The organism is Stagnihabitans tardus, assembly GCF_009925085.1.
Classification (GTDB): Bacteria; Pseudomonadota; Alphaproteobacteria; order Rhodobacterales; family Rhodobacteraceae; genus Stagnihabitans; species Stagnihabitans tardus.
This window is the reverse complement of sequence record NZ_JAABNR010000009.1, coordinates 113778-168369: the sequence shown is the minus strand read 5'-3', so window position 1 is coordinate 168369 and position 54592 is coordinate 113778. Positions and strand designations below refer to the sequence as shown.

General features: G+C 67.0%; 56 protein-coding genes and 1 tRNA gene (2 of these 57 only partly in view). 21 read left to right on the top strand and 36 right to left on the bottom strand.

Features of this window, described 5'->3' with window-relative positions:
- From lepB to folK, 7 genes are all read right to left on the bottom strand, one after another.
- Positions 1 to 780: the 5' portion of a signal peptidase I gene (lepB, locus tag GV832_RS11320; RefSeq protein WP_168774964.1), read on the bottom strand. It extends 27 nt beyond the left edge of the window; 780 of the gene's 807 nt are visible here — the first part of the coding sequence; the start codon lies at positions 778 to 780; its stop codon lies off the left edge, out of view.
- Between the two features lie 55 nt (positions 781 to 835).
- Positions 836 to 1288, bottom strand: a complete 453-nt coding sequence (acpS, locus tag GV832_RS11315; protein WP_168774963.1) for a holo-ACP synthase — start codon at positions 1286 to 1288, stop codon at positions 836 to 838.
- Positions 1285 to 2037, bottom strand: coding sequence for a pyridoxine 5'-phosphate synthase (locus GV832_RS11310; RefSeq protein WP_168774962.1), 753 nt, complete (start codon positions 2035 to 2037; stop codon positions 1285 to 1287). The genes acpS and GV832_RS11310 overlap by 4 nt, the downstream gene beginning before the upstream one ends.
- 63 nt (positions 2038 to 2100) lie before the next feature.
- The gene (locus tag GV832_RS11305; protein WP_168774961.1) at positions 2101 to 2736 is read right to left on the bottom strand and encodes a DUF2062 domain-containing protein; all 636 of its coding nucleotides are present in this window, start codon (positions 2734 to 2736) and stop codon (positions 2101 to 2103) included.
- 9 nt (positions 2737 to 2745) lie between these two features.
- Positions 2746 to 4869 carry a RelA/SpoT family protein gene (locus GV832_RS11300; protein WP_168775004.1) on the bottom strand — a complete coding sequence of 708 codons (2124 nt, stop codon included), beginning with the start codon at positions 4867 to 4869 and terminating at the stop codon, positions 2746 to 2748.
- Between the two features lie 30 nt (positions 4870 to 4899).
- On the bottom strand, positions 4900 to 5253 hold the full coding sequence (rpoZ, locus tag GV832_RS11295; RefSeq protein WP_168774960.1) for a DNA-directed RNA polymerase subunit omega: 354 nt from the start codon (positions 5251 to 5253) through the stop codon (positions 4900 to 4902).
- 69 nt (positions 5254 to 5322) lie between these two features.
- A complete protein-coding gene (folK, locus tag GV832_RS11290; protein WP_168774959.1) occupies positions 5323 to 5898 on the bottom strand; it encodes a 2-amino-4-hydroxy-6-hydroxymethyldihydropteridine diphosphokinase in 576 nt (191 codons plus the stop codon).
- A 123-nt stretch (positions 5899 to 6021) separates the two neighbouring features.
- On the opposite strand from folK, the gene GV832_RS11285 reads away from it, so the two are divergent.
- The 7 genes from GV832_RS11285 to GV832_RS11255 all read left to right on the top strand — a co-directional run bounded on the left by GV832_RS11285 (position 6022) and on the right by GV832_RS11255 (position 12130).
- Positions 6022 to 6606 carry a LabA-like NYN domain-containing protein gene (locus tag GV832_RS11285; RefSeq protein ID WP_168774958.1) on the top strand — a complete coding sequence of 195 codons (585 nt, stop codon included), beginning with the start codon at positions 6022 to 6024 and terminating at the stop codon, positions 6604 to 6606.
- A gap of 347 nt (positions 6607 to 6953) precedes the next feature.
- Positions 6954 to 7916, top strand: a complete 963-nt coding sequence (gene ispH, locus GV832_RS11280; RefSeq protein WP_168774957.1) for a 4-hydroxy-3-methylbut-2-enyl diphosphate reductase — start codon at positions 6954 to 6956, stop codon at positions 7914 to 7916.
- 2 nt (positions 7917 to 7918) lie between these two features.
- Positions 7919 to 8416 carry a hypothetical protein gene (locus GV832_RS11275; RefSeq protein ID WP_168774956.1) on the top strand — a complete coding sequence of 166 codons (498 nt, stop codon included), beginning with the start codon at positions 7919 to 7921 and terminating at the stop codon, positions 8414 to 8416.
- Positions 8416 to 8871 carry a ribonuclease HI gene (rnhA, locus tag GV832_RS11270; RefSeq protein ID WP_168774955.1) on the top strand — a complete coding sequence of 152 codons (456 nt, stop codon included), beginning with the start codon at positions 8416 to 8418 and terminating at the stop codon, positions 8869 to 8871. The genes GV832_RS11275 and rnhA overlap by 1 nt, the downstream gene beginning before the upstream one ends.
- 146 nt (positions 8872 to 9017) lie before the next feature.
- A complete protein-coding gene (locus tag GV832_RS11265) occupies positions 9018 to 10364 on the top strand; it encodes a DUF1800 domain-containing protein (protein WP_168774954.1) in 1347 nt (448 codons plus the stop codon).
- A 2-nt stretch (positions 10365 to 10366) separates the two neighbouring features.
- Positions 10367 to 11536: a DUF1501 domain-containing protein gene (locus tag GV832_RS11260; protein ID WP_168774953.1), complete on the top strand. Its 1170-nt coding sequence runs from the start codon at positions 10367 to 10369 to the stop codon at positions 11534 to 11536.
- A gap of 90 nt (positions 11537 to 11626) precedes the next feature.
- The gene (locus tag GV832_RS11255; protein WP_168774952.1) at positions 11627 to 12130 is read left to right on the top strand and encodes a transcriptional regulator; all 504 of its coding nucleotides are present in this window, start codon (positions 11627 to 11629) and stop codon (positions 12128 to 12130) included.
- A gap of 78 nt (positions 12131 to 12208) precedes the next feature.
- Here GV832_RS11255 and GV832_RS11250 read toward each other — a convergent pair.
- The 3 genes from GV832_RS11250 to GV832_RS11240 all read right to left on the bottom strand — a co-directional run bounded on the left by GV832_RS11250 (position 12209) and on the right by GV832_RS11240 (position 13974).
- Positions 12209 to 12282 (bottom strand) — tRNA-Gly (locus GV832_RS11250).
- Between the two features lie 216 nt (positions 12283 to 12498).
- On the bottom strand, positions 12499 to 12933 hold the full coding sequence (locus GV832_RS11245; protein ID WP_168774951.1) for a hypothetical protein: 435 nt from the start codon (positions 12931 to 12933) through the stop codon (positions 12499 to 12501).
- Between the two features lie 396 nt (positions 12934 to 13329).
- The gene (locus GV832_RS11240) at positions 13330 to 13974 is read right to left on the bottom strand and encodes an SOS response-associated peptidase (protein WP_168774950.1); all 645 of its coding nucleotides are present in this window, start codon (positions 13972 to 13974) and stop codon (positions 13330 to 13332) included.
- Positions 13975 to 14150: 176 nt separating this feature from the next.
- Here GV832_RS11240 and GV832_RS11235 point away from each other — a divergent pair, with 176 nt between their 5' ends.
- Positions 14151 to 14774 carry a GcrA family cell cycle regulator gene (locus GV832_RS11235; RefSeq protein WP_168774949.1) on the top strand — a complete coding sequence of 208 codons (624 nt, stop codon included), beginning with the start codon at positions 14151 to 14153 and terminating at the stop codon, positions 14772 to 14774.
- A 160-nt stretch (positions 14775 to 14934) separates the two neighbouring features.
- Here the strand turns inward: GV832_RS11235 and hrpB are convergent, their stop codons facing one another.
- The gene (gene hrpB, locus GV832_RS11230) at positions 14935 to 17340 is read right to left on the bottom strand and encodes an ATP-dependent helicase HrpB (protein WP_168774948.1); all 2406 of its coding nucleotides are present in this window, start codon (positions 17338 to 17340) and stop codon (positions 14935 to 14937) included.
- Between the two features lie 54 nt (positions 17341 to 17394).
- Here hrpB and GV832_RS11225 point away from each other — a divergent pair, with 54 nt between their 5' ends.
- Positions 17395 to 17754 (top strand): YigZ family protein, encoded by a 360-nt coding sequence (locus GV832_RS11225; RefSeq protein WP_168774947.1) that lies wholly within the window; start codon positions 17395 to 17397, stop codon positions 17752 to 17754.
- Between the two features lie 54 nt (positions 17755 to 17808).
- Here the strand turns inward: GV832_RS11225 and GV832_RS11220 are convergent, their stop codons facing one another.
- From GV832_RS11220 to GV832_RS11190, 7 genes are all read right to left on the bottom strand, one after another.
- A complete protein-coding gene (locus GV832_RS11220) occupies positions 17809 to 18063 on the bottom strand; it encodes a hypothetical protein (RefSeq protein ID WP_168774946.1) in 255 nt (84 codons plus the stop codon).
- Positions 18064 to 18102: 39 nt separating this feature from the next.
- Entirely contained in the window at positions 18103 to 18360 is a 258-nt protein-coding gene (locus GV832_RS11215) for a hypothetical protein (RefSeq protein ID WP_168774945.1), read from the bottom strand.
- Positions 18361 to 18791: 431 nt separating this feature from the next.
- Positions 18792 to 19160: a cytochrome-c oxidase gene (locus GV832_RS11210; protein ID WP_168774944.1), complete on the bottom strand. Its 369-nt coding sequence runs from the start codon at positions 19158 to 19160 to the stop codon at positions 18792 to 18794.
- Between the two features lie 396 nt (positions 19161 to 19556).
- Positions 19557 to 20309 carry a DUF1444 domain-containing protein gene (locus GV832_RS11205; protein WP_168774943.1) on the bottom strand — a complete coding sequence of 251 codons (753 nt, stop codon included), beginning with the start codon at positions 20307 to 20309 and terminating at the stop codon, positions 19557 to 19559.
- Between the two features lie 68 nt (positions 20310 to 20377).
- Complete coding sequence (rimO, locus tag GV832_RS11200) at positions 20378 to 21760, bottom strand: 30S ribosomal protein S12 methylthiotransferase RimO (protein ID WP_168774942.1); 1383 nt, start codon at positions 21758 to 21760, stop codon at positions 20378 to 20380.
- Between the two features lie 198 nt (positions 21761 to 21958).
- Complete coding sequence (locus GV832_RS11195; protein ID WP_168774941.1) at positions 21959 to 22624, bottom strand: MT-A70 family methyltransferase; 666 nt, start codon at positions 22622 to 22624, stop codon at positions 21959 to 21961.
- Complete coding sequence (locus GV832_RS11190; RefSeq protein ID WP_168774940.1) at positions 22621 to 23214, bottom strand: BglII/BstYI family type II restriction endonuclease; 594 nt, start codon at positions 23212 to 23214, stop codon at positions 22621 to 22623. Before GV832_RS11190 ends, GV832_RS11195 begins: the two co-directional genes overlap by 4 nt.
- 459 nt (positions 23215 to 23673) lie before the next feature.
- Between GV832_RS11190 and meaB the strand changes: the two genes are divergently transcribed.
- A complete protein-coding gene (gene meaB, locus GV832_RS11185; protein WP_168774939.1) occupies positions 23674 to 24690 on the top strand; it encodes a methylmalonyl Co-A mutase-associated GTPase MeaB in 1017 nt (338 codons plus the stop codon).
- A 72-nt stretch (positions 24691 to 24762) separates the two neighbouring features.
- The gene (rpmB, locus tag GV832_RS11180) at positions 24763 to 25050 is read left to right on the top strand and encodes a 50S ribosomal protein L28 (protein WP_168774938.1); all 288 of its coding nucleotides are present in this window, start codon (positions 24763 to 24765) and stop codon (positions 25048 to 25050) included.
- Positions 25051 to 25109: 59 nt separating this feature from the next.
- Here rpmB and GV832_RS11175 read toward each other — a convergent pair whose 3' ends face one another.
- Positions 25110 to 28400 (bottom strand): DUF2793 domain-containing protein, encoded by a 3291-nt coding sequence (locus GV832_RS11175; protein WP_168774937.1) that lies wholly within the window; start codon positions 28398 to 28400, stop codon positions 25110 to 25112.
- Positions 28401 to 28586: 186 nt separating this feature from the next.
- Entirely contained in the window at positions 28587 to 29189 is a 603-nt protein-coding gene (locus GV832_RS11170) for a LysE/ArgO family amino acid transporter (RefSeq protein ID WP_168774936.1), read from the bottom strand.
- Between the two features lie 188 nt (positions 29190 to 29377).
- On the opposite strand from GV832_RS11170, the gene GV832_RS11165 reads away from it, so the two are divergent.
- Positions 29378 to 30244: a LysR family transcriptional regulator ArgP gene (locus tag GV832_RS11165; protein WP_168774935.1), complete on the top strand. Its 867-nt coding sequence runs from the start codon at positions 29378 to 29380 to the stop codon at positions 30242 to 30244.
- Here the strand turns inward: GV832_RS11165 and GV832_RS11160 are convergent.
- Positions 30235 to 31143, bottom strand: coding sequence for a lysophospholipid acyltransferase family protein (locus GV832_RS11160; protein WP_168774934.1), 909 nt, complete (start codon positions 31141 to 31143; stop codon positions 30235 to 30237). The two genes, GV832_RS11165 and GV832_RS11160, sit on opposite strands and share 10 nt — an antisense overlap.
- A 57-nt stretch (positions 31144 to 31200) precedes the next feature.
- Complete coding sequence (locus GV832_RS11155) at positions 31201 to 32427, bottom strand: urate hydroxylase PuuD (protein WP_168774933.1); 1227 nt, start codon at positions 32425 to 32427, stop codon at positions 31201 to 31203.
- A gap of 106 nt (positions 32428 to 32533) precedes the next feature.
- Between GV832_RS11155 and GV832_RS11150 the strand changes: the two genes are divergently transcribed.
- Genes GV832_RS11150 through GV832_RS11140 form a run of 3 tightly spaced genes read left to right on the top strand, consistent with a single transcriptional unit; the run spans position 32534 to position 34553 of the window.
- A complete protein-coding gene (locus GV832_RS11150) occupies positions 32534 to 33448 on the top strand; it encodes a LysR family transcriptional regulator (RefSeq protein ID WP_168774932.1) in 915 nt (304 codons plus the stop codon).
- Positions 33445 to 34104 carry an alpha/beta fold hydrolase gene (locus GV832_RS11145; RefSeq protein WP_168774931.1) on the top strand — a complete coding sequence of 220 codons (660 nt, stop codon included), beginning with the start codon at positions 33445 to 33447 and terminating at the stop codon, positions 34102 to 34104. The genes GV832_RS11150 and GV832_RS11145 overlap by 4 nt, the downstream gene beginning before the upstream one ends.
- A complete protein-coding gene (locus tag GV832_RS11140; protein WP_168774930.1) occupies positions 34080 to 34553 on the top strand; it encodes an ureidoglycolate lyase in 474 nt (157 codons plus the stop codon). The genes GV832_RS11145 and GV832_RS11140 overlap by 25 nt, the downstream gene beginning before the upstream one ends.
- Here the strand turns inward: GV832_RS11140 and GV832_RS22325 are convergent.
- Positions 34531 to 35580, bottom strand: coding sequence for an alpha/beta hydrolase family protein (locus tag GV832_RS22325; RefSeq protein ID WP_168774929.1), 1050 nt, complete (start codon positions 35578 to 35580; stop codon positions 34531 to 34533). The two genes, GV832_RS11140 and GV832_RS22325, sit on opposite strands and share 23 nt — an antisense overlap.
- A 59-nt stretch (positions 35581 to 35639) precedes the next feature.
- Here GV832_RS22325 and GV832_RS11130 point away from each other — a divergent pair, with 59 nt between their 5' ends.
- The 3 genes from GV832_RS11130 (at position 35640) to GV832_RS11120 (ending at position 38903) form a co-directional block, all read left to right on the top strand.
- On the top strand, positions 35640 to 36485 hold the full coding sequence (locus GV832_RS11130) for an endonuclease/exonuclease/phosphatase family protein (protein ID WP_168774928.1): 846 nt from the start codon (positions 35640 to 35642) through the stop codon (positions 36483 to 36485).
- Positions 36486 to 36654: 169 nt separating this feature from the next.
- Positions 36655 to 37626, top strand: a complete 972-nt coding sequence (locus GV832_RS11125) for a phosphotransferase (protein WP_168774927.1) — start codon at positions 36655 to 36657, stop codon at positions 37624 to 37626.
- Positions 37623 to 38903, top strand: a complete 1281-nt coding sequence (locus GV832_RS11120) for an aspartate aminotransferase family protein (RefSeq protein ID WP_168774926.1) — start codon at positions 37623 to 37625, stop codon at positions 38901 to 38903. The genes GV832_RS11125 and GV832_RS11120 overlap by 4 nt, the downstream gene beginning before the upstream one ends.
- Positions 38904 to 39010: 107 nt before the next feature.
- On the opposite strand, the gene rpe is transcribed toward GV832_RS11120, so the two are convergent.
- Positions 39011 to 39694, bottom strand: coding sequence for a ribulose-phosphate 3-epimerase (gene rpe, locus GV832_RS11115; protein WP_168774925.1), 684 nt, complete (start codon positions 39692 to 39694; stop codon positions 39011 to 39013).
- Positions 39695 to 39794: 100 nt separating this feature from the next.
- Between rpe and GV832_RS11110 the strand changes: the two genes are divergently transcribed.
- Positions 39795 to 40766: a type I glyceraldehyde-3-phosphate dehydrogenase gene (locus GV832_RS11110; protein WP_168774924.1), complete on the top strand. Its 972-nt coding sequence runs from the start codon at positions 39795 to 39797 to the stop codon at positions 40764 to 40766.
- A gap of 167 nt (positions 40767 to 40933) precedes the next feature.
- On the opposite strand, the gene gnd is transcribed toward GV832_RS11110, so the two are convergent.
- From gnd to nhaD, 3 genes are read right to left on the bottom strand one after another with little or no spacing between them, the layout of a single operon-like run.
- Complete coding sequence (gene gnd / locus GV832_RS11105) at positions 40934 to 42337, bottom strand: NADP-dependent phosphogluconate dehydrogenase (protein WP_168774923.1); 1404 nt, start codon at positions 42335 to 42337, stop codon at positions 40934 to 40936.
- Positions 42334 to 43227: an SMP-30/gluconolactonase/LRE family protein gene (locus tag GV832_RS11100; RefSeq protein WP_168774922.1), complete on the bottom strand. Its 894-nt coding sequence runs from the start codon at positions 43225 to 43227 to the stop codon at positions 42334 to 42336. Before GV832_RS11100 ends, gnd begins: the two co-directional genes overlap by 4 nt.
- Before the next feature lie 39 nt (positions 43228 to 43266).
- Positions 43267 to 44544: a sodium:proton antiporter NhaD gene (gene nhaD / locus GV832_RS11095; RefSeq protein ID WP_168774921.1), complete on the bottom strand. Its 1278-nt coding sequence runs from the start codon at positions 44542 to 44544 to the stop codon at positions 43267 to 43269.
- A 107-nt stretch (positions 44545 to 44651) separates the two neighbouring features.
- On the opposite strand from nhaD, the gene deoC reads away from it, so the two are divergent.
- Complete coding sequence (gene deoC, locus GV832_RS11090) at positions 44652 to 45641, top strand: deoxyribose-phosphate aldolase (protein ID WP_168774920.1); 990 nt, start codon at positions 44652 to 44654, stop codon at positions 45639 to 45641.
- Between the two features lie 160 nt (positions 45642 to 45801).
- Positions 45802 to 48135, top strand: coding sequence for an aldehyde dehydrogenase family protein (locus tag GV832_RS11085; RefSeq protein ID WP_168774919.1), 2334 nt, complete (start codon positions 45802 to 45804; stop codon positions 48133 to 48135).
- A gap of 105 nt (positions 48136 to 48240) precedes the next feature.
- Here GV832_RS11085 and GV832_RS11080 read toward each other — a convergent pair whose 3' ends face one another.
- The 9 genes from GV832_RS11080 to GV832_RS11040 form a co-directional block, all read right to left on the bottom strand.
- Entirely contained in the window at positions 48241 to 49242 is a 1002-nt protein-coding gene (locus tag GV832_RS11080; protein WP_168774918.1) for an NAD-dependent epimerase/dehydratase family protein, read from the bottom strand.
- Positions 49243 to 49315: 73 nt separating this feature from the next.
- Positions 49316 to 50152, bottom strand: coding sequence for a hypothetical protein (locus tag GV832_RS11075; RefSeq protein ID WP_168774917.1), 837 nt, complete (start codon positions 50150 to 50152; stop codon positions 49316 to 49318).
- Positions 50153 to 50353: 201 nt separating this feature from the next.
- Positions 50354 to 50857 carry a ribosome maturation factor RimM gene (gene rimM / locus GV832_RS11070; protein ID WP_168774916.1) on the bottom strand — a complete coding sequence of 168 codons (504 nt, stop codon included), beginning with the start codon at positions 50855 to 50857 and terminating at the stop codon, positions 50354 to 50356.
- Positions 50858 to 50944: 87 nt separating this feature from the next.
- Entirely contained in the window at positions 50945 to 51295 is a 351-nt protein-coding gene (gene rpsP / locus GV832_RS11065) for a 30S ribosomal protein S16 (RefSeq protein WP_168774915.1), read from the bottom strand.
- Between the two features lie 79 nt (positions 51296 to 51374).
- Positions 51375 to 51677, bottom strand: coding sequence for a chorismate mutase (locus GV832_RS11060; protein ID WP_168774914.1), 303 nt, complete (start codon positions 51675 to 51677; stop codon positions 51375 to 51377).
- Positions 51674 to 52216 carry a GNAT family N-acetyltransferase gene (locus GV832_RS11055; RefSeq protein WP_354001953.1) on the bottom strand — a complete coding sequence of 181 codons (543 nt, stop codon included), beginning with the start codon at positions 52214 to 52216 and terminating at the stop codon, positions 51674 to 51676. Before GV832_RS11055 ends, GV832_RS11060 begins: the two co-directional genes overlap by 4 nt.
- A 5-nt stretch (positions 52217 to 52221) precedes the next feature.
- On the bottom strand, positions 52222 to 53721 hold the full coding sequence (ffh, locus tag GV832_RS11050) for a signal recognition particle protein (RefSeq protein ID WP_168775003.1): 1500 nt from the start codon (positions 53719 to 53721) through the stop codon (positions 52222 to 52224).
- 175 nt (positions 53722 to 53896) lie between these two features.
- The gene (locus GV832_RS11045) at positions 53897 to 54235 is read right to left on the bottom strand and encodes a hypothetical protein (protein ID WP_168774912.1); all 339 of its coding nucleotides are present in this window, start codon (positions 54233 to 54235) and stop codon (positions 53897 to 53899) included.
- Positions 54236 to 54276: 41 nt separating this feature from the next.
- Positions 54277 to 54592 carry the 3' portion of a DoxX family protein gene (locus tag GV832_RS11040; RefSeq protein WP_168774911.1) on the bottom strand. 50 nt of this gene lie beyond the right edge of the window, so only the last 316 of its 366 coding nucleotides appear in the window; the start codon falls outside the window, past its right edge — the gene reads right to left on this strand; the stop codon is at positions 54277 to 54279.

Genomic DNA, 54592 nt, shown 5'->3' with positions numbered 1-54592 from the left:
GCCGCGCCAGGTCCAGAAGTAGAAGAGCGAGGAGCCCGCCGACGAGAACATGATCCGATCCGCCCGACCCACCAAGAGATCGGCCGGGACGAAGCCCACCCCGCCCGCCGTCTGGCTGTAGCGGCTGTCCATCGAATTGTCGCGGTTGTCGCCCATGAAGAAATACTCGCCCTCGGGCACGGTGAAGACATCGGTGTTGTCGGCATGGCCGTTGGTGTCGATGTTCAGGACCGAATGCTTGGTCCCGCCCGGCAGGGTCTCGATCGCGCGTTCCTTCTCGCAGATGCCGCCGACGCCGACCGGGGCATTGGAGCAGCGCGGGGTCGAGTCCATCGAGCCCTGGGGTTCGAAGACCTCTTCGAAGACGCCGTCCGGCGTCTGGGGGGCCTCTTCGCCGTTGATGTACAGGACGCCCAGCTTCATCTGGATCTTGTCGCCCGGCAGGCCGATCAGCCGCTTGATATAGTCCTGACCCGAGACCGGGTGGCGGAAGACCACGACATCGCCACGCTCGGGCTTTCCCGACAAGAGCGGCAGCTCGACCCGGCCCGACCAGGGGCACAGGCTGATCTTGGTGAAGGGGATCTCGCAAGAGACCGAGGAATAGCCATAGGCCATCTTGTTCACGAAGAGGAAGTCGCCGACCAAAAGCGTGTCCTTCATCGACTCGGAGGGGATGAAGAAGGGTTGGAACAAGAGCGAGCGGAAGCCCACGGCGATGACGCCCGCCCAGAACAGGGTCTTGAGGGTTTCGACGATGCCGCCGTCTTTCGATGCCATGCCTGTGTTCCTTGCCTATGGACCCTCGCGCTCTTGGCGCGCGGCGGGGCTTGTGTCAAGCGGGGGCCGCTTGATCCGGGGTCAACTCGCCGGGAGGCGGGGGGGTCGTCTCGGGCAGGGCCTCGATCACGACGAAGGCCTGGGCCCAGGGGTGGTCATCGGTCAGGGTCACATGAACCACGGCGCGGTGGCCCTGCGGGGTCATCTGGGCGAGCCTTTCGGCCGCCCAGCCGGTCAGCGCCATGACGGGCTGGCCGGTCCAGAGGTTCGAGACGGCCATGTCCTTCCAGGCGATCCCCATGCGCAGCCCGGTGCCGAGCGCCTTGGAGCAGGCCTCTTTCGCCGCCCAGCGCTTGGCATAGGTGGCCGCCACCGTGCGCGGGCGGCCCTCGGCGCGGGATTGTTCCTCGGGCGTGAAGACGCGGTTGCGGAACCGGTCACCGTGGCGGGTCAGCGTCGCCTCGATCCGCTCGATGTTGCACAGGTCCGAGCCGATGCCGAGGATCACGACCCGCGTGCCTCGTCCATGCGGCGGCGCATCTCGCGGATGGCCTCTTCAAGGCCGAGGTAAATCGCCTCGCCGATCAGGAAATGGCCGATGTTCAGCTCCATCACCTCGGGCAGCGCGGCGATGGGGGCCACGTTGTCATAGGTGAGCCCATGGCCGGCATGGACCTCGAGGCCAAGCGAATGGGCAAGGGCCGCGCCCCGGGCGAGCGCCGCAAGCTCGGCCGCAGCCTCGTCCTCGCGGCCCTCGGCGTGAAGGTCGCTGTAGTGGCCGGTGTGAAGCTCGACCACCGCCGCGCCGATCCGGGCCGAGGCCTCGATCTGGCGGGGATCATGGCCGATGAACATGGAAACCCGAGCCCCGGCCTCGCGCAGGGGGGCGATGTAATCGCGCAGCCGCGCCTCGTCGCCCGCGACATCGAGGCCGCCCTCAGTCGTCCGCTCGGTCCGCTTTTCCGGCACCAGGCAGACGGCATGGGGACGGGTTTCCAGAACGATCCGCGCCATTTCCTCGGTGGCGGCGCATTCGAAGTTCAGCGGGATGCCGATGCCCGCCTTCAAGGCCGACATATCGGCGTCGCGGATGTGGCGGCGGTCTTCGCGCAGATGGGCGGTGATGCCATCGGCCCCCGCAGCCTCGGCCAGAAGCGCCGCCCGCAGCGGATCGGGCCAGGCCGAGCCGCGTGCATTGCGCACGGTGGCCACATGGTCGATGTTCACGCCCAGACGCAGCTTTCCAAGGTTTTTCATGGCTCTCATCCCCGTTTGCCCTGTTCTAGGGCCTTGGAGCGCCGGGGGGAAGGCCCCCTGCCCCTATTTGCTGCGGTCGCGCTCCGCCGCCTCGCGACGCGCCGCGACGCGCTTCAGCAAGGCGCGGTGGCGCAGGGCCTGGTAGGCGGTCAGGGCCGGGATCGTCAGCTTGTAAAGCACGCTCGAGGTGATGAGCCCCGGGATGATCGAGCCCACGAGGTAGGGCAGGTAGATGTTGTTCCAGAACTCGATCAGGCCATCCCAATGGGCTTCCTTCTTGGTGAAGATCGCCAGGAAGTTCTGCCACAGGTCATGGCCCGCCGCGCTGAAGGCGGCAAAGACGGTGTGGAGCGTGAAGTCGGCCTCGACCCCCAGCATCCAGTACCCCATCTTCAGCGACACGACCGCGATGACAGGCGTCGTCACGGGGTTGGACAGAAGCGTGGCCAGGGCCGCCGCCAAAAGGTTGCCGCGCATGACCCAGGCGAGGCCCAGGGCCGAAAGGACCTGAACCCCAAGGATCGGCGGGAAATTCACGAAGGTTCCGGCAAAGACCCCGCGTGCGATGCGGTGCGGCGGGTCAGGCAGGCGGCGCAGCCGGTGCCATAGATAGGTCGTGGCCCGCTTGAAGCCGCCGCGGGGATAGACCTGTTCCTTCGCCCATTGGGCCCAGGACAGCGGATTGCGACGGCGAAACATGGGCTTCCTTCAAGGTTTCAGCGAGACATTCCTCACGCGCGAGACTTGGGCCACATCGGTCTCGGCTTCGAGGGCCGTCATCACCATGTGCAGATGTTCGACATCGCGCAATTCCACATCGACCAGAAGTCTGTAAAAATCTGGTTTACGTTCTGTGAACTTCAGGTCGCTGATATTGGCCTTCTGATCGCCCACGACCGAGCAGACCCGCCCCAGGACCCCGGCATCGTTGGAGATCGCAAGCTCCAGCGTCACACTGTAAGCCGCCGCATGGCGTCCGGGCTGCCAGTGCAGATCGACCCAGCGGGCGGGCTGTTCCTCCAGTTCCTCCAGCGCGCGGCAGTCGATGCCATGCACGATGACGCCGCGGCCCGGATAGGTGATGCCGACGATTCGCTCGCCCGGCACCGGCTGGCAGCAGAGCGCGCGCTTGAAGGTCTGATCGGCGCCGAGCCCGATGATCGGGCGCTGCGCATCGACCACATCGGGCTTGCCGGTGGAGAGCTCGGGGTAGAGCGTCTCCAGCACCTTGCGGGCGGTGAGTTCGGCAGAGCCCAGCCGCGCGAGAAGGTCGTCCTCATCCGCCAGCCCCAGCATCTTGGCCGCCGTGCGCAGGGCCTTGTCAGAGGCCTTGCGGCCGACATGGTCAAAGGCCGCGCGGGCAAGCTCTTGGCCGAGCTTGACGAAACGGCTGCGGTCTTCCTCGCGCAGACTGCGCCGGATCGCCGCCTTGGCGCGGCCCGTGGTCACGATGTCGATCCAGGAAGACTGCGGCCGCTGGCCCTCCGCCGTGATGATCTCGACCGACTGGCCGTTCTTCAGCCGCGTCCACAAAGGCACGCGGATGCCGTCGACCTTGGCCGAAACGCAAGAGTTCCCGATGCGGGTATGGATCGCATAGGCATAGTCCAGGGGCGTCGCGCCGCGCGGCAGCTGGATCACGTCGCCCTTCGGCGTAAAGCAGAAGACCTGGTCGGAATACATCTCGAGCTTGACGTTTTCCAGGAACTCGCCCTCGTCCTGGTCGCCCTCGAAGAAGCGCTCGGTCAGCGTCGAAATCCATTTCGACGGGTCCACGGCGAAGGGGTTCCGCGCCCGCACGCCCTCGCGATAGGACCAGTGGGCGGCCACGCCGGCTTCCGCGACCTCATGCATGTCACGGGTGCGGATCTGGACCTCGACGCGCTTGCCATCCCGGCCCGAGACCGTGGTGTGGATCGACCGATAGCCGTTGCCCTTGGGCTGCGAGATATAGTCCTTGAACCGCCCCGGCACCGCCCGCCAGCGCTGGTGAATGACCCCCAGGATCCGGTAACAATCCGCCACCGAGGCGCAGATCACCCGAAAGCCGTAGATGTCCGAGAGGCTGGAGAAGGCCAGGTCCTTCTCCTGCATCTTGCGCCAGATCGAATAGGGCTTTTTCGCGCGGCCATAGACGGCGGCATCCAGCTTTTCGCGGTCCAGTTCGGCGCGCAGGTCGGCGCTGATCTGGTGGACGACGTCGCCCGATTCTTTCTGAAGCGTCAGGAAGCGGCGCATGATCGAATTGCGCGCCTCGGGGTTCAGGACCTTGAAGGCGAGGTCTTCGAGCTCTTCGCGCATCCATTGCATACCCATGCGGCCGGCGAGCGGCGCATAGATATCCATGGTCTCGCGGCTTTTCTGGACCTGCTTTTCCGGCTTCATGCTCTTGATCGTGCGCATGTTGTGCAGACGGTCGGCGAGCTTCACAAGGATCACGCGCAGGTCGCGCGACATGGCCATGAAGAGCTTGCGGAAGTTCTCGGCCTGTTCGTTCTGGGCCGAGGAGAGCTGAAGGTTGGTCAGCTTGGTCACGCCATCGACCAGCTCGGCCACCTCATGGCCGAAGAGCCGCTCGATTTCGGTATAGGTGGATTTGGTGTCCTCGATCGTGTCGTGCAAAAGCGCCGTCACGATCGTGGCGTCATCCAGGTTCTGCTCGGTCAGGATCGCCGCGACAGCCACGGGATGGGTAAAGTAGGGTTCCCCCGACTTCCGCCACTGACCCTCGTGCATCTGCATTCCGTAGGCATAGGCCTGCCGGATCAGATCAGCATTGCTGCGCGGATTGTAATTGCGGACGAGTGCGATCAGGTCTTCGACGTCGATCATCCGCAATCAGGCCTTCAGTTGTCGCCCAGATCAGTTGTCGCCCTGGGCTTCCATCAACGCGCGCAGAAGCTTTTCTTCGGACATGTCGTCCTGCATCGGACGGTCGATCTCGCCCGACATCAGAAGCGCCATCTGGTCTTCTTCCGGCTCGTCGACCTCGATCTGGGTCTGGTAGCTTTCGATCATCCGCTCGCGCAGAACGGATGCGATCTGGGTCTCGTCCGCGATTTCGCGCAGCGCCACCACGGGGTTCTTGTCGTTGTCGCGGTCGATGGTGATCGGCGAGCCGGCCTGGATCTCGCGTGCCCGATGGGCCGCGATCATCACCAGTTCGAACCGGTTCGGAACCTTGTCAACGCAATCTTCAACCGTCACGCGGGCCATGGGAACTCCAAACGATGGGGGCACGGGAAAGGCTCTCATAGGCCCGCGAAAAAAACTTGACAAGCGAAATCAAGTTGAAATCGGGCGGACCGCGTCGATTTCCGCCTGCGGCAGCGCCCCCAGCATCTGGCGGACGGTCAGGCCCAGGACCGGATGGGTCCAATCGGGCGCGATATCGGCCAGGGGAACCAGCACAAAGGCACGGTCCTGAAGCCGCGGATGGGGCAGGATCAGGCGGTCGGGCGCCTCCTGCGCCTGGGCCTCGGGCGGGAGCCTGTGCCAGTGGCTCCAGGCGGCGCGGTCGGGCAGGACGCGGTCGCCCATGGCGATGAGGTCAAGATCCAGCGTCCGCCCCGCCCAGCGACTGATCCTTTTCCGCCCGAAGGCGGCCTCGATGGCGTGAAGTTGCGCAAGTGTCCCTTCGGCCGTCTTTTCTACTTCCAGTTGAGCGCAAGCATTGGCATAGTCAGGTCCAGCCCCCGCCGGGAAACAGGGTGTGGCGAAAATCCGGCTTTGGGCGACACGGGCCATACCCGCCTCTTCACAGGCGCTCAAGGCTTCGTGTAGGATGTTAACGGATGCTTTACCTTGCCATGGAAGATTGCTTCCAAGTGCTACCAGGATTTGGACTTTCCCTTGCGTCATGGGCGATACACTTCCGTATAGGTGGCCTTGTTGCCGGACTTTCCGGCTGCTACGTGATCCAACGCGCCTGTAGGCACCGCATTACCAGATGCCCGCGCCGGGCAGAAATTGAGGGGAAACATCATGTTTTACAAGGACGAGCGTCTGGCGCTGTTCATTGACGGCTCAAATCTCTACGCGGCCGCCAAGGCGCTGGGTTTCGACATCGACTACAAGCTCCTGCGGCAAGAGTTCATGCGCCGGGGTCGGCTCCTGCGCGCCTTCTACTACACTGCGCTGTTGGAGAACGACGATTATTCGCCGATCCGCCCGCTGGTCGACTGGCTGAACTACAACGGCTTCACCATGGTGACCAAGCCCGCCAAGGAATATACCGACAGCCAGGGCCGCCGGAAGGTCAAGGGCAACATGGATATCGAACTGACGGTCGATGCCATGGAACTGGCCCCGCGCATGGATCACGCGGTCCTGTTCTCGGGCGATGGCGACTTCCGTCCGCTGGTGGAAAGCCTGCAACGTCAAGGGGTTCGCGTCTCGGTCGTCTCGACGATCCGCTCGCAGCCGCCGATGATCGCCGATGAACTCCGCCGCCAGGCCGACAATTTCATCGAGCTGGATGAACTCCGCGAAGTCATCGGCCGCCCGCCCCGCGAGCCGCGTCCCCTGATGGACACGGTGCCGACGGCGGAACCGGTCGAGAGCAAGTAACTGATCGAAGGGCCGGCCGAGAGGCTGGCCCTTTCCCCTTGTCGCGGCTGCGTCGGGCGGCCTTGTCCGTCGCTCGCAAGCCCCCGCCGCTCCCTTGGCCTGAAATCGCAAGCCGCTTTTCCCGCATCGGGACCTGATCCTTTTCGGCCTCGCGCCAAGAGATGGCCCTGCCGCGTCGAAGATCGCGGGAAACCTTCCTCCGACGGCCGCACCCTCGCCCTGAACCGCACCTTTTCCGACCGGTCGCGCCCTGCCCCTCGCGCGTTACGGGGAAAACGCCCGGCCCCCTGCCTTGGGTGGCGCGGGCGGTGGACCTTCCCTCCGCGCCGGATTAACCTGCGGCGCAAATGGAGAGGCCGATGCACCCCCTGACCCTTTACCTCGCCGCCCCGCGCGGCTTTTGCGCCGGTGTCGACCGCGCCATCAAGATCGTCGAACTGGCGTTGCAGAAATGGGGCGCGCCGGTCTATGTCCGCCACGAGATCGTTCACAACAAATACGTGGTCGATGCCCTGCGCGCCCAGGGCGCCATCTTCGTCGAAGAGGTCTCCGACTGCCCCGCCGACCGGCCCGTGATCTTCTCGGCCCATGGCGTGCCGAAGTCGGTCCCCGCCGAGGCGGCATCCCGCAACATGATCGCCGTCGATGCCACCTGCCCCCTGGTCACCAAGGTCCACAACGAGGCCGCCCGCCACCACGAGAACGGCCTGCAGATGATCATGATCGGCCACAAGGGCCACCCCGAGGTCATCGGCACCATGGGACAGCTCCCCCCGGGCGAGGTGCTCCTGGTCGAAACCCCGCAGGACGTGACGACGCTGCAAGTCCGCGACCCGGGCAAGCTGGCCTGGATCACGCAGACGACGCTGTCGGTCGATGACACGGCGCAGGTCGTGACGGCCTTGCAGGCGCGGTTTCCCGCGATCCTCGGGCCGCACAAGGAGGACATCTGCTACGCCACGACCAACCGCCAGGCGGCGGTCAAGGCCGTGGCGGGCAAGATCGACGCGCTTCTGGTGATCGGAGCGCCCAACTCCTCGAACTCCATGCGGCTGGTCGAGGTCGGGCGCGCGGCGGGTTGCGCCTATTCCCAACTGGTGCAACGGGCCGCCGACATCGACTGGCGCGCCTTGGCGACGGCGAAAGCGGTGGGCGTCACCGCAGGCGCCTCGGCCCCCGAAGAGCTGGTGAACGAGGTCGTCGCAGCCTTCCGCGCCCGCTATGTCGTGACGCTGGAACAGGTGGAAACCGCCGTTGAAGACGTGGAATTCAAAGTCCCGAAAATCCTCCGCGACCCGATTGGAGCCTGATCGTGAAACCGACCCTGATTGCCCTGGCCCTGGGCGCCGCCGCCCTCCCCGCCCTCGCCGATACAACGGATGTCGTCGCGCTGTGGGGAGAGCACAGCGGCAGCGTCGCGCCGGAATATGCCTGGAGCTACACGGTCTCGTTCCAGCTCGATGGCCTGGTGCGGGCCGAATACTGCAAGGGCTATGCCGACGAGGCGCCGGGCTGTGCGACCTCGACCAAGCAGCTTTCCGACGCCGAGATCGACGCGCTGGATGCCGCCGTCCTTGCCTTGGCCGAGGATATGAAGGCCCATCCGCCCAAGCCGGTCTCGCCCGAGGAGATGGCGATCGGCGGCGGCTCGACCTTTGGCTGGATCTGGCTGGGCGATGAGAAGTTCGACCTTCCCGGCCAGCCGCGCAAGACGGATGCCGCAAGGGTCGCGGCCATGCTGCGGGTCTTGCAGGAGCACACGCCGCCGCGCCTTGTCCAAAAGGCCGAGACCAAGGCGAAAGCCCCCTGATGCCCGATCTTTTCGCCTATACCGACGGCGCCTGTTCGGGCAATCCGGGCCCTGGCGGCTGGGGGGTCCTGCTTCTCGCCCGCGACGGGGCCACGGTCGTCAAGGAACGCACGCTTCAGGGCGGCGAGCAGATGACGACCAACAACCGGATGGAACTGCTCGCCGCGATCTCGGCGCTGGAATGTCTTTCGCGCCCGTCCGAGCTGACCATCGTCACCGATTCAGCCTATGTGAAGAACGGCGTGACCGAGTGGATCCACGGCTGGAAGCGCAAGGGCTGGAGGACGGCGGGCGGCAGTCCGGTCAAGAATGTGGACCTCTGGCAACGGCTGGAGGCGGCCCAGGCGCGGCACAAGGTGAAATGGGCCTGGATCAAGGGCCATGCCGGCCATGCCGAGAACGAGCGCGCCGACGAGCTGGCCCGGGCGGGCATGGCGCCGTTCAAGCCGGCCTGAGCAGGTTCCAGCCTGTGTCCCGCCCGCTGCGGCGGGATTTTCTGCCGATCGCCGACGGAAGCGCCGTCCCGGGGCGTAAGACCGATTGCAATCCACGGCCCCACTGCCCAACTGACAGGGCAGACCGGTAACAAGCGGAGACCCAGATGGAAGCCCCCAGCCTGCTCGAGGACATCCGTTTCGGCTATGGCCCCCTGGCCGGTCGCACGCCGGGTCAAGGCGGGATCGACCCTGACCGCGTGCTGGCCCAGCTTGCCGCGCCCGACGCCTCGGCCGCGACATGGGACCGCCCGCCCCTGGCCAAGCGCTGGAACCTGATCGAGATCTATGCCCAGGACCGCAAGGCCGGGCTTCTGAGACAGGGCGCCAAAGAGGCCGATCCCCGCTCGCGCAAGCTGATCCAGATCGAGGAAGAGGACGCCCAGAGCTTCATCAGCCGCCCCGCCGTCGCCCAATGCGGCTTTCGTGAGCGCCTGGTGAACTTCTGGGCCAACCGGATCACGGTGGCGGCCTCCGGCCAGATTCTGCGCCACCTCATCCAGTCCTATCGCGACGAGGCGATCCGCCCCCATGTCACCGGCCGCCTGACCGAGATGCTGAAGGCGACGCTCTGGCATCCGGCCATGCAGACCTACCTGACCCAGACCCAGTCGGTCGGGCCCAATTCGAAACTTGGCAAACGCCAGGGCAAGGGGCTGAACGAGAACCTCGCCCGCGAGTTTCTCGAGCTGCACACCATGGGCTCGGGCTATAGCCAAGAGGATGTGACCGAACTGGCGCGGCTTCTGGCGGGGATGAAGAACGACGCCGAGGGGCCAAGGGTCGAGGACAACCGCGCCGAGCCGGGGCGCAAGACCATCCTCGGCACAAGCTATGACCCGGGCCGCGACGAAATCGACCGCCTGGTCGAGACCGTGGCCCGCCGCCCCGAAACCGCTCGGGCCACCGCCTTCTTCATGGCGCGGCATTTCATCGCCGATGCCCCGCCCGAGGACCTTGTCGCCACCATGGCCCAGGCTTACCTGGACCATGACACCGACCTGACCGCGCTTTACCGCGCCATGCTGACCCACAAGTCCGCCCGGTCGCGGGAGCGCCAGAAGCTGCGCACGCCCCATGAGCTGGTCGTGGCCTCCTTGCGCCTCACGGGCCTGACGGGCCTTGAAACCGGTCTGCGCGGCTTTCGCAAAGAGGGGATGAAGCTGATCGACCGGCTCAAGATCATGGGCCAGCCGGTCTATCTGCCCGCCCGCCCCGATGGCTGGCCCGAAGTCTCGGAGGCCTGGTTGACCCCGCCGATGGTCTCGGCCCGGGTGGATTGGTCGATCGACCTTGGCCGGGCGGTGGGCGAACGCGCCGATCCGGTGGCCATGGCCGACTTTGCCCTGGGCGACCTGGCCAGCCCGATCCTGCGCCGCGCCGTGGCGGGCGCCGAGCAAAGATGGGAGGGCGTGACCGTCCTTCTCTCCTCTCCCGATTTCAGCCGGAGGTGATCATGACCGACCTGCTTCTTTCCCGCCGTGCCTTCCTGATCGGCTGCTCGGTGGCGGCCTCTCCCCTGGTGACCCCGGTCAGCTTTGCCTCGGCCTCGGGCGAGAACCGGCTGGTGGTCATCGTCCTGCGCGGGGCGATGGATGGGCTGGACGTGGTGCGCCCGGTGGGGGACACGGCCTTTGCGGGCCTGCGCCCGACCCTTTCGGCCAACCCGGGCCCGGCGCTGAACGACTTCTTCACCCTGCATCCGGCGGCCGAAAGCCTGATGCCGCTGTGGAAATCCGGAGAGCTTGGCTTCGCCCATGCCGTGGCCACCCCCTATCGCCAGGGCCGCAGCCATTTCATCGGCCAGGACGCGCTGGAAAACGGCACCGACCAGACCGACGGCACGATGACCTCGGCCCATGACGGCTGGCTGAACCGTGCCATCGGCCTGATGAAGGACGCCACGCCCGAGACCGGGGTCTCGGTGGGTCAGCAGCGGCTCTTGGTGCTGGAGGGCGATGCGCCAAGCGACCACTGGTTCCCGGTCGAGGAAAGCCAGCTCTCGGGCCAGGGCGCCGAGCTGATCGCCGCCCTGAACGCCGCCGACCCTCTCTTTGCCGAACCCTTCGCCGAGGCCCAGCGCCTGGCCGATACCAGCGACGGGATGACGGGCGGCGTGCCGCGCGGCAAGATGCAATATGCCCAGCTTGGGACCTATGTGGCCCAGCGCCTGATGGGGCCTTCGCGCATCGCCAGCTTCTCGCTGGGCGGCTGGGACATGCACCGCGACCAGGTGCGGTCGATGGCGGGCCAGCTCAAGGGCCTGTCCGATGCGATCCTTGCGATGAAAGAGGGCCTCGGCCGTGCCTGGGGCACCACCTTGGTCATCGGCATCACCGAATTCGGCCGCACCGCGCGCGAGAATGGCACGGGGGGGACGGATCACGGCACGGGCGGTCTGGCGGTCCTGGCAGGTGGCGCGCTGAAAGGGGGCCATGTCTATGGCAAATGGCCGGGCCTGGGCGAAAGCGACCTCTTCGAGAACCGCGATCTTCTGCCCACCGCCGATGTCCGCGCCTTTCCGGCCTGGGCGCTGCGGTCGATGTTCGGGCTGGAGGCAGCGGGCCTTGAAGCCACGGTCTTCCCCGGTCTCGACCTTGGCTCCGACCCGGGCTTCCTGCTTTAGCGCGGTTTTGTCGCAGGGCGCAGCGCTGTCCTGCGGCTTGGTCCACATCATTGACCTTGTATAGTTCTCAAACAGGCATACGCTTGATCCATGGCCAGACCTCGTTTGCTTCCCGATTCCCAAGTCTTCGCCGCCGTCCTGTCGCTCCTGGCAGCCGATGGCGAAAAGGGCGTGACCTTTTCCTCGGTGTCGCGCAAGACGGGCCTGGCCGGGGCCTCCCTGGTGCAGCGCTACGGCGGGCTTGACGGGATGATGGCGGCCTCTCTCGCCTGGGGCTGGACCGAGTTCGAGGCCGCGCTGGAGCGGACGGTCTCCAAGCCCCAGGGCATCGAAGAGCGCACGGGCCATGGCTTCCTGAAGCTCTTGGCCGAGGAGATGCCCGACCTGCCGCTTTGCGCGATCCTGGCGCTGAGCCAGCGCGACGCGGGCCTGCGCCAGAGGGCCCAGGACTGGCGCCAGAGGGTGGAGACGGCGCTTTCCACAAGGGGCGAGGGCGCAGCGATGCTCTTTGCGCTTTGGATGGGGCAATGGCTGTGGGAGCCGATGGGCGGCAAGGGCTTCAAGCTGAAGGACGCCGCCAAGCGCCTGGGATGACGGGCGCATCCAGGGCCTTGCGCCCGGCAAGCCCAGGGGCCAGGCCTCTCGGCACATTGCGTCGATCGTCGGAGGGATTGGAGCGGGCGACGGGAATCGAACCCGTGTCTTTAGCTTGGAAGGCTAAGGTCTTACCATTACACAACGCCCGCGCTGGGGGCTTGATAGCACCGCCGCGCGGCGGGCTCAACACCCCTTTGGCGAGAAGCGCTGCAACGCAGGTCTCACAGTCGGCAGGGCCGAAGTCGGGCAGCCCGGTGGAACAGGACAGTCGGCAGGGCCCAAGGGTCGGCCCAGCGGCACCCCCGGGGAGGCGCTGCCTCCCCGGACCCCACCGGAATATTTGCGCCAAGTTGAAAGGGAAAGGGTCAACCCTTGATGATGATCCTTGGGCCGATGGTCGAGATACCGCGCAGGTTTTCCCAGTCCTCCGCATCCATCTTGCTGATACAGGGCACGTCCGTCACGGGAAGCGGATCCTCTCCATCAAAGGGGGGACAATTCATAGCAATGGTCGCCGCTATGAAATGGCAGTCGAGGTCGCCCGCGCAAGTCGGATGAGCGGACCCGCTCCAGTAAAGGCAATACTGGCTCAGACGCCGCGCGAGGCCTTTGCCGATCACCTCGGGACAGGCCCTCGGATCATCTCCAGACAGAAGCGCCGCCGCCCAGGCACGTTCGAGCAGACCGGCTGCGACCTCCTCGGCCCCGATCTCCTGGGCCCCGAGGTCTTGGGCCCCGATCTCCTGGGCCCCAGCCGAAAGGGAGATAAGCAAGAGGAGCGGCCACAGCACTTGGCGCATGATTCCTGACCTGACCTGACCTGACCTGACCTGACCTGACCTGACCTGACGTTGGGCCGCCACCCTCTGCCCTGTCAAGCAAGGTCCTTGGGCGGCCTCACCCGAAGGTCGCAAACCTGTCTTGGCAAGCGGACGCAGGGCAGCCGGAAGAGGCCTTTGCCGAGACGCCATCCGCCCTGCGGGAAACCGGGTCGCTGTCACCGCTGAACCGGCCCAGTCGGCAGGGCCCCGGTCCCGAAGGCGCGTCGCGGCCAGGGTCGGCAGAGCCCCCCGCCAGCGCTCCACCCCACCGCAATCACCCAGCCTCGCAGTCGGCAGGGCCCAGGTCACCGCAAGAGCGCCAGGGCCGCAGTCGGCAGAGCCCGCCCAAGGACAGGGCCGGTCAGGAGCGCCCCCTCAGACCCTTTCGATCAGCTCGGGCCCGCTGGCCCGGTTCGAGTTCACCGCCTTGCCCACCCTGTGGCTCTGCAAGACCCCCGGCGCTGTCGCCTTCATCAACCGTGCCGCCCCATGCCCCGCCTCGCCCAGCCACAGGGGCCAGTCCTCAGGCTCCAGGATCAAGGGCTCGCGGTCGTGGATATGTTCAAGGTTCGGCCCCGCCTCCAGCGTCACCACCGCACAGGTTGCCATCTCCCCCCATTGGCTCCACAGCGCCCCCAGCGCCAGCGGAGCGCCATCGCTGCGCGTGATATGCCAGGGCAGCCGCTCCTTCCCCTCTCCGGCGCTCCATTCATAGAACCCGCTCGCCAGAAGGATGCAGCGCCGCTGGCGGATCGCCTCGCGGAAGGCGGGCTTCTCGGCCACGGTGTCGGACCGCGCATTGATGATCAGCGGCCCATCGGTCGGCGTCTTGTACCACGGAGGCACCAGCCCCCAGCGCATAGGTCGCAGCCGCCTGCCCCCGTCCGAGGTCACCACGGGTACCTGCTCCGTCGGGCAGAGGTTGTAGATCGGCCCCTGCGGCAGATCGTTCGAGGGCGTGGCCGCGAACAGCGCCGCCAGCGCCTCGTTCGGATGGGTCAGGGTCAGGCGTCCGCACATGGGCCCATCATGGCGCCATTTCCCGCCCCCTGCCACCCCTTCCCTTGCCCCTGCCTCCCGACGCTGATTCGCAATCAAACGATTCGCGCCTTGATTCTGCCCCCCCGGCCTTGTATTGACCCATGGCCCCTCCTTAATGACGATGGACGGGCAGATCAGCGGAAAGAGGTGAGCCCATGTCCTGGACCGACGAGCGCGTCGAGACGCTCAAGAGAATGTGGGGCGAGGGTCAATCCGCCAGCCAGATCGCCAAGGAACTGGGCGGCGTGACGCGCAATGCCGTGATCGGCAAGGTGCATCGCCTGGGCCTGTCCAACCGCGTGGGACCGGGCGAGGAAGAGGCCGAGGAGGCCGCCCCGGTCGCAGCCCCCGCCGCCCCTGCCCCCGCGCCCAAGCCCGAGCCGGTCAAGGCCGAGCCCGCGCCCAAGCCCGCCCCGGCCCCCGCCCCGGCGCCGCAACCCGCCCCCGCCGCGGCCGCCCCGGTGGCCGATGTGCCCGCCGTGGTGCCGATGCCCGCGCGCAAGGTCATCATCCCGGCAGGCCAGCCCCTGCCGCCGCAGCCTTCCGCCAACGAGATCTCGCCCGAGGCCCTGGCCTCGGTGCGCGAGGTGGAAAAGCGCGCCCGCAAGCTGACGCTGATGGAGCTGACCGAAAGGACCTGCAAATGGCCGATCGGCGACCCCGCGACCGAGGATTTCTGGTTCTGCGGCCTGCCCTCCGTGGCCGGCAAGCCCTATTGCGAGGCCCATGTCGGCGTGGCCTTCCAGCCGATGTCTGCCCGGCGCGACCGCCGCCGCTAAGCGCGCCCTCGAAACCCAACCCAAGGCCCGCCCCATCGGCGGGCCTTTTTCGTTTGATCCCCGGGGTATACCCCGGGCTACGCGGCTGAAGCAGAGCGACAGTCGGGCCAAGGGGCGCTCGGCCGGGTCTGCGTTGCCCGTTGCATACCCCGGGTCCCCTTCACGTCCCGCGCGGTTTCGCCCGCAGGGTGGGCTCGGCCTCGGTCGGGTCCTCGGGCCAGGGATGGCGCGGATATTGGCCGCGCATGTCCTTGCGCACATCGGCATAGGACGACCGCCAGAAGCCGGGGATATCCATCGTCACCTGGATGGGCTTCTGCCCCGGGCTCAAGAGCGTCACGCGCAAGGGCCTGCGCGCGGCGCCCACCACGGGATGGACCGTCACGCCGAACATCTCTTGCAGGCGGATTTCGATGGCCGGGTTCTCGCCCTCGTAGTCGATGGGCACCTTGCGGCCCAAGGGCGTCTCGAAATGCGCGGGCGCCAGGCGGTCGAGCTCGGCCCTCTGCTCCCAGGACAAGAGCCCCAAGAGGGCCTCGGTCAGGTCAAGGCCGCGCAGGTCGGCATCGGTCTTGCTCTTGGCCAGCCAGGGCAGAAGCCAGTCGGGCTCGGCCAAGAGCGCGGCATCGGTCACCTCGGGCCAGCCCTCGCCGCGGGTCAAGGCGATGCGGGCGCGCAGGCGGCGGGCGGCGGGGGTGAAGGGCAGGCCCAACTCGCGCAGGCCGTCAAAGGCAGCGCGGGAGATCGCCTCGGGCGGGGCCTCCCAGATGCGGTCCTCCAGCACCAGGGCGCCGAAACACTCCTGGCGGCGCGACAGGATGCGGCCCTCGCGGCGGCTATAGGCGCAGGTCTCGCGCCAGGCGATCCGGGCGCCATGGACGGCACGCAGCTCGGCCTCGGTCAGGGTCACGGCCTGGCGGATCGTGGCCTCGCGCGGGTCGCCATCCAGGTCGGTGGCGACCAGGAGCCGCGCCTCGGACAGGGGCGTGCCGGGGGGCATCGCCGCCCCCTTGCCGCCAGAGAGCAGCCAGCGCGGCTGATCCCCCTTGCGGCGCAGCCCCACGCGGTCCGGATAGGCCAGGGCCGCCATCTGGCCCAGGCTGGGCTCCCGGTCCTGGCCCCGGTCCTGCCCCGGCACGGCACGGGAGAGCCGTTTCGCCTCGAGCCGGATGCGGTCCAGGGCCAGCCGGTTGATCTCATAGGGATGTTCGCGCGCAAAGGCCCCGGGGTTTTCCAGTGCCTTGACCCGCAGGGCCAGGTCAGGCGGCGCGCCTTTCAGCGGGTCGCGGTCCTCCATCAGGGCGGCCAAGGGGGCGGCGGAGGGCCCGGCGATCATCAGCATATGGCCCAGGCGCGGATGTACAGGCAGCGCGGCCAGGGCGCGGCCATGGGCGGTGATCCGGCCCTTCTCCACGGCGCCGAGGCTTTCCAAAAGCGCCTTGGCCTCGGCCAAAGGTGCGGCGGGCGGGGGCGTCAGGAAGGGCAGAGCCTCCTCCCCCCAAAGCGCCAGCTCCAGGGCAAGCGGCGCAAGGTCCGCACTTTCGATCTCGGCCGGGGGATGGGAGGCGAGGGCGCCCTCCTCTCCCCTTGTCCAAAGCCTGTAGCAGATGCCGGGCGCCACACGCCCCGCCCTGCCCCGGCGCTGTTCGGCCTCGGCCTTGGTCACCCGTTCGGTCACCAGCCGCGCCATGCCGGAGGCCGGGTCGAAGCGGGCGCGGCGCGACTTGCCGCCATCGACCACGACGCGGATATCGGGCAGGGTCAGCGAGGTTTCCGCAATCGAAGTCGCCAGCACCACGCGGCGCCCCGGCACCGGCCCCAAGGCCGCCCGCTGCGCCGCGAAATCCATGGCACCATAAAGCGGCAGCACCGTGCAGCCCGGCAGGTCTCCGAGAAGGCCCTGGACCCGCCGGATCTCGCCCTCGCCGGGCAGGAAGGCCAGAAGCCCGCCCTCCGTCTCCTCCAGCGCCTCCCGGATCAACCCGGCCATGGCGGGCTCGAAACGCTCCGGCGAGCGGCCCAGCCAGCGGGTCTCGACCGGAAAGGCGCGCCCCTCGGAAGTCACGACGGGCGCCCCCATCAGCGCCGCGACCGGGGCGGCATCCAGGGTGGCCGACATCACGAGGATGACCAGGTCCGGCCGCAGCGCGCCCCGGATCTCGAGCGTCAGAGCCAGCCCCAGGTCGGCATGGAGGCTGCGTTCGTGGAATTCGTCGAAGATGACGCAGCCGATGCCGGGAAGCTCGGCGTCCGACTGGATCATCCGGGTCAAGATGCCCTCGGTCACGACCTCGATGCGGGTCTGGGCACTGACCTTGGCCTCGCCCCTTATGCGGTAGCCGACCGTCTGGCCGCAGCTTTCCCCAAGCGTTTCGGCCATGCGCTCGGCCGCGGCGCGGGCGGCAAGGCGGCGGGGCTCGAGAAGCAGGATGCGGCCCTGGACCCGATCCAGCAGGTCCAGCGGCACGATCGTGGTCTTGCCCGCCCCCGGGGGCGCCTGCAAGACAGCCTGGCCCGAGGTCAGGGCCGCGCGAAGCTCTGGCAGGATGGCGTGAATGGGCAGCATGGCGCCTTATGGCCGGGGGTTCCGGCCCGCGCAAGCGCCTGCTAGGCTGGCGCGATGTTGCAGATCATGGACACCGTGCGGGATCGGGGCTCGCGTTATGCCGCCTCAGGGGGAGAGGTGGCCGACGCGGCCGCGATCAAGTCCTTTCTGACCGCCCTGAAATCCCAGAAGAAATTCGCCAAAGCCACGCATAACACCTGGGCCGCCCTGTTGCCCGATGGCACGGCGCTGAAGGATGACGACGGCGAAAGCGGCGCCTCGGCCGTGATCCTCAAGATGCTGGAGCGCGAGGGCAGGCGGGGCCGCATCGTCGTGGTCACGCGCTGGTATGGCGGGGTCAACCTCGGCGGCGACCGCTTTGCCCATGTCGTGACCTCGGTCCGGCTCTGGCTGGCCGAGGCGGCGAAACAGTAAAGGGGCCCCCGAAGGGACCCCTGGGCGTCGTCACGAGGAACGCCTTGGGAGCGCTCAGAAGCCCGCGTGCGAGGCGTGGACCACGTCTTGCGCGGTGCCGTTCTGCACGGTCACCAGCTCGACCTGGTTGCCCAGCGTCAGGCCGGTGGCGAAGTCGGTGCCCACGTCATAGCGCACGCCCTCGACCCAGACATAGCCGTTCGGCCCATCGATCTGGGTCACGCTGCCCGAGACCTTGTTGGCGGCGAAGGCGGCACCCGAGGCCAGGGAGGCGGCGAGGGCGACGAAGAGGATGCTTTTGCGGATCATGATGTTTTCCTTTGTGTTTTCAGGGATTGGAAGGTTGGGTTACAGGCCGGCGGGCTGGGCCGAGACGACGTCGAAGCCGGTGCCGTTCTGCACCACGACCAGCGAGACGCCGTTGCCCGGCAGGACGCCATGGGCGAAGTCGGTGCCAACGTCATACTTCACGCCGTTGTCCAGCCAGACATAGCCCTGGGCGGCGTCGACCTTGGCGACGGTGCCCGAAACCTGGGTTCCGGCGAAGGCGGTGCCAGCGGCGAGGGTCGAGGCCAAGGCCACGAAGAGGATGCTTTTGCGGATCATGTTGTCGTCTCCTTAGGGTGCCGTCCCCTGGTTCAGTTTGGGGCACGGCGGTCAGCGGGGCAGTCTGGAGATGTCGTGTCGACCTCATCAGGTCCGGCATCTCCCTGCCTTGCCCAACCGATCTGGGGGCGGGTGAAAGCGCCCGCAAGGGGCTTCACCCTCGCGTGATAAAGGGTGAAAACCTTGCGATTTCAATAGGCTACTTCTGGCTCAGCACAGTGACTGTGCGCAACGGAACAGTTGAATCCCGGCGTTCAATTCCAAGGCGCCGAGGTCCGGGCTGCGGCGGGTGGCCATAAGGGGGGGCAGAAAAAGCGAGGCCCCGGGTCAAGCCCGGGGCAGCGCGGTGACATCTGGGGCCGGGGGCAGCTTGGGCCCCCGCTCCCATGGCAAGAGACTGTCCGGCCTTCGCGCTGGCGCGCCCAAGCGCCTCAGAGGTTGCGGATCAGGTTGACGAGCCAGGCCAGGGTCGCGAGGAAGACCACCCCCTCGGCCGCCGCCATGACCGGCACGATCGCCGGCATGGTCCCCGAAAGGAGCAGGTAAAGCCCCGCCAGCGTGACCAGGGTGCCGATCTGGTGGCCCCAGAAATGGAGCCTCCCGAAGAGCCCCTCGGCGAGCTTGGGCACCAGCCGGTAAGAGAGGCCAAAGAGCGTCATGAGCGTGAAGCCCAGAAGGTTGACATGGGCATGCACGGGGGCAAGCGTAAAGTTCTCGGACGCCCCCATATGCATGCCGAGGCCCATGCCGAAGAGGAGCCAGAGCGCTCCGGTGATGAAGAAAGCTTTCGAAATGTTCATGGTGTCCCTCCCAAAGGCGACGGGTTCCCGTTCGCGGGGGGGAGGGTAGCATGGGTGGGGGAAGGGGCGGATAGGAATCTTGCGGCTTCGGCTGGACAAGGATGACCTCACGGCCGAAACCGTTCACCGGTGGCTTTGGGGACGACGAGAATGCCACTTTGACTTTCCGCGCCGGACCTCGGGTCCTCAGTGACTTTGAAATCACAGCTCGAAGACTGGATCCAGGGGGGCTTGTGTAGCCGAGCCGCGAGACGGAAGCGGCACGATCGACCCGTTCCACGCGCCTTGGTTCGTGCATCCCTTAAGGGCGAAGCGGCAGGGCGGGGTTCACCCCGCCGCCTCGCGCAGAAGTCGAGGCCCCGGGTCAAGCCCGGGGCGCGGCGGAGAGGGGGTGGCTCAGGGAAGCGGAAGGATGGCGCCCGCGTGCCAAAGGAAGAGTTCGGGCGTGATGCCATGTCCCGAGGACTTGAACTTTTCCAATGCAAGGGCGCGCAATTGTTCCAAAGGCGCATCCTCCCGGGCCATGACCAGAAGAATGCCCTTTTCGGGATGCATGATCACCAGGTCGCCCCGGGCCTTCGCCAGATCGGTGAAAGCCTCGGGTACGGTTAGCAGGCTGCCTTCCAGCGTCTCATCCAGATAGGCCCAGCCGATCCAGGGGTCTTCTTGCGCCACCTCCCAGATCACTTCGGGCAGTCGTGCGGCCAGGTTTTTGCGGGCCAGTGCGTCCACCTCGGGCAGGCCAAGCCCCAGCTCATCGGCCATGGATTGCGACAGGAAGGCCAGGCTGCCGGGCTTGTCCAGCGCATAGCCCAGGTCGAGCCCCGCCATGAAGGGCTGAAAGACCATCCGGTCCGGGCCATCTCCGGCCGCCGTGAAATACCCGGCCGGGCGTAGCACCGGGACCAGGCTGGCCTCCAGCTGATCCAGGGCCGGCATGGTGATGCCCGCCATCGCAGCCAGGCCTTTTTCCAAGAAGTCCCGTGTGATCCGGTCCTTCTCTGCTTCGCCCTCGGCCGCATCGAGATCGACCTTGAGGTTGTTGGGCATGAAGCGAAGCTGATTGCCGTGGCAATCGCGCACATCAAGGGCCGTCTCGACCATTTCGACGGAGGCCACACAAGGCAGGGTCGCAATGACGCGGTCCATGCGTTGCAAGACGGCGCTGGTGTCCTCTGCGAAGGCAAGGGCTGGCCAAAGGGCCAGCCCCGCTGCGATCAGACCAATTTTCCCCACAGATCATACTCCCCGGCCTCGTCCACCTCGACCGTCACGATATCCCCCGGCTTCAGCGCCTCGAAGCCCTCGTCGATGAACAAATTCCCGTCGATCTCGGGCGCATCCGCCTTCGTCCGGCATGTGGCGCCGTCCTCGTCCACCTCATCCACGATGACCTGGATCGTGGTCCCCACCTTGGCCGCCAGCTTGGCCTCCGAGATGGCTTGCGCCTTCTCCATGAAGCGGTCGTAGCGGTCTTGCTTGACCTCGTCGGGCACATGGTCGGGGAGGTCATTCGACCGCGCGCCTGCCACGTTTTCATATTGGAAGGCGCCGACGCGGTCGAGTTGCGCCTCGTCGAGCCAGTCGAGCAGGGTCTGGAACTCCGCCTCGGTCTCTCCCGGATAGCCCACGATGAAGGTCGACCGCAGGATGATATCGGGGCAATCCCTCCGCCAGGCGGCGATCTCGTCCAGGGTCTTGGCCGCCGCCGCAGGCCGCGCCATGCGGCGAAGCACATCTGGGTGGGCGTGCTGGAAGGGGATGTCGAGATAGGGCAGGATCAGGCCCTCGGCCATCAGGGGCACCAGGTCGCGGACATGGGGGTAGGGGTAGACGTAGTGGAGCCGCACCCAGGCACCGAGCGCCCCCATCTCGCGGGCGAGGTCGGTGATATGGGCCCGGACCTCGGCACCCTTCCAGGGGGACAGGCCATGCTTGATATCCACCCCATAGGCGGAAGTGTCCTGGGAGATCACCAAAAGCTCCCGCACCCCGGCTTCGACCAGCTTCTCGGCCTCGCGCAGGACGGCATGGGCGGGGCGGCTGACCAGGCGGCCGCGCATGTCGGGGATGATGCAGAACTTGCATTTGTGGTTACAGCCCTCGGAGATCTTGAGGTAGCTGTAATGGCGCGGCGTCAGGGTCACGCCGGTGGCGGGGAGAAGGTCGATGAAAGGATCGGGCGCGGGGGGAACCGCTTTGTGGACGGCGTCCAGGACCTGCTCATACTGGTGAGGCCCGGTCACGGCCAGGACCTTGGGATGGGCGCCGGTGATATACTCCGGCTCGGCCCCGAGGCAGCCCGTGACGATGACCTTGCCGTTGTTCTGCAGGGCCTCGCCGATGGCGGCCAGGCTCTCGGCCTTGGCCGAGTCCAGGAAGCCGCAGGTGTTGACGATGACCGCCTCGGCCCCCTGGTAGTCGGGCGAGATCGCGTAGCCCTCGGCCCGGAGCCTGGTCAGGATGCGTTCTGAGTCCACCAGGGCCTTGGGGCAGCCCAAGGAGACCATGCCGATGGTCGGCTGGCCCGGGCGGGGGGCATCGGTGATCAGCGCACGGGGCGCGAGGTCGGGGCGGAGATTGGGCGGGTTCTGGGACATGCCCGGCTTATACCGGAAGAGAGCGGGGCGGGAAAGGTGGGGGCTTTGCACGCGTGCAAAGGGGGGATAACTTAGCGACAACAAGGGCTTGGTCGGGCGGGTTAAGGAGTTGTTAGGGAATGGATGGGTGAGGGCGGCAAACATCACCAAAGCCCTGCCCCATGGCGAAGGCCCAATCCCCCGGAGGGCCGCAAAGGCTCAGGACGCAGCGACCGCCCCGGGAACGACTACCTCGTCAGGCGTCCGTCCCGCCTGTGAATGGTTCGCATAGGTGTTCCAGGTGGGCGTGTATTCGTCCGCCTGATTGCCCCAGACCTCCCACCCGGCCCTTGGACCGCGCGCAAAAAGCTCCAGCCGGTCTTCGGGGCTGCATCTTTCGATCAGACCATATTGCTCATCCGGCTTGCGGCTGTGTTCGCGCTTTTGCGACGAGATGATGTTTTCCTGACTGCGCCCCGGCGCCAAGGTGCGTGCATTCTTGCCGCGCACCCCGAACAGCAAAACCTCGGTCACATTGCGGAAATAGAATCCGACGCCGCGCCGATCGGGTCCGCCATCCTTGCGGATCTTGTACCAGATGATGTTGCTTTTATAAGAAAAACCCCAGTCCTGCATGACACGCAGACCATCCGGCAAAAGCGCGTTCGGCACCCAAAGGTAAAGATGCGCCGTATCGGCTGCGACCTCGCGCACCGGAAGCCCGCAGACCTCCTCCAGCGTCATCGTCGGATACCGCGACAGACGCTTGTGCTCGGGCGCCATCTTGCCCGTCCGGTTTTCGAACTGCCACGGCGGATCCGCCAGAATCGTCCGGAACTTCCGCCCCGCCACTTTGGCCCGAAGATCGTCAGCAGCCGTGGTCATGCGTCGTCCTCTTCATAAAGCGATTTCCGTATCCCGAAGACCAACAGTGGACAGCCAGCACCGCCGCCACCTTCGATCCGAGGCAGGAGCTTTGACATATGGGTCGTCGACATACCATAGGACGATCCTCGTCCAAGATGGTTAAAAATATCTTGCAGCTCGTCGGCGCGCGTCACGATCACCCCGACGCTGACGGCACGCAGGTCAAACAAGAGGCGGAAGTTGTTCAGATCCCGGTCAAAGAAGGGATCCTTGTTGTTCCACTCGATTTCAAGCGCGACCCCGTTCCGATAGCAATCGATCTTGTGGGTCGGAGAATCCACCCGTTGGTCATCGACAATGATGGCGGTCTGGAACTGCTTCTCCTGCCATCCTCGGGCCCCCAGAAAGGCGTCAAAGAACCCGGCCAGCTTCGACTTGTTGCCGCCGCCCACCGCGATCCATGACTTCTTCAGCCGCAAAGCTGTCAGGACAGCCATGATATCGGCCCATTCTTGCGGAAAATCCTGCGAAAGGATGGCGCTGGCATGTTTCCACTCGTGGCATTCGTAGTTCTCTGCGACGAAGGGGGGCAGTCGTTTCTGCAACATATTGTGGGTCCCAAGGGTGACTCAAAGCTTATGTAGCGCCTCAGCGTGAGGCAAGCGCAAAAGCCAGACACCAAGATGCGTGAGATCACGCACCCGACCCAGCGCTGCGGCCCGAACCCGCGCCCTTCCCCTTTCACATTGGCTCAAATATCCCACGGGGGTGCGGGGGTGTGAAACCCCCGCTTCTTGTCCTGGGTGCGGGGGTGTGAAACCCCCGCTTCTTGTCCTGGGTGCGGGGGTGTGAAACCCCCGCTTCTTGTCTTGGGTGCGGGGGTGTGAAACCCCCGCTTCTTGTCCTGGGTGCGGGAGATCCCTGCCCGGCGCGCGCGCCAAGCCCCCCACCAGCGCGACCTCCGCAGGGTCCTCGCTCTCTCGCCGCCGCGTAGCCCGGGGTACACCCCGGGACCCGCGACGCCCTGCCCCCTTCCCCCCTGCCCCGGCTTTTGCCACAAAGGGCGCATGGATATCGCCCAACTCTCTGAAGCCCTTTCTCAAGGCGACCGCCGGGCGCTCGCCCGTGCCATCACCCTGGTCGAGAGCCAAAGGCCCGATCACCGGGCCGAGGCGCTGGAGCTGATGTCCGCCCTGCCCCGGCGCCAGGCGCTGCGGATCGGGCTGACGGGGACGCCCGGTGTGGGGAAATCCTCCTTCATCGAGGCCTTTGGGCTGATGCTGACCGGAGAGGGGCTGAAGGTCGCGGTCCTGGCGGTGGACCCGTCCTCGGCGCGGACCGGGGGCTCGATCCTGGGGGACAAGACGCGGATGGAGCGGCTTTCCCGCGATCCGCGCGCCTTTATCCGGCCCTCTCCCAGCCGGTCGGAGCTGGGCGGCGTGGCGCGGCGCACGCGGGAGGCGGTGGCGCTTTGCGAGGCGGCGGGCTTTGACGTGGTGCTGATCGAGACGGTGGGGGTGGGCCAGTCGGAAACCGTGGTGGCGGCGCTTTGTGACGTTTTCGTCCTGCTTTTGGCGCCTGCGGGGGGGGATGAGCTGCAGGGCGTCAAGCGCGGCATCATGGAGATGGCGGATGTGATCCTGGTCAACAAGGCCGATGGCGCCTTGCGGGCCCAGGCGGAGCGGACCCTGGCCGATTACAAGGGCGCCCTGCGGCTGATGCGGCACCGGCCCCAGGACCCGGAGGGCGGGCCTCTGGCCCTGGCGGTCTCGGCGGCCGAGGGGCGGGGGCTGGCGGAGGCCTGGGAGGCGATCCGGGGGCTGGTCGACTGGCGACGGACCCAGGGACATTGGGCGCGGACAAGGGCGGACCAGGCGCGGCACTGGTTCGAAGAGGAGCTGCGCCAGGGGCTTCTGGCGGTGCTGACCGAGCCCAGGATCCGGGCGCGGATGGAGGCCCTGGGGGCCGAAGTGGCCCAGGGGCGCGGGGCGGAGGAGGCCGCGCGCGCGCTTCTGCAAGAGATCGCCCCGGGTTCGCCACGCGGGGCCCGTTCCCCGCTTGACCTTCCGGGCGATTCCACCTAAAGCGACGTCAATCGAATTCGGACGCCGCCTTGTGGGCGGTGTTCTCGTCTTGACACACGAAGGAACACCACGATGTCGCGCGTCTGCGAACTCTCGGGCAAAGGCCCGATGTCTGGCAACAAGATCAGCCACGCCAACAACAAGACCCGTCGTCGGTTCTTGCCCAACCTGAACGAGATCACGCTGATTTCGGACATCCTGGGCCGCAGCTTCCAGCTGCGCATCACCGCCGCCGCGCTGCGGTCGGTCGATCACCGGGGCGGTCTGGATGCCTTCCTCCTGAAGGCCAAGGACGACGAGCTGTCGTCGGACGCCCTGGCGATCAAGAAGGACATCCTGAAGGCCAAGGCCGCTGCCTGAGCCAAGGGCTTGTGACGAAATGAAAAGACCCGGCGCCTCGCGGTGCCGGGTCTTTCCTTTCAGACTTTCAGCCAGATCGCCGGGGGCAGGCCGTTCGAGATCTCGCCGCTGTTCCAGCCCCAGGTCGTGGTTGCGGGCGTGGCATAGGCCAGGGTCCGCCGCGGGGTCTTGCGGGCGGAGGCGACCGGCGCTCCCCCGTTCAGGTCGGGGGTCGCATTGATGTTCCAGACCGAGATCGTCGCGGTCGAGGGATGGCGGGCGCCGATCCAGTAGGTCCGGTTCTGCCGGAAGGTCAGCGAGATCGTCACGGTCTTGACCCCGGTGGTCGCCAGGTTCATGTCGCCGGATTCGTAGACGAGAGAGCCCGGGCGGCTGAACTGGTCGCTGTCATAGATCACGAACTTCGCAAGCGCGGCGGCCACGCCGGTGGTCACGTTGATCGCAAGGCCCGTGGCGAAGTGATCGGTGCGCGGCGCAAAGGGGAAGAGTTCAATGCGCCCCGCCGCTCCGGCCGAGGTCGTGGCGGCTGCGCCCGCGCCGATCGTGGTCAAGACATATTCCCCAGCGGGCGGCGTCAGCCAGGGCACCGCCGCGGCCGTCGCGTCGATGACATTGGTCGAGACTCCTCCGGTGATCAGGGTCGCGCCTCCGATCTGGGTGTTGCCCGAGATCACGTTGTCGGTGCAGCCCGCGTCGATCCAGATCGCTCCGAACTGGGCGGTCGAGGTCCCCGGCCCCGTCCCCATCGTGTCGAAGACATTGTCCGTGATCACATGGCGATAGTTGTTGTCCGACGCGCCCGACACCGTCCCCTTCAGCCAGATCCCGGCCTTGGCATCCGAGAAATAGTTGCCCTCGATCTGGATCCCGTTCGAGGCCTGGATGTTGTTGACCAGGTTGATCGCCGCCTTGATCCGGTTGTTGCGCACCGTGATATCGGTGTTCACGCCGATGATCGTGTTCTTGGCAAAGCGCGAGCCGGTCGCCCCGTCGATCCCCACGCCGCCGACCCCGCCGCCGCCCGCCGTCAGGAAGCCGCTCCCGGCGTCCAGGTCGGGGAACTCCGTCACGCTGACCTTGGACACGTCCAGAAGCGTGTTGCCCGTCACCACCGACCAGTCGCATTTGTCGATCGTGATGCCCTCAGAGAAGACATTCTGGCAGACGCAGCGCGTGATGCGGGAATGGTGCATCTGCTTCTGGCTGAAGGCGGTGTTGCCCGCGCGGGTCACCCGGCATTCCTCCAGCCAGCAGCCCATGGGGAAGAAGGTCGCCGTGGTGAAGGCGCCGTCATCCGAGGTGCGGCCCTCGCTGTCGATCCCCCAGGACGTGTCGCCGCCGCCCTGCATGCCGAAGGGACGGTCGGGGCAGTTGTTGCACTCGACATCCTCGATCCCGGTGAAGCGGTCCTGGATGACGAAGCCGCGCCCCGAATAGCCGCCGCATTCCAGAAGCATCGAGCGGATGCGGTTGTTGGTGCCCGCGTAAAACCGCAGCGCCGCCGCCGTCTGGTTGCCCTGGCGCACCAGGCGCGTGCGGTTGCCCTCGCCTTCAAGGATGACGTTGGTCAGGCCCTCTTTCTGCAAGGACCCCGGCCAGTGATAGGTGCCCGCCGGAAGCTTGGCGATGCCGCCGCCCTGGGCCTGGACATAGTCGATCAGGGCCGAGACATCGGGGATGGCCGAGACCACGCCGGTCAGGTCGGCGCCGAAATGCACCGCCGTGGCCGTGCCATCGGGCACCCAGCCCGGCAGGTCCGAAATCGCCGTGCCGCTGCCGATATAGCGATAGCGATAGCCCTCTGCCGTGATGACGCGGCCAATCGAGGGAGTCTTGCCCGGGGCCCAGGCAACGAAGGCGGCGCGGGTCGGGAAATCCTCCTCGGACAGGACCAGCTCGCCGTCGAGATCCGGCACGGTCAGGACACGGGTCGTCCCGGTGGTCACGCCGGAAAGCTCGAACCGCGCCTTCTTGTTGGCATCGGCATTGTCGCGGACGGTAAAGTTGCTGTCCACCGAGGTCAGGGGGCCGGAGAAGGTCACCGTGCCGGAAAAGGTCTTGGTCCCGCTGATCGTCTGCGTCGAGCCCAGATCCACCGCATCGGTGATTCCATAGCCCGCGATGGTCGTGGGCTTGGCCGTCAGATCGGCAAAGCTGCCGCCAAAGGCCACGGCCGAAAGGTCGGCATGGTATTTCTGCGTCTTCTGCAGCGCCGTCAGCACGGTATCGGAGGCGGTGATGGCCGTCCGGCTGCCCGCCGCGACAAAGCCGGTCAGCGCGGTGCCCAGCGTCCGGGGCGCGGTGAAGTAAAGGTTGGTCGAACCCTCGGTCAGCTGGTCGGTATTGCCGGGCCCGGGCGAGATCTCGACATAGGCCGAACCCGACCAGCGCCAGGTCTTGTTGGTGTCGAGCGCGACATAGATCTTGCCAAGCTCGCCCGAGTCGGGGAAGGCGGCGAAATTGGTGAACTCCAGCACGTCATCGACGTAAGAGGGCAGCTGCGTGGCAGGCACGCGGCCCGCGGAATCGAGCCCCGCATAACCATTGGGCAGGCCCTTGTTCACCAGCTGCTCCGAGCCCAGGGCCAGGTCGACCAGGTCCACCGTGGTGCCACCCTGGCGGATGCGCAGCTTGCCGGTGGTCGAATTGTACCAGATGTCGCCGTTCTCGGGCGCGGAGGGGTCGCCTGCGACCGGGGAGACCTTGATCCCCCGCGCCGCGACCAGGCGCCCGGTCGCGGCCTCGATCGTGATGCCGTTCAGGAAGGTCGTGCCATCGGGCGAGACTTTCAGGACGAAGTCGTCATTGCCCACGGTCCCCATCTCGGCCCGGCCCGAGAAGCCGGTCTGGAAGAGGATCGAGGCGGTGTTGGCCGAGCCCGCCTTGTTGATCTTCAGCTGGTGGCCGGTGCCCGCGTTGTTGAAGAGGCTGGCGTCGGACGACAGGGCCAGGCGGTTGGTGTCATCGCTGTCGGCGGCGATGCCCAGCCGCGCGACGCGCTCGGGCCGGTCGGCCGAGGTCGTCCAGTCGGTGCCGTCATAGACCGCCTCGGCGCCCTCGCCCTGAACCCAGACGCGCCAGCCGGTCTTGGGCTCGTAGAAGTCCCAGAAGGAACCGTTGTAGACGGCGACGGAATTGTCCTCTCCCGTCCAATCCCCGCTGGCGCCCGCGCCCACGATATAGCTGTCCCCCGCGACCGGGGCCACGGGCGGAGAGGTCAGGAAACGGCTCTCGGCCGAGGTCTGGACCAGCACATCCAGAAGCTGGATGGCCGCGTTATAGGTCACATGCTTCTGGGCCTGGGAGGGCGCCAGATAGGGCAGGAGTTGCAGGGACGTCTTGTTCGCCATCGAAACCTCCGGGGGAAATCGCTTTGACCGGGGAGGATGGGGAAAAGGGTTAAAGGTCTGGTAACCATTGCGTGCGGTGGGGGGGGCAACGGGGGAAAGCGGGGGCTGCCGCCCCCGCACCCCCGCTTCAAGGGGGGCACGCCCCCCTTGAAAATCCCCGTGGATATTTGGGCCAAGTTGAAAGGATCAGCCCAAAAGCAGGCTGGCGGCGATGGTCCACATGGTCAGGCCGACGATGAGTTCCAGGATGACCCAGGCTCGGGGTTTGGCGAAGAGGGGGGCCAGGAGGCGGGCGCCGAAGCCCAGGGCGGCGAAGAAGGTCAGGGAGGAAATCGCGGCGCCGAGGCCGAAGGTGGCCTCGTGCGGGGTGTGCTGGGTCGAGATCGAACCGAGGAGAACCATCGTATCGAGGTAGACATGGGGATTGGCCCAAGTGAGCAAGAGGCAGGTGCCCAGGACCTGGCGGAGCGGCGCGGGGGCGGCGTCGGCGGGGCGGAGCGCCTCGCCCCCCTTGCGCGCGGCTTGCAGGCGCTGCCAGCCATACCAGGCCAGGAAGGCCGCTCCGAACCAGCGCATGGCGGGGACGAGCCAGGGCAAGGCCTGGGTCACCGTGCCGAAGCCCGCCACCCCCGCCGCGATCAGCAGGGCGTCCGAGATGGCGCAGACCGCAACCACGGCCAGGACATGCTCGCGCCTTATGCCCTGGCGCAGCACGAAGGCATTCTGCGCCCCGATGGCCAGGATCAGGCTGAGCCCGGTGAAGAAACCCTGGATCAGCGGGGTCAGCATGGGATTGCCCTCGGGGTCAATCGGGAGAGCGAGGCGGCACGCTCCCGGGCAAGGCTGAGCCGAGGGTATGGGGCCATGGCGGGATGGGTCATCGCGGCTGGGGTCAAGCTTGTCTCCTTTTCCCTTGACCTGCCCTGCCTTGCGGGTTCAATCAAATTAAACCTTCTGCCGCCGATGAAGAGAGGCTAATGTTCGACCCCGCCCAGTTGGCCGCCCTTGCTGCCGTCCACCGAAGGGGCGCCTTCGACCTCGCGGCGGCGGATCTTGGCGTCACGCCCTCGGCCATCTCGCAGCGGATCAAGGCGCTGGAGGAGGCCACGGGGACGCTGCTGATCCGCCGCGGCCAGCCCTGCGAGGCCACGGTGACCGGCCTGCGCCTGGTGCGCCACCACGAGGAAATCTCGCTTCTGCATCAATCGCTTGCGGCGGAGCTGCGGCTGACCTCGGGCCCCGCCGTCACCCGCATCGCGCTGAATGCCGACAGCCTGGCGACCTGGGTCATGCCCGCGCTGGCCAGCGTCGAAGGGCTTTTGTTCGACGTGGTGATCGACGACCAGGACCACAGCCAGGAGCTCTTGAAGTCGGGCGAGGTCGTCGGCGCCATCACCTCGCATCCCGGGCCTTTGCAGGGCTGCGACACGATCCCCCTGGGCGCCCTGCATTACCTGGCGACCTGCGCCCCGGAATTTGCCGCGCGCTGGTTCGCAACGGTCGACGCGGCCAGCCTCTCCCGCGCCCCGGCGCTGAGGTTCAACGACAAGGACCGGCTGCAAGAGGCCTGGGTCGCGGCGCAGACCGGGCGGAGGCTGGCGCTGCAATGCCACCGCATCGCCTCCTCGCAGGGCTTCGTCGATGCCTGCCTTTCGGGGCTCGGCTGGGGGATGAACCCGGTCCAGCTTGTCCGCGCCCATCTCGCCTCAGGCGCCCTGGTGGAACTCATTCCCCACACCGGGCTGAGGGTGCCTTTGTACTGGCAATTCAACCGCTTGACCGCCGAGGCCCTGGCCCCCCTGACCCGCGCCCTGCGGCGCGAGGCCCGCAGTCTTCAGACCTGAATCCGCGCGGGGAAGGTGAACTCGTCCTCCGCCACCGGACCGCCCTCTTCGGCCATGGCATAGCACCGCGCCCGCAGCCAGGCCACGACATTGCCCTTCTCCATCGCCCCGCACTCGACCGGCGCAGCGATGCGCATCCAAAGGGTCCGGTTCAGCCGCCGCCGGGTCTCGTGGAAGATCAGCGAGACGCGCAGCGCATAAGACAGATGGCTCGCCAGCTGGAAAAGCCGCGAATTGCGCCCCTGGACATAGATCGCCAGGGTCTGAACCCCCGCCCGCCGCGCCAGCCGCGCGACGAAGGGATGCCAGAGGAAATCGGAGGCATTGCGCGCGAAAGGCGTCACCGAGGTCGCAACCCCGCCCGCCGGGAAGATGATCAGCGCATGGCCCTGATCGAGCCACTCCACCGCCTGCCGCCGCGTCTCGGCCGAGGTGCGCCGCGCCTCGGGGCCGGGGCCAAAGTCGATGGGCATCAAGACCCCCCGCGCCTCATGCGGCTTGCACAGAAGCGAGTGGCAGATCAGCTTCACATCGGGGCGCACCTTGGCGATCAGATGGCCGATGGAAAGCCCATCCGCGATGCCGAACGGGTGGTTCGCCACGATCAGCAATGGCCCCGTGGCGGGGATATGGGCCATGTCCGCCTCCGAGGCCTGGGGGTCGAAGCCCAGGATCCGCACCGCCTCCGAGAAGATCGGCGCATCGGGGTCGCGGGTCGCCTGCCAGTGGCGGTAAAGCTTCTCGAAGCGGCCGCTGCCCGACAAACGCTCCACCACCCGAATCACGGTGCGGCGCAGCCAGGGCATGTCCGGGCTGGAATAGGTGAAGAGCGGTCCGGGGTCAGCCACCTCCGGCTCGGGATAGTCCACCAGGAGACCCGCCACATCTTCCGTCATCATCGCCTCCACGCTTTTGCGAAACCTATGGTGCAATTGCGTGACGGGCCTATGACAGGGTCAAAGCGCCTCACCCCTCGAGCGGAACCAGTCAACGATGGCGGCGCGCTCTTCGGGCTCCATGTACGACAGGTTCGCGGGCGGCATGGCGCGGGTGAGGCCCGCCTGTTCGTAGATGCGCTGCGCCTCGCGGAGGATATCCGATTGCGTCTCCAGCAGGACCCCCTTCGGCGCCCAGTGGATGCCCTCTTGCACCGGCTCGCGGGCATGGCACATGGAGCAGCGGCCCTGGACGATGGAGACCACGTCCTCGAAGCCCGGGGCGGCGGCCAGGGTGATCTCTGGCCCGGTCAGGGCGGCCTCTTCAGGCGGATGGCGCATCGGCGCGGTGGCCAGCCAGCAGATGGCGAGGAAGAGAAGCGCCGTGGCAGCCCAGGTCCAGATCGGCCGCCCCTTGCGGGCGTGAAGGGTGTTGAACCAATGGCGGATCGTCACGCCCATCAGAAAGACGAGCGCCGCGATGATCCAGTTGTATTCCGTAGCAAACACCAAGGGATAGTGGTTGGACAGCATCAGGAAGACGACCGGAAGCGTCAGGTAGTTGTTATGGGTCGAGCGCTGCTTGGCGATCTTGCCATATTTCGGATCGGGCTTCCGCCCCGCCTTCAGATCGGCCACCACCACCCGCTGATTGGGCATGATGATGAAGAACACATTCCCGCTCATGATCGAGGCGGTGAAGGCGCCCAGGTGCAACAGCGCCGCCCTGCCCGAGAAGACCTGGGTGTAGAACCAGCTCATCCCCACCAGGACCACGAAGAGCGCCACCATGACCAGGGTCTGGTTCGCGTTCACAAAGACCTTGCAGATGGCGTTATAGGCCAGCCAGCCAAAGGCCAGCGAGGCGACCGAGATGGCAATCGCCTGCCAGACCTGAAGCTCCATCACCTCGGGGTCGATGAGGAACATCTGCGCGCCCTGGTAATAGACCAGGCACAGCAGCGCAAAGCCAGAGAGCCAGGTGGAATAGCTCTCCCATTTGAACCAGGTCAGGTGTTCGGGCAGGGCAGCCGGAGCCACCAGATATTTGCGGATATGGTAAAAGCCGCCGCCATGGACCTGCCATTCCTCGCCATGGGCTCCGGGCGGCAGGTCGGGCGCCTGGCGCAGGCCAAGGTCCAGGGCCACGAAGTAGAAGCTCGACCCGATCCATGCCATGGCCGTGATCACATGCAGCCAGCGCACCGCAACTTGCGCGAAATCCCACAGGACGATCCAGTCATACATCGCGGTCTCCCCTTTTGGCTGACCCTATACCGGGGGGCACTTGTCTGTTAATCCTGCGAATGTCGCAGGACTTTCAAAAACCTCCGACAAGCTGAAGGCTTGGGCAATGTCCTATGTGAACAACCTGAAAATGTTCGTGCGGGTCTACGAGCTCGCCTCGATGTCCGCCGCGGCCCGCGATCAGCGCACCTCTCCGGCCGTGGCCTCGGCCCGGATTTCCGAGCTGGAGAAGCACCTGGGCGTCCGGCTCTTCAACCGCACGACCCGAAGCCTGCAGCCGACCGAGAACGGGCGGCTCTTCTATGACGGCGCCAAACGCGTGCTCGAGGCCATCGAAGAGGCCGAGGCCGCCGTGATGGATGTGGCGCAGAACCCGCGCGGGGTGATCTTCGTGGCCGCCCCCCTGGGTGTCGGTCGCCGCTTCATCGCGCCCCATGTGCCCGCCTTCACCGCGCTTTACCCGCTGATCGACATCCGCCTGCGCCTCTCGGACCGCGTCATCGACCTGACCGCCGAGGGGCTGGACGTGGCCTTCCACCTCGGCCAACTGGAGGACTCGACGCTGAAGGTCCGCCAGATCGCCGAATGCCCAAGGCTCCTGTGCGCCGCCCCCGCCTATATCGCCCGGCGCGGCATGGCCCTGGACGGCGCGGCGCTGGCGACCCATGACTGCCTGAACCTCCGCTTCCCCGGCGCGAAAGAGTTCCAATGGACCCTTCAGACCCCCGAGGGCCTGCGCCGCTTCGAGATCTCCGGCCCCTTCGAATCTGACGACGGCGACGTCCTGACCCAATGGGCGCTGGAGGGCCATGGCATCGTCCTGAAACCCGCCTTCGAAGTGGCCGAGCACCTGGCCTCGGGCGCCCTGGTTCCCGTGGCCGAGGCCACGCCGCCCCTGCCGGTGCAGCTCTCGCTCCTCTCGCAGTCGCGCAGCCAGAAAGACAGCAAGATCAGGCTCTTCTGCGATTTCATGATCGCCCGGATCAAGACCGACCTTGCGGCAAGGATGGCGCTGTTATGACGCCCCTGGTGGCCGAGGGGAACTACCACCTCCTCTACCTGCCCGGCACGACCGAGACCCTGATCCTCACCTGCGCCTCGATCGGCCATGATCCCTCCCGCCCCCCGGTCCCCGAATGGGCCCGCAGCACAAGACCCCATCCGACCCTCTTCCTGATCGATGTGACCCGCTCCTGGGGCACCGCGCCGGGCCTGGCCGAGACCCTGGCCCTGGCGCCGAAACACCCCCAAACCCTGGCCCTCGGCGCCTCGATGGGCGGCTTCCTGGCGCTGCAAGCCACCCATCACCTGCCCATCGACGCGGTGATCGCCATAGGCCCCCAGCACCAGCCCGCCGCAGACTGGGAGACCCGCTGGCGCGCCCATACCGATGCCCTGCCCAGGGACCTGACCGCGCCCCCATCCCGCGCCCGCCAGACCTATATCCTGCACGCCGCCGACGACCTGGCCCAGGCGCAGGGCTTCACGGAAGCCGACCAGATCCTCTTCCCCGACCAGACCCATTCCACCCTGGCCGCCCATCTGAAACCCGCAATGCCCGGCCTGATCGAGGCCGCACTCACCGACCGCCGCCGCTTCCTGCGCCTTGTCTCCCAGGCGGGCGGTCGCCGCAAAACCCCCACGAGGCCCCCATGCATATCCAAGCCCTCCCCCTGACCCCTGAAGCCTTCGCCCCCTTCGGCGATGTGCTGGAGGCGACCGGAGACTTCCGCCTGATCAACGAAGGTCTCTGCCGCCGCCACCACGACCGCGCCCTGATCGACGTGGCCGATGCCCGCCCCGGCATCTCGATCTTCCTGGCCGAGCCCCGCGCCCTGCCCTACGACTTCTCCCTGATCGAGCGCCACCCCGAGGGCTCCCAAGCCTTCCTCCCGATGCACCAGAACCCTTTCCTGGTCATCGTCTCCAAAGGCCCCGAGGCGACGCCCCAGGCCTTCCTCACCAACGGCGCCCAGGGCATCAACCTGCATCGCGGGGTCTGGCACGGCGTGCTGACACCGCTCCACGCCCCCGGCCTCTTTGCCGTGGTCGACCGCATCGGCACGACGCCCAACCTGGAAGAGTTCAGCTACCCGCGCCCCTTCACTGTCCGTGCTCCAGAGTGACCCCAAGCGGCACCGCCGGAGCCTCTGCCGCAAGGCCCTTCAGATGCCGATCCAGGAACCAAAGCGCAAAGCCCTGGGCGATGTTGTTCATCCGCAGCGTGTCCCAGATCGCATCGGCATAATGTTCGAAGGGCACGAAGCTCAGCCCCTCCGTGCGCTCCCAGGCCTCGGAAGGCGCCGGGATCGGGGCCGCCGCATTATGCCCGGCGCCCTGGAAGGTCAGAAGATGCCGCTCCCCCCGCGCCTCCGCCCAGATCCGCCGCATTGAAGGGTAATCCGAGACGTGATCCTCCGACCCCGCCATCAGGAACATCGGCACCGCCAATTCCGCCATGCCCGAGGCATCCCAAAGATCCCGCTGCCGCCCCCAGGGACCGATGGGCAGGATGGCCTTCAACCGCGCGGGCACCTCGGGCAGGGGCAGGTCGAACCCCTCCCCCGCCGCCCAGTCCCGCGCCGTCTGCGACAGCCGCGCGCCCCCCGCCACCAGGGCCCCATAGCCCCCCATCGAATAGCCGATGATGGCGTAATCCCCGCCCAGTTCCCCCGCCACGAACCCCGTATCCGCCGCCCGGTTCACCAGGGTCGAGGGGAAGGCCTTGCCCCCAAGGTAGGCCGCATCGCCATAGGTGCTTTCCTCGTGGTCGATCGAGGCCACGCGGTAGCCATGGCTGGCCAGGAACTCGCCGAAATGGCTCATCAAGATCCGGTTGCCCGGAAAACCATGGCTCAGGATCACCAGGGGGTAATCGCCCGCCAAGGCCTCCGCCCCCCGGCCCGCCCGCCCCCGCAACACCACCGCGCGCCGCCCGTCGCGCAGAAGCGTGCGGTACTCCGCCCCCCCGCCCGCAACCGCCGGATACCAGTATTCCACCGTCAGACGCCTGTCCCTGACCCCGCCCCGCAGCACATCCTTCCGCCCGGCATGCACCAGCTCCAGCGTCCTGACCCCCACGGCCAGCGCCCCAAACCCCGGCCCATCCGGACGCATCCCGTCGATCCGGTTCAAACCCGCTTCCTCATTCATCTCTTCGCAAATATCCTCAGGGAGTCCGGTGGCAGGATGCCCCCGTCCTTGGAGCCAAGATGCGCCTTCTCAGCTACAACATCCAATACGGTTACGGCCAGGACAATGGATATGACCTGTCGCGCATCGCTCATATCGTGACACAGTCCGACATTGCCGCCCTGCAAGAGGTCGACCGCCACTGGTCGCGCACGGGCTTCGACGACCAGCCCGCCCTCCTCGCCCGCGCCACGGGGCGCTTTGCCGTCTACGGCGCGGGCTTCGACATGGACGCCGCCACGCCGGAAGAACCGCTGAGACGCCGCCAGTTCGGCCCCCTGATCCTGTCGCGCTGGCCGATCCTCTGGAGCCGCACCCATCTCCTGCCCCTTCACCGCATGATCCAGCCCATCAACACTCAGACCTGCGCGCTCGAGGCGGTGATTGCGACGCCCAAGGGCCCCCTGCGCCTCTTCAACCTGCATCTCGCCCATGTCGGCCGGGCCGAGCGCCTGGCCCAGATCGAGCACCTGAAGACCCTCGCCGCCCAGACCTCCGGCCCCTGGAGCGGCCAGGACGACGAGCCTTCCCGCAACTGGACCGCCAGCCAGCCCGAGCCGCCCTGCCCAATGACCCAGCTCTGGATGGGCGATTTCAACATGGAACCCGGCGCGCCAGAATACCTGGCCATCACCGGCGAGACCCCCTATCACCCCGGCGCGCTTTATGCCGGTCAGATGGTCGATGCGGTCGCCCATCTCGGCCAAAGCCTGCACACCCATGAGAAGGTGATCGCGGGAGAACTCCGCCTGCGCCAGCTCGACCATATCTTCGCTTCGGCCGAACTCGTCCCCCGCCTGCGCCGCGCCTGGACCAGGCCCGAGATCGCCTCCGACCACTTCCCCCTTTGGGTAGAGATGGACTGACCCCAGGACCCGGGGTCACGACCCCGGGCTACGCAGCCCGACGAGAGCCCCAGGACGCCAAACGAGGTCCCCCGACCTTGGGCTGCGTGTTCACACGCCCCCGCGATCCCACCGCATCTTCTCCACCGCCCCCATTGACACCGCCCCGCCCTTCCCCCCCAATCGCCCCATGCCGCTCGGTTCCAACCTCACCACCCCGCCCCCCATCCTGCCCGAGGCCGAGGCCCGGGCGCTTCTCTCCCGCCATTGGGGCATCGAGGCGGAGCTGACGCCCCTGACCTCCGAACGCGACCTGAACTTCCGGGTCGAAAGCGCTCCGCGCCATGTGCTGAAACTCGCCAACCCGGCCGAGCCCCATGAGGTCACCGATTTCCAGACCCAGGCGCTCTTGCATCTTTCGAACTCCGGCCTGCCCGTGCCCCGGGTTATCCCTGCGCGGGACGGCCAAACCCTGGTGAAAACCGAACATGGGCTCCTGCGGCTCCTGACCTATCTCGAGGGAGCGCCACTGCACGCTGCTCCGCGCAGCGATGCCCAGCGCGCCGCCATGGGGCGGCTGAACGCACGGCTGACCCAGGCGCTGGCACCCTTCCGCCACCCCGGAGAAGCCCAGGACCTGCAATGGGACATCCGCCACACCGCCCGGCTGGCGCCGCTTCTGGCCAATATCCCGCCGGACCTCCGCCCCCTGGCCGAAGCCACGCTCGACGCCTTCGAGACCCAGGCCCTGCCGCTTCTCCCGTCCCTGCCCTGGCAGGTGGTCCATAACGACCTGAACCCGCACAACCTGCTCGTCGGCGATGATCCCGACCAGGTCACCGGCATCCTCGACTTTGGCGACATGCTGCGCACGGCCCGGATCTGCGACATGGCGGTGGCGGCCTCCTACCAGGTCGACCCCGCACGCCCCGGCGAAAGCCTCGGCGCCTTTGCCCGCGCCTATCATGCCACCCTGCCGCTTCTGCCGCAGGAACTGGCCCTTTTGCCGCTGCTGACCCGCGCCCGGATGCTGACCACCCTGGCCATCGCCCATACCCGCGCCGCCCGCTACCCGGACAACGCCCCCTATATCCTGCGCAACACGCCCTCCGCCGCCGCCGGGCTTGCTGCATTGATCGACCTCGACTGGAGCCCGCGATGAGCCGCGACGAAACCATGGTGAATGCCTTTGTCCCCGGGCTGGGAAATCTCCCGCCCGAAACCGAGGCCCTGGTCGCCCGCCGCCAGCGTCTCTTGGGCCCGGCCTACCGGCTCTTCTACGAGACCCCGGTGCATTTCGTCCGCGCCCAGGGTGCCTGGCTCTACGATGCCCAGGGCGCGGCCTACCTGGATTGCTACAACAACGTGGCCTCGCTGGGTCACGCGCACCCCCGCGTGCTGGAGGCCACCGCGCGCCAAGCTGCGATCTATGCCAGCCACACGCGCTATCTGAACGACACGGTCCTGGACTGCGCCGAAAAACTGCTCTCGCATTTCCCGCCCGAGCTATCCCAGGTCATGTTCACCTGCACCGGCTCCGAGGCCAATGACCTCGCCCTGCGCATCTGCTTTGCCGCGACGGGCGGCACGGGGCTGGTGGTGACCGAAAACGCCTATCACGGCGTCACCCATCTGATGGCCGGAGCCTCGCCCAGCCTTGGGCCGGGCGTGAACCTCGGCCCCCATGTGCGAACGGTGCCCGCGCCGCGCGATGCGGCCAGCTTTGCCGCCGATGTCGCCGCCGCCTTCGCCGACCTGTCGCGCCACGGGGTGAAACCCGCAGCGCTCCTGGTCGACACGATCTTCTCCTCCGACGGCGTGATCCCCGGCGCCTTCCTCGGCCCGGCGGTGCAGGCCACCCATGAAGCCGGAGCCCTGATGATCGCCGACGAGGTCCAGCCCGGCTTCGGCCGCACCGGCGCCCATTGGTGGGGCTTTCAAACCCACGGCATAACGCCCGACCTGGTCACCATGGGCAAGCCCATGGGCAATGGCTACCCCGTCGCGGCCCTGGTCGCCAAGCCCGAGGTCCTTCTGCCTTTCGGCACCAAAGCCCGCTATTTCAACACCTTCGGCGGCAATGCGGTGGCCTGCGCCACGGCCATGGCGGTGATGGAGGTCATCGAGACGGATGACCTTCTCGCCAATGCGTCGAGGATCGGCGCCCTGATGGCCGAGGGCCTGCGCAGCCTGACCCATGAGGCGCTTGGAGAGACCCGCCAAGCCGGCCTCTTCCTCGGCCTTGACATCCTGGAGGACGGCCACCCCTCCGCCGCCCGCGCCGCCCGCCTGGTGAACCTCCTGCGCGAAGCAAGGGTCCTGATCTCGGCCACCGGCCCGAAAGGCCATGTCCTGAAAATCCGCCCGCCGCTGATCCTGACCGAGGCCCAGGCCGACCTCTTCCTGACCGCGACCAAAGCCGCTCTTCGGCTCCTCTAAGAACCCCGCCGCCCCGGGCTTGAACCGGGGCCTCGACCCGAAAGGCGCACCGTATCCGTCGAGGCCCAGGGGCTCAAGCCCGGGGCGGCGGGGCGAAAGTGTCGGCCTCAGCCTTCCGCCGCCGCCCGCAAAGCCGCGATATTGGCGCCGTAAACCTCAGGCTTCATCACCGAACCGCCCTTGAACACCGTGGACCCCGCCACCAGCACATCCGCCCCGGCCTTCACCAGGGCCCCGGCGTTATCGTTGGTCACCCCGCCGTCGATCTCGATATGGATCGGCCTGTCGCCAATCATCGCCCGCAAGGCCCTGACCTTGTCATAGGCGCTCTCGATCAGCTTCTGCCCGCCGAACCCCGGGTTCACCGTCATCACGCAGACCACATCCACCAGGTCCAACAGGTAAGGCACCGCCTCGATCCCGGTCCCCGGGTTGATCGCCAGGCCCGCCTTCTTCCCCAGGCCCTTGATCGCCTGCAAGGTCCGATGCACATGCGGCCCCGCTTCCAGGTGGGCCGAGATCACATCGGCCCCCGCCTTGGCATAGGCCTCAAGGTATTGATCCACCGGGGAGATCATCAGATGCACATCCATCACCCCCCGGATATGCGGCCGGATCGCGGCGCACATCGCGGGCCCGAAGGTCAGGTTCGGCACGAAATGCCCGTCCATCACATCGACATGGACCCAGTCCGCCCCCTGGTCCTCGATCGCCCGACACTCCGCCCCGAAATTCGCGAAATCCGCCGAAAGGATCGACGGCGCGATCTTTACCTTGCGAGAAAATTCCATGAGAGCCTCCCTTTTCTTCCGACTGCCGCCCCGCGCCCCGGGAGTCAAGCCCGTTGCCCCCGCTGCGACAATATGATCAAAAGCAGCAGGAGGACCCCTCATGCAGATTTTCCTCAACGGTTTCGGACGGATCGGAAGGTCGATCCTGCGCGCCTGGGCAGCAGAGCCCACCCGCTGGCCGGGCCTGGTGATCGCAGGCATCAACGACATCACCGATGCGCAGATGGCGGCCTATCTCTTTGAATATGACAGCGTCTTCGGCCCCTGGCGCGGGACCGTGCGGCTCGAGGGCTCGACCCTCACTGTCAACGGCCACGCCATTCCCCTGCACCGCACGCCCGACATTTCAACCCTGGACCTGGGCCGGATCGACCTGGTCATGGAATGCACGGGCCGCGCCGACAGCCTTGATATCGCCTCGCGCGGTCTGACCGCAGGGGCCAAACGCGTGCTGATCTCCGGCCCCTCCAAGGCGGCAGAGCTGACTGTGGTGCTGGGCGCGAACGAGGGCCGGATCGGCAGCCAGCGCCTGATCTCCAACGCCTCCTGCACGACGAACGCCCTGGCCCCCCTGGCCAAGCTGATCCACGAGACCTGGGGCATCGTCACGGGTTCGATGACGACGATCCACTGCTACACCGGCTCACAACCCACCACCGACGCCCCCGCCGCCGACTACGCCCGGAGCCGCGCGGCGGCCCTCTCGATGGTCCCCACCACGACCTCCGCCCAAAGGCTCCTCGACCTGGTCCTGCCCGAGATCGCGGGCCGCATCGAGGGCTCCGCCGTCCGCGTCCCCACGGCTTCGGTCTCCGCCGTGGACCTCGCGTTGATTCTGGAACGCCCCACGACCGTCGAAGAAGTCAACGCCGCCTTCCACGCGGCGGGCGGCGTCATCGGCGCCACGGATCGCCCGCTGGTCTCCTCCGACCTGCGCGCAAGGCCCGAGAGCATCGTCATGGCAACCCCGGAAACGCGCATCACCAAGGGCGGCATGCTCAGGGTCTTCGGCTGGTACGACAACGAATGGGGCTTTTCGAACCGGATGCTGGACATAGCCACCCGCCTCTGACCCCTTTCATATTGGCTCAAATACTCACGGGGTTTCCAAAGGGGAGCGTGCTCCCTTTTGGGCAGGGGGCTCGGGGGGCGGCAGCCCCCTGATTGCGGGGGGTGCGGGGGGCGGCAGCCCCCCGCTTCCGCCTGATGGACCCAAGGGCGCCAGCCCGCCAGGGGCCATCAGGCCATATGCCCACCCCAGGGCCCATGCAGCCCGGTCCCGGGTTGATCCAGCCGCTCGAACCCATGGGCCCCGAAGAAGTCCCGCTGCCCCTGGATCATGTTGGCCGTCGAGCGCCCCGTCCGCATCATGTCGAACCAGGCCAGACCCTGTGAGAGCGCCGGCATCGCCAGCCCATGGGCCACACCCGCCGCCACCACGGAGCGCAACCCGGGGACCGAGGCCTTCAGATGGGCCGCAAAGAAGGGCGCCAGCATCAGGTTGCGGCCCGGGTTCTCGGCCAGCGCGGTGGCCATGTCATTCAGCATGCTCGAACGGATGATGCAGCCCTCGCGCCAGACCCGCGCAATCGCGGGCAGGGGCAGGTCCCAGCCAAACTCATGCCCCGCCGCCACGATCAGGTCGAAGCCTTGGGCATAGCACAGGATCTTGCCCGCGATCATCGCCTGCTCAAGCTGGGCCACCGTCACAGCCCCCGGGGGCAGCGCCATTGGAGCTGCGCCGAACTCCGCCTCGCCCCGCCGCCGCTCATCCAGCCTGGCCGAGACATTGCGCGCCATCACCGCCGCCTCGATCACCGGGATGGGCGAGGAGAGGTTCTGCGCCTCGATCACCGTCCAGCGCCCGGTGCCCTTCTGGCCGGCCTTGTCGAGGATCACGTCCAGCATCGGCTTCTCGCCATCGACCGCCTTGGCCACCGCAGCCGAAATCTCGACCAGGTAGCTCTGCAAGGGCCCCGCGTTCCAGGCTGAGAAGACCTCACCGACCGCCGAGGCCTTCATCGAGAGCCCATCGCGCATAACGCCATAGATCTCGGCGATCATCTGCATATCGGCATATTCGATGCCGTTGTGCACCGCCTTGACGAAATGCCCCGCGCCCCCCGGCCCCATATGGGTCGCGCAGGGGATGCCCTCGTACTTGGCCGAGATCGCCTCCAGCACCGGGGCCACGCGGTCCCAATCCTCCCGCGCGCCGCCGCCCATGATCGAGGGCCCATGCCGCGCGCCCTCTTCGCCGCCCGAGACGCCCATGCCGAGGAAGCGATAGCCCGAGGCCGCCGCCGCCCGCCGGTCGGTGTCGTGGAAATTCGCATTGCCCGCGTCGATGATGAGGTCCTCGGGGTCGAGGAGCGGCCTCAATGCCTCGATCTGCTGATCCACCGCCGGACCCGCCGGGACCATCAGGATGATCGCCCGGGGCTTGGCGATGGCCGCCACCAGTTCCTCCAGGGACTCGGTCGGCACGATGCGAGAGGAAAGCTCCCCCGCCCCCGCCGCGAAGTCCCGGGTCACTTGCGTCGTCCGGTTCCAGACCGCGATGGGAAAGCCCTTTTCCGCGATGTTCAGGGCGAGCATCGCCCCCATGGTGCCAAGACCGATCAGGCCAATCCTTGCCGTCATGGTTGCTGCACTCCCTTCCTGTTTAGCGCTAACGCATAGAGACTCGTGGTCGCCGTGATGTAAAGCACATGCTTCTCCCGCCCGCCGAAGCACAGGTTGGACACGATTTCCGGCACGAGGATCTTGCCCAGCAGCTTTCCGTCCGGCGCGATGCAATGGACCCCATCCCGGGCCGAGCTCCAGATATTGCCCTCGCTGTCGGCCCGGATGCCATCGGCCACCCCGGGAGAGATCACGTGGAAGACACGCCCATTCACCGGGCGCCCGTCCACCATGTCATAGACCTTGATATGGGTCGGATCGGAATGCCCCATCCGCCCGGTATCGGCCACGTACAAAAGGCTCTCATCTGGCGAGAAACACAGGCCATTGGGGCACATCATGTCGGTGATCATCGCCTGCATCGTCCCATCGGGGTCGATGCGATAGACATGGCAGGGGATTTCCTGCTCCGCCTGGTGGCCTTCGTAGTTCGACCCGATCCCGTAATGCGGATCGGTGAACCAGACGGCCCCATCCGAGGCCACGATGACGTCATTGGGAGAGTTCAGGCGCTTGCCCCCCCAGCCCTCGGCCAGGGTCACGACCCGGCCGTCATGTTCCGTCCGCGTCACCGACCGCGTGCCATGCTGGCAGGAGACCAGCCGCCCCATACGGTCGCGGGTATGGCCATTGGTGAAGTTCGCGGGCTGGCGGTAGGTCGTGATCCCCAGACCCGGCGTATAGCGCAGGATGCGGTCATTCGGGATATCGCTGAACAACAGGCAGCCCGCATCGCCGAACCAGACCGGGCCCTCGACCCAGTCGAAGCCCGTCGCCAGTTGCTTCAGCGGCGCGTTGAACATGACATAGCGGTCGAACCGCGGATCATGGCTTTCGTAAAAGGACATCTCCCCCCCTTGCGGCAAACCCGCCCTCATGCGCCGGAATCACCCGAACAGCGCTGCGTTCCACCATATGTGAACGATAACACTGGCGCCATAGCCCAAAGCGACGGCCCAGGCCCAGCGCAGATGGGCGCCGAATGTATAGGTCCCCTTCGCCAGCCCCATCAGCGCCACCCCGGCGGCCGAACCCACCGAGAGGATGGACCCGCCCACCCCGCAGGTGAGCGTAATGAGCAACCACTGGCCGTGGCTCAGGGCCGGGTCCATGGTCAGCACGGCAAACATCAGGGGGATGTTGTCGACCACGGCCGAAGCCAGCCCCAGGACCACATTGGCCGTCGTCGCCCCCACCCCGTCGTAAAGTCCGGCGCTGAGCAGCCCCAGCCAGCCCATGACGCCAAGTCCGCCGACCGCAAAGATGATGCCGAAGAAGAAGAGCAGCGTGTCCCACTCCACCCTCTGCACCTGGGCGAAGCTGTCCAGCACCATGTCCCCGTCATCGGCCCGCGCCCCGCGCCGTTGCAGCGCATAGGCCAGGACTTGCAGATACCCAAGGCCCAGCATCATCCCCATGGCGGGCGGCAGGTGCAAAGCGTTCTTGAAGATGACCGCCGTGACAATGGTGGCGGCAAAGAGCGCCACGACGCCCCACATGCCGGGTTTCGCCACGACCTGCGCCTCCGAGGCCACGGGCCGCCCCCCCGGCAGGCCAAAGGACATCAAGACCGCCGGGATCAGCCAGTTGACCAAAGCGGGCAGGAAGAGCGCAAAGAAGTCGAAGAACCCCAGCTTGCCCTTCTGCCAGACCATCAGCGTCGTGATATCGCCAAAGGGCGTAAAGGCCCCCCCGGCATTGGCCGCCACGACGAGGGAGACGCAGGCAGGCACCGCAAAACGCGGGACATCGCGCCCCAAGGCCATGACCACCGCCCCCATGACCAAGGCCGTCGTCAGATTGTCCAAGACCCCCGAGAGGCAAAAGGCCAAGCCCCCCGTCAGCCAGTAAAGCGCCCGATATCCCAGCCCCGCCCGCACCAGCGCGGCCCGCAGCACCTCGAAGGCGCGGCGCTCTTCCAGCGTGTTGACATAGGTGATGGCGACCAGAAGGAAGAGCAGCAACTCGCCGTAATCGGCAATGACCTCCATCGCGCGCTCATGCGCCGTCTCGGGCATCGAGACCCCGATGAGGGCCCAGATCAGCCCCGCCGCCAGCACCACGGGCTTGGACTTTGCCATGTGGGTCTTTTCCTCGAAGACCACCAGAAGATAGGCCAGGACAAAGATCCCCAGCCCCGCATAACCCGCCCAATGTCCCGTCATCACCACTTCCCTGACCGTTTGGTCAATTTTTTGCCGCCAACCGGTCGCGCCACCTTGCCAGCCCTGCCCCACACGTGCAAACCTTGACCCGAGCCGGGGAGGCAGCCATGCAGACGACACTTGATATCTCGACCCATCACTTGCCGCAGGTGACCCATGCGCGCAACCCCGGCATGGGCCTCGATCTCGATTGGGTCGCGAGCGTGCACGCCAATACCTCGGCCATCGAGCGCCGGGCCGCGACGATCGGCGCAAGGCGGTCGGTCAAGAAGGACTTCCAGGCGGCCTGGCTCTTGAAGGCGATCAGCCTCATCGACCTCACGACGCTGTCGGGCGACGACACGGCGGGGCGGGTGAAGCGGCTCTGCGCCAAGGCCCGCCAGCCGGTGCGGGCGGACATGCTTCAGGCCCTGGGACTGCCCGGCCTGAAGGTCGGCGCGGTCTGCGTCTATCACGACATGGTGGCGACCGCGGTCGAGGCGCTGGAGGGCTCCGGCATCCCCGTGGCCGCGGTGTCCACCGGCTTTCCGGCGGGGCTGTCGCCGCTGCATCTGCGGATGCAGGAGATCGGCGAGAGCGTCCGCGCCGGGGCGCGCGAGATCGACATCGTCATCTCCCGCCGCCATGTGCTGACCCAGAACTGGCAGGCTTTGTATGACGAGATGCGCGAGATGCGCGCTGCCTGTGGCGATGCCCATGTCAAGGCGATCCTGGCCACCGGAGAGCTTGGCACGCTGCGCAACGTCGCCCGCGCCTCGCTGATCTGCATGATGGCGGGCGCCGATTTCATCAAGACCTCGACCGGCAAAGAGAGCGTCAACGCCACCCTGCCCGTGACGCTCACCATGGTCCGCGCCATCCGCGACTATGAGGACCGGACGGGCATCAAGGTCGGCTACAAACCCGCCGGTGGCATCGCCAAGGCCAAGGACGCCCTGACCTATATGGCGCTGATGAAAGAGGAGCTGGGCCAGCCCTGGCTGCAGCCCGACCTCTTCCGCTTCGGCGCCTCCTCGCTGCTGGGCGATATCGAGCGCCAGCTGGAGCACCACCTGACAGGCCATTATTCTGCCAGCAACCGCCATGCGATGGGCTAGCCAGAGGGGCGCTGCCCCTCGCGCCTGCGGCGCTCACCCCGGGATATTTCTGAAAAGATGAAACGAAAGAGCCCACTTCTCATTCATCTTTTCAAAAATATCCCCGCCGGAGGCGCACCTCTGCCCCCAACGTTCCCCTTCGATCCTTCGGGAGACCGCCATGACCAAACCCACGATCCGCGAGATTTTTGACTCCATGGACTATGGCACCGCGCCCGAGGGCAATGCCGAGGTCAAGGCCTGGCTGGCCAAGCATCAGCGTTTCGGCCATTGGATCGACGGCGCCTTCACCGCACCGGGGAAGACCTTTGCCACGCGGAACCCGGCCACCGGGGATATCCTGGCCGAGGTGACGCAGGGCACCTCTGAGGACGTGGCGGCCGCCGTGGCCTCTGCCCGCAAGGCCCAAACCAAATGGGCCAAGTCAGGGGGCGCGGCGCGGGCGCGGGTGCTTTATGCGCTCGCCCGGCTCGTGCAAAAACATGCCCGCCTATTCGCCGTGCTGGAGACGATGGACAACGGCAAGCCGATCCGCGAGGCGCGCGACATCGACATCCCCCTTGTCGCCCGGCATTTCTACTACCACGCGGGCCTCGCCCAGCTGATGGACACCGAACTGCCGGGGCTGGAGCCGCAGGGGGTCTGCGCTGCTGTCATCCCCTGGAACTTCCCGCTTCTGATGCTGGCCTGGAAGGTCGCCCCGGCGCTGGCCGCCGGCAACACCGTCGTCCTGAAGCCCGCCGAATACACCCCCCTGACGGCCCTGCTTTTCGCGGAAATCTCGAAAGAGGCGGGGCTCCCCAAGGGCGCCCTGAACATCGTCACCGGCGATGGCGAGACGGGGGCGGCGCTGGTGGCCTCCGATGTCGACAAGGTGGCCTTTACGGGCTCAACCTCGGTGGGCCGCAAGATCCGCCAGGCCACGGCGGGCACGGGCAAGGCGCTGACCCTCGAGCTTGGCGGCAAGTCGCCCTATATCGTCTTCGATGACGCGGACCTGGATTCGGCCGTCGAGGGCCTGGTCGATGCCATCTGGTTCAACGGCGGCCAGGTCTGCTGCGCAGGCTCCCGCCTCCTGGTGCAGGAGGGCGTGGCCGACCGCTTCCATGCCAAGCTGAAACGCCGGATGGATGCCCTGCGCATTGGCGACCCCTTGGACAAGTCGATCGACGTGGGCGCCATCGTCGATCCGGTGCAGCTGGCCACGATCAAGGGCCTGGTGGAGGCCAACCGCGCGGGCGAAATCCATGTGGCGGCCTGTGCGCTCCCCGAGGGCTGCTTCTATCCGCCCACCCTGATCACCGGGCTTTCCACCGCCGATATGCTGATGCAGGAGGAGATCTTCGGCCCCGTCCTCGTCTCCACCACCTTCCGCACGCCGGCCGAGGCGGTCGAGATCGCCAACAACACGCGCTATGGCCTCGCAGCCAGCATCTGGACCGAGAACATCAACCTGGCCTTGGACCTCGCTCCCAAGATCAAGGCCGGGGTCATCTGGGTCAATGCGACCAACCTCTTCGACGCGGCGGCGGGCTTTGGGGGCCTGCGCGAGAGCGGTTTTGGCCGCGAAGGCGGGTGGGAGGGGCTGCGCGCCTACCTCAAGCCCGGGGCAAAAACCAAGGCCCTGGCGCCGGTCGCGATCCCCGAGGCCCTGGTCGAAGAAGCCCCTGCGATGGACCGCACGGCGAAGCTCTTCATCGGCGGCAAGCAGGCGCGGCCGGATGGCGGCTATTCGCGGGCCGTGACCTTCAAGGGCAAGCTTTTGGGCCATGTGGGCCTCGGCAACCGCAAGGATATCCGCAACGCGGTCGAGGCGGCCCATGCGGCCAAGGGCTGGGGACGCACGACGGGCCACAACCGCGCGCAGATCCTTTACTACATCGCCGAGAACCTTTCGGCGCGCAGCACCGAGTTCGCCCAAAGGATCAAGGATCAGACTGGGAAATCCGGGACAGATGAGGTGGCCGCAGCCGTGGACCGGCTGTTTACCTATGCCGCCTGGGCGGACAAATACGAAGGCGCGGTCAAGCCCGTGCCGATGCGGGGCCTGGCCGTGGCGGTGAACGAGCCCGTGGGCGTCATCGGTGCGCTCTGCCCCGACGAGGCGCCTTTGCTCGGGCTCGTCAGCGTCATGGGCGCAGGGATTGCCATGGGCAACACCATGGTGCTGGTGCCCTCCGAGGCCGCGCCCCTGTCGGCCACCGACTTCTACCAGGTGCTCGAGACCTCCGACCTGCCCGCAGGCGTGGTGAACATCGTCACCGGATCGGCGCAAGAGCTCGCCAAGCCCCTGGCCGGCCACCTCGATGTCGACGCGGTCTGGAGCTTCTCCAGCCAGCCGCTTTCGACCCTGATCGAGAAGGAAGCGGCCGGGAACCTCAAGCGCACCTGGGTCAACCACGGCCGCGCGCGCGACTGGACTCGGGCCGATGCGCGGGAGTTCCTCGCGCAGGCCACCGAGGTCAAGACGATCTGGGTGCCCTACGGCGAGTGATCGCCGCCAAGCCTGCCCCCAAGCGCCGCCCTCTCCCCGAGGGCAGCGCGGGTGGCGCGGGGTGGGTGGGCGGGAGCGCCACCCGCGCTGCCCGGGCTCCGTGCCTCAGACCCCGTAGTAGTCGCGGTACCAGTCCACGAATTCCTGCACGCCCTTGCGCACATCGGTTTTCGGCGCATAGCCGGTCAGCCGCCGCAAGAGATCCGCATTGGCCCAGGTCGCCGGCACATCGCCCTTTTGCATCGGCATGTAGTTGCGGATGGCCACCCGCCCCGTGGCGGCTTCGATCGCCTCGACGAAATCCAGAAGTTTGACCTTGTCGGAGTTCCCGATATTCACCACCCGCCAGGGCGCGGCAGGCGACAGGCTGTCGCCCTCGACCGGCTGACCCAGCACGGGCGCGGCATCGATCAGAAGCCGGATCCCCTCGACCAGGTCGGTGACATAGGTGAAATCGCGGTACATCTCGCCGTGGTTGTAGATATCCAGCGCCTCGCCCTTCAGGATCGCCTGCACGAATTTATACAAAGCCATGTCGGGCCGACCCCAGGGGCCATAGACGGTGAAAAAGCGGAACATCGTCGTGGGGATGCCCCAGAGATGGGCATAGGCATGGCCCATCGACTCCGTCGCCTTCTTGGTCGCCGCATAGATCGTCAGCTGGTGATCGGCGCGGTCGGTCTCGGTGAAGGGCATGACCTCATTCGCCCCATAAGCCGAAGAGGTCGAGGCCATCAGGAGATGGGCCACCTTGTGGCGCCGCGCCACCTCCATCACGTTGAAGGTCCCCACGACATTGGCGTCGATATAGGCCCGGGGGTTCTCCAGCGAGTAGCGGACCCCGGCCTGGGCGGCCAGGTGGACGATCACCTCGGGGGCGAAGTCGTCGGCCACGCGGTCCAGGGTCTCGCGGTCCTCGAGCTGGGCCTCGACCGTGGTGAAACCGGGGTTCTGCAACAGGATCTGGTGGCGGCGTTGCTTCAGCCGGACATCGTAGTAGTCCGACATCCCGTCATAGCCCTGGACCCGGAAGCCATGGTCCAGCAGAGCCTTGGCCAGGTGAAAGCCGATGAAACCCGCCGTTCCGGTGATGAGGACCTTGCGCATGGGATATCTCCTTTGCGCCTGAATGGCGGAGGCCTCGGCACTTGTCCAGCCTTGCACCTGTCCAGACCGGGGCTCAGGCCGCGGGGAGGGCCGCGTTCTGGATCAGCCCGGCCAGGCGCTGCAGCGGCAGGGCGGCCTCGGGCTCCAGGGCGGCGGCCTGCAAGAGCGCGCCGGGCTCGGGGAAATCGGCGGCAAGGCCCGGGTCGTCTTCCAGCACCCGCAGCGCGCGGCTGGCGTAAAGCGCCAGATCGCCTGCCGCCGGGGGGAAGAGGCTCGCGGCATAGCGGCTGCCCGCGAAGAAAGCCGCCATGTCGGGGTCCGTCGCATGGATCAGCCGGGCGCGGGCGGCCACGGGGCCGGGCTGGCCCGCCAGGGCATCGCGGATCGCCTGGGGATCGGCCCGGCTGGCCATCAGATGGGCCTGAAGCTCGACCTCGCCCACCGTCTCGGGCAGCCGCGTCAGGGCGGCCAGCAAAAGCGCCGGGCTTTCGGGCTCGGAGGTGGCGAGGCGGTGGGTCAAGGGGTCGAAGCCCGGCGCGGTCTCGGACGAGGGGCCCGACCACAAGAGCCGCGACAGGGGCACCGACAGGAAGGACAGCGCCGCCGGAAACCAGAAGGGCAGGTCGGGCCTGATCCCCATGACCCCGCCGAAGCCACGGCCGAGGGCAAAGCACAAGATCACCAACAGAGCCTGGGTCGTGACCAGGCTGGCCAGGGCCACCAGGGCCTCGCTGCGCAGCGCCTCCGCCGGGCTGGGCCAAAGATGGGGGCGCAGGATCACGCTCCACAGCACGAAGATCGCGAGGAAAGCGCCGACCATGGCCCAACCATGGCCCGAAAGCCCCGCCAGAAGCGGCCCGAGATAAAGAAGCGCAGTTGCGCCTTGCAGCAGGCGCAGACGGGTGGTCATGACGAGCCCTGGTATCGGAGGGTGGAAAATCCGGGCACTGGCACGTGGCGAACCGGGAGGAGTCTTGCCCATGATTGAGGCAAGGTCCAGCCCTTCGCCGGGCCAATGCGCGGGTTTTGTGCCGCCTCTGACCGCGCTTGCAGCCTGGGGGCGCCGGGAACCTCGCCCCTGCCCGCAAAGGTTGCGCGGATCCGGCTTCGGCTATTCCACCCCCTCGGGCGGATTGGCGACGATGCGCCGCGCGGCCAGGTCGACCGTCGGGATCACGGCGAGCGTAAAGGGCAAGAGCAGCACCTTGGGCCCGGCGACCTCGAGGATATCGCCCGCGCCGTGGTTATGGACCGCCCGCACCGTGCCCAGCAGCACGCCGCCGGTGTCGCGGACCTCGAGTCCGATCAGGTCGGCATGGTAGAATTCATCGTCGGGCAGGCGCGGCAGGCGGGACTTTTCGGCGAAAAGCTCGCAGCCCTTCAGCGCCTCGGCCTCTTCCCGCGTCTCGATCCCCTTCAGCCGCGCCGAATAGCCCCCGGCGACGGCCCTTGTGAGCTTGATCTTGAAGGACCGCGCCCCATCCGCCGTATAAAGCGGCCCATAGGAGGCGATGTCCTCGGGGTTGGCACAGAAGCTTTTCAGCCGGACCTCGCCCTGGACACCGAAAGCGCCCGAGAGGACGCCGACACAGATGAGGTCATTGGGATCGGGCATGGGGGCCTCTGACAAAGGACTGCGGGCGGCAAGGTGCCGCCCGCGACAGGATTTGTAAAGCCGGGCCGGGTTCGGCCCCCGGGCCGATCACTCGGCAGCGGCTTCGGCCTTGGCGGCCTTCTTCTTGGCGCGCTCGGCCATGGCCTTGCCGGGGACGGCCGCCTTGGGGTTGTTGCGGACCGTCTTGGCGATGACACCGGCGGCTTCCAGGAAGCGGGCGACGCGGTCGGTCGGCTGGGCGCCCTTGGCGAGCCAGGCCTTGACCTTTTCCAGGTCGATCTTCACGCGGTTTTCGTTGTCCTTGGCCAGCATGGGGTCATAGACGCCCAGCTTTTCGATGAAGCGGCCGTCGCGGGGCATGCGGCTGTCGGCAGCGACGATGGCATAGTGCGGGCGCTTCTTGGAACCACCACGGGCGAGGCGGATTTTCATGGACATGGGCTTAGTCTCCTTGGTTTGGCTTGGATGCATCCGCATCCGGTTTTGGGTAGGGTGCGCTTGAGCGCACCATGGGCGGTTATTTCTGCAACTTCTCGTGGTGGCGGATCACTTCCGAGATGATGAAGTTCAGGAATTTCTTGGCGAATTCGGGGTCGAGGTCGGCATCCTTGGCCAGGGCCTCCAGCCGTTCGATCTGCCGCGCCTCACGCGCGGGGTCCGAGGGCGGGAGCGCGTGTTCCGCTTTCAGCCTGCCCACGGCCTGGGTGTGCTTGAAGCGTTCGGCGAGCGTATAGACCAGGATCGCATCCAGTCGGTCGATCGAGGCGCGGTGATCGCGCAGGATCTGAGCCGCGCGCAGGGTGGCGTCGGTGTCGCTCATGCGGGCCTCCTGTGGCGGTAGACAAGCGTTTCGGGGCCCATGCTGACGGCTTGGCTGTCGATCACGGCACCGAGCTTTTCGGCCACCCGGCGCGAGGGGCCATTGTCGCGGCCGACATAGCTGACCAGCGTCGACAGGCCGCGCGGACCCAGGGCCCAATCGCGCACGACCGCCGCGGCCTCGGGCGCATAGCCCTGGCCCTCATGGCCGTCATAGACCATCCAGCCGATCTCGGTTTCGGGAAAGAGCGGCCCGGCGTTCAGGCTGATCGAGCCGACGAGGACCCCGTCGCGCTCCATCATCAGCGCGCCAAGGCCCTGCAAGGCCCAAAGTGCCACATCCGAGGTGAAATAGGCCCAGGCGCCCTTGGTGTCCAAGGGCCCGCCCACCCCGCCCGAGCGCGGCCCGGCCAGGAAGGCGGCATAGGTCGGAAAGTCGGCCATGACCGGGGCGCGCAGGGTGAGGCGCGCGGTCCGCAGGACCGGCGGCTCCTGACGGCCCGCGCCGCCAAGAATTTTCGACGAAAATTCTTGTCCCACCGCGCTCATTTCTTCTTGAACATCCCCGAGAGACCCGAGGGCAGGCCCATGCCGCCACCCAGACCCGGCAGGCGGGGCATGCCGCCCATCCCGGATTTCATCGCCTTGGCGGCCTCTTCCAGCTGCTTGGGGTCCATGTTCTTGAGGTCGGGCATGCCGCCGCCCTTGCCCATCATTTGCGCAATGGCCTGCTTCATCATGCCGCCCTTGCCCATCTTCTTCATCATGTCAGCCATCTGCTGATGCTGCTTGAGAAGACGGTTCAGCTCCTGCACCTCGACGCCCGCGCCCGCCGCGATGCGCCGCTTGCGCGAGGCGGCCAGCAGGTCGGGATTGGCCCGTTCCTTCTTGGTCATCGACTGGATCAGCGCGATCTGGCGCTTGATCATGCGGTCATCGAAGCCCGCCTTCTCGGCCGCCTTGGCCGCAGCCCCCATGCCCGGCAGCATGCCCATGATCGACTGCATGCCGCCCATCTTGAGCATCTGCTCCAGCTGCATCTTCAGGTCGTTCATGTTGAACAGACCCTTCTGGAACCGCTTGGCCATGCGTTCGGCCTGCTCGGCCTCGAAGGTCTCGCGCGCCTTTTCCACAAGCGCCACGATGTCGCCCATGCCGAGGATGCGGCCCGCGACGCGTTCGGCGTCAAAGACCTCCAGCGCGTCCATCTTCTCGCCCAGGCCCACGAAGCGGATCGGCTTGCCGGTAACGGCGCGCATCGAGAGCGCCGCACCGCCGCGCCCGTCGCCGTCCATCCGGGTCAGCACGACGCCCGAGATGCCAACCTTGCCGTTGAACTCCGCCGCCACGTTGACCGCGTCCTGACCGGTCAGGCCATCGACGACCAGAAGCGTTTCCCGAGGCTGCGCGATATCCCGCACCGCCTGGACTTCCTCCATCAGCACTTCGTCGATGTGCAGACGACCAGCGGTATCGAGGAACAGAACGTCATAGCCGCCAAAGCTCGCCTGCTGCTTGGCGCGCTTGGCGATCTGGACGGCGCTTTCGCCCTTGACGATGGGCAGGCTGTCGACGCCGATCTGCCCGGCCAGGATCGCCAATTGCTCCATGGCCGCCGGGCGGTTGGTGTCCAAGGAGGCCAGGAGCACCCGCTTGCCGTTCTTCTCCTTCAGCCGTTTCGCCAGCTTGGCCGTCGTCGTCGTCTTGCCCGAGCCCTGAAGGCCGACCATCAGCACGGTCGCCGGAGGGTTGTCGATCTTCAAGGCATCCGGCGCGCCTTCGCCCGCCAGGACCGCGATCAGCTCGTCATGGACGATCTTGACGACCTGCTGGCCCGGGGTCACCGACTTGGTCACCGCCTGGCCCGTGGCCCGCGCCGTGACCTTCTTGATGAAGTCCCGCGCGACGGGCAGCGAAACGTCAGCCTCCAGAAGCGCGGTGCGGACCTCGCGCAGCGCGGCCTCGACATCGGCTTCGGACAGGGCCCCCTGCTTGGTCAGGCGGTCGAAGACGCTGCCAAGGCGTTCGGACAGGCTCTCGAACATCATACGCTCCATCGCGCGTTAAGAACTTCGGCGACCAAAGCGGAAAGGCACCCGTGGGCGCGACGCGCTGACGGATGGCGATCCCGGCCATGGCCAAGGGACCGGAAGCCCTGTGCCTCCGGGGAATTGGCGTCCGGTTACGCCGCAAGGGGGAAAGAGTCAAGCGGTCTTGGGCCTAGCGCCGCAGGTCGGCGCGGTGGCGCAGGGCCAGGACGGCGCAGATCACCGCCAGCGCCAGGGCGGGCGGGGCGGAATCCAGCCCCAGGACGGCGAAATGGGCCGCCACGGCGGCTCCCGAGGCGAGAAGCCCCATCAAGGCGCCATAACCCAGCCGACCTGGGATCATGAGAAAGACCCCCGCCGCCACCTGCCACAGCCCCGCAGGCACCCGCAGGGCAAGGGGCAGGCCCAGGACCTCGGCCCGCTGGCCCATACGGTCATAGCCGAAGGCCAGGGCCAGTCCCGCCGCGACGAAGATCACGGCCAAGCCAAATCGGAAAAGACGTGCCGCCATGGGACCCTCCGCCCCCTAGATGCCGGGGCGGAGGGGCGAACTCAAGAGGCCTTCGCGAGGGCCAACTGCCCGCGGTTGGCGTAAAGCGTGACCAGCGCCAGGACCAAGAGCACCATGGCCGGGATGGCCGCGCCCGGGCCCTGGGCGGCGAGCACCGTGAAATGGGCGATGATGGCGCCGACCATGGTGCAGGCCAGGAGGCCCGCCGCCCAGGCTTGCAGGCCGGGGATCCACAAAACGATGGCCGAGCCCAGCTCGAGGATCCCGGTGACATAGCGGAACCACTGGCCGACCCCCACCGCGTCGAAGGTCTGGACCATCATCTCGACCCCCATAAGCTTGGCGATCCCTGCCGAA

Excerpts from the sequence above, each read along its gene's own strand:
- GV832_RS11060 (WP_168774914.1), bottom strand. The coding sequence starts at position 51,677 with ATGAGCGACACCGACGCCACCCTGCGCGCGGCTCAGATCCTGCGCGAT.
- GV832_RS11240 (WP_168774950.1), bottom strand. The coding sequence starts at position 13,974 with ATGTGCGGACGCCTGACCCTGACCCATCCGAACGAGGCGCTGGCGGCG.
- hrpB (WP_168774948.1), bottom strand. The coding sequence starts at position 17,340 with ATGCTGCCCATTCACGCCATCCTGCCAGAGCTTCGCGCGGCCCTGACC.
- rimO (WP_168774942.1), bottom strand. The coding sequence starts at position 21,760 with ATGTCCCAGAACCCGCCCAATCTCCGCCCCGACCTCGCGCCCCGTGCG.
- rimM (WP_168774916.1), bottom strand. The coding sequence starts at position 50,857 with ATGCCCGATCCCAATGACCTCATCTGTGTCGGCGTCCTCTCGGGCGCT.
- GV832_RS11155 (WP_168774933.1), bottom strand. The coding sequence starts at position 32,427 with ATGTATGACTGGATCGTCCTGTGGGATTTCGCGCAAGTTGCGGTGCGC.
- rpsP (WP_168774915.1), bottom strand. The coding sequence starts at position 51,295 with ATGTCCATGAAAATCCGCCTCGCCCGTGGTGGTTCCAAGAAGCGCCCG.
- GV832_RS11160 (WP_168774934.1), bottom strand. The coding sequence starts at position 31,143 with ATGATGACGGAAGATGTGGCGGGTCTCCTGGTGGACTATCCCGAGCCG.
- GV832_RS11260 (WP_168774953.1), top strand. The coding sequence starts at position 10,367 with ATGACCGACCTGCTTCTTTCCCGCCGTGCCTTCCTGATCGGCTGCTCG.
- GV832_RS11255 (WP_168774952.1), top strand. The coding sequence starts at position 11,627 with ATGGCCAGACCTCGTTTGCTTCCCGATTCCCAAGTCTTCGCCGCCGTC.
- gnd (WP_168774923.1), bottom strand. The coding sequence starts at position 42,337 with ATGACGGCAAGGATTGGCCTGATCGGTCTTGGCACCATGGGGGCGATG.
- rnhA (WP_168774955.1), top strand. The coding sequence starts at position 8,416 with ATGCCCGATCTTTTCGCCTATACCGACGGCGCCTGTTCGGGCAATCCG.
- GV832_RS11100 (WP_168774922.1), bottom strand. The coding sequence starts at position 43,227 with ATGTCCTTTTACGAAAGCCATGATCCGCGGTTCGACCGCTATGTCATG.
- GV832_RS11190 (WP_168774940.1), bottom strand. The coding sequence starts at position 23,214 with ATGTTGCAGAAACGACTGCCCCCCTTCGTCGCAGAGAACTACGAATGC.
- GV832_RS11310 (WP_168774962.1), bottom strand. The coding sequence starts at position 2,037 with ATGAAAAACCTTGGAAAGCTGCGTCTGGGCGTGAACATCGACCATGTG.
- nhaD (WP_168774921.1), bottom strand. The coding sequence starts at position 44,544 with ATGACGGGACATTGGGCGGGTTATGCGGGGCTGGGGATCTTTGTCCTG.
- GV832_RS11205 (WP_168774943.1), bottom strand. The coding sequence starts at position 20,309 with ATGGACCGCGTCATTGCGACCCTGCCTTGTGTGGCCTCCGTCGAAATG.
- GV832_RS11175 (WP_168774937.1), bottom strand. The coding sequence starts at position 28,400 with ATGGCGAACAAGACGTCCCTGCAACTCCTGCCCTATCTGGCGCCCTCC.
- GV832_RS11045 (WP_168774912.1), bottom strand. The coding sequence starts at position 54,235 with ATGGCGGCACGTCTTTTCCGATTTGGCTTGGCCGTGATCTTCGTCGCG.
- GV832_RS11225 (WP_168774947.1), top strand. The coding sequence starts at position 17,395 with ATGTTGCAGATCATGGACACCGTGCGGGATCGGGGCTCGCGTTATGCC.
- GV832_RS11165 (WP_168774935.1), top strand. The coding sequence starts at position 29,378 with ATGTTCGACCCCGCCCAGTTGGCCGCCCTTGCTGCCGTCCACCGAAGG.
- ispH (WP_168774957.1), top strand. The coding sequence starts at position 6,954 with ATGGAGAGGCCGATGCACCCCCTGACCCTTTACCTCGCCGCCCCGCGC.
- GV832_RS11145 (WP_168774931.1), top strand. The coding sequence starts at position 33,445 with ATGACGCCCCTGGTGGCCGAGGGGAACTACCACCTCCTCTACCTGCCC.
- GV832_RS11150 (WP_168774932.1), top strand. The coding sequence starts at position 32,534 with ATGTCCTATGTGAACAACCTGAAAATGTTCGTGCGGGTCTACGAGCTC.
- GV832_RS11305 (WP_168774961.1), bottom strand. The coding sequence starts at position 2,736 with ATGTTTCGCCGTCGCAATCCGCTGTCCTGGGCCCAATGGGCGAAGGAA.
- GV832_RS11125 (WP_168774927.1), top strand. The coding sequence starts at position 36,655 with ATGCCGCTCGGTTCCAACCTCACCACCCCGCCCCCCATCCTGCCCGAG.
- ffh (WP_168775003.1), bottom strand. The coding sequence starts at position 53,721 with ATGTTCGAGAGCCTGTCCGAACGCCTTGGCAGCGTCTTCGACCGCCTG.
- GV832_RS11235 (WP_168774949.1), top strand. The coding sequence starts at position 14,151 with ATGTCCTGGACCGACGAGCGCGTCGAGACGCTCAAGAGAATGTGGGGC.
- meaB (WP_168774939.1), top strand. The coding sequence starts at position 23,674 with ATGGATATCGCCCAACTCTCTGAAGCCCTTTCTCAAGGCGACCGCCGG.
- GV832_RS11080 (WP_168774918.1), bottom strand. The coding sequence starts at position 49,242 with ATGCGCAAGGTCCTCATCACCGGAACGGCGGGTTTCATCGGCTTTCAC.
- GV832_RS11265 (WP_168774954.1), top strand. The coding sequence starts at position 9,018 with ATGGAAGCCCCCAGCCTGCTCGAGGACATCCGTTTCGGCTATGGCCCC.
- GV832_RS11120 (WP_168774926.1), top strand. The coding sequence starts at position 37,623 with ATGAGCCGCGACGAAACCATGGTGAATGCCTTTGTCCCCGGGCTGGGA.
- rpoZ (WP_168774960.1), bottom strand. The coding sequence starts at position 5,253 with ATGGCCCGCGTGACGGTTGAAGATTGCGTTGACAAGGTTCCGAACCGG.
- GV832_RS11170 (WP_168774936.1), bottom strand. The coding sequence starts at position 29,189 with ATGCTGACCCCGCTGATCCAGGGTTTCTTCACCGGGCTCAGCCTGATC.
- GV832_RS11215 (WP_168774945.1), bottom strand. The coding sequence starts at position 18,360 with ATGATCCGCAAAAGCATCCTCTTCGTGGCCTTGGCCTCGACCCTCGCC.
- GV832_RS11140 (WP_168774930.1), top strand. The coding sequence starts at position 34,080 with ATGCATATCCAAGCCCTCCCCCTGACCCCTGAAGCCTTCGCCCCCTTC.
- deoC (WP_168774920.1), top strand. The coding sequence starts at position 44,652 with ATGCAGACGACACTTGATATCTCGACCCATCACTTGCCGCAGGTGACC.
- GV832_RS11085 (WP_168774919.1), top strand. The coding sequence starts at position 45,802 with ATGACCAAACCCACGATCCGCGAGATTTTTGACTCCATGGACTATGGC.
- GV832_RS11075 (WP_168774917.1), bottom strand. The coding sequence starts at position 50,152 with ATGACCACCCGTCTGCGCCTGCTGCAAGGCGCAACTGCGCTTCTTTAT.
- folK (WP_168774959.1), bottom strand. The coding sequence starts at position 5,898 with ATGACGCAAGGGAAAGTCCAAATCCTGGTAGCACTTGGAAGCAATCTT.
- GV832_RS11245 (WP_168774951.1), bottom strand. The coding sequence starts at position 12,933 with ATGCGCCAAGTGCTGTGGCCGCTCCTCTTGCTTATCTCCCTTTCGGCT.
- GV832_RS11220 (WP_168774946.1), bottom strand. The coding sequence starts at position 18,063 with ATGATCCGCAAAAGCATCCTCTTCGTCGCCCTCGCCGCCTCCCTGGCC.
- rpmB (WP_168774938.1), top strand. The coding sequence starts at position 24,763 with ATGTCGCGCGTCTGCGAACTCTCGGGCAAAGGCCCGATGTCTGGCAAC.
- GV832_RS11110 (WP_168774924.1), top strand. The coding sequence starts at position 39,795 with ATGCAGATTTTCCTCAACGGTTTCGGACGGATCGGAAGGTCGATCCTG.
- GV832_RS22325 (WP_168774929.1), bottom strand. The coding sequence starts at position 35,580 with ATGAATGAGGAAGCGGGTTTGAACCGGATCGACGGGATGCGTCCGGAT.
- GV832_RS11285 (WP_168774958.1), top strand. The coding sequence starts at position 6,022 with ATGTTTTACAAGGACGAGCGTCTGGCGCTGTTCATTGACGGCTCAAAT.
- GV832_RS11210 (WP_168774944.1), bottom strand. The coding sequence starts at position 19,160 with ATGAACATTTCGAAAGCTTTCTTCATCACCGGAGCGCTCTGGCTCCTC.
- GV832_RS11300 (WP_168775004.1), bottom strand. The coding sequence starts at position 4,869 with ATGATCGACGTCGAAGACCTGATCGCACTCGTCCGCAATTACAATCCG.
- GV832_RS11130 (WP_168774928.1), top strand. The coding sequence starts at position 35,640 with ATGCGCCTTCTCAGCTACAACATCCAATACGGTTACGGCCAGGACAAT.
- rpe (WP_168774925.1), bottom strand. The coding sequence starts at position 39,694 with ATGGAATTTTCTCGCAAGGTAAAGATCGCGCCGTCGATCCTTTCGGCG.
- GV832_RS11195 (WP_168774941.1), bottom strand. The coding sequence starts at position 22,624 with ATGACCACGGCTGCTGACGATCTTCGGGCCAAAGTGGCGGGGCGGAAG.